Genomic DNA, 57,671 nt, shown 5'->3' on the forward strand with positions numbered 1-57,671 from the left:
TTCGCTCCCCTAGCTTTCGCACCTGAGCGTCAGATGCTTCCCAGGACACTGCCTTCGCCATTGGTGTTCCTCCGGATCTCTACGCATTTCACCACTCCACCCGGAATTCCGTGTCCCTCTGAAGCCCTCAAGTCTCGCCGTTTCCGAAGACCTTTCCCAGTTGAGCCGGGAACTGTCACTCCAGACGTACGAAACCGCCTGCGTGCGCTTTACGCCCAGTAACTCCGGACAACGCTCGCCCCCTACGTATTACCGCGGCTGCTGGCACGTAGTTAGCCGGGGCTTATTCCTGAGGTACCGTCCTTACTCGTCCCTCAGAAAAGCAGTTTACACTCCGAAAAGCGTCCTCCTGCACGCGGCGTTGCTCGTTCAGGGTTGCCCCCATTGACGAAAATTCCTCACTGCTGCCCCCCGTAGGAGTCTGGGCCGTTCTCAATCCCAGTGTGGCTGACCATCCTCTCAGACCAGCTACCGATCGTGGCCTTGGTGAGCTCTTACCTCACCAACAAGCTAATCGGCCACAGGCCCATCCCAAGGCGCCCTTGCGAGCTTTGTTTCTCTTGCGAGAAGCATATGCGGTATTGTCGGCGATTTCTCGCCGGTATTCCTCACCTCGGGGCAGGTACCCATGTGTTACTCACCCGTCCGCCACTCCCTCTCTTGCGAGAGAGCGTTCGACTTGCATGTGTTAGGCACGCCGCCAGCGTTTATCCTGAGCCAGGATCAAACTCGCCATTCAAGTGATGAATGTATCTCACAGACACCAGCAGGCATCTGCAATGATCTTTTGTAAGTTTGCGTCCAGGCTAGAAGCACGTTGTCGTTACTTCATTGCTTTGTTCGCAGAATTGACAGGAACGGTGTTCTTCGCGATTGAGAGATGCTCAATCAACGAAGTTCCGTTGTACTTCTGCATTCCACTCTTCAGTTGTTCAGGGTGCTCTGGTTCGTTCTTCTTTTTGTTGATGAACCGCAACCCGGCAGGCCCGTGGGCTTGCCTCGTGTGTGTCGCTCCGGCGCTCGCGATGTTCGTGCTCGCCGTTGACTGTGTCAGTATCGCATAGTCTTTGCGCTTTGTCAAGTACTTTTCTGACCTCTTTTTGCGACCGCTGAAAACTCGTTTTCAGTCGCGCAAAAGCTAGTCGATCATCCCCTCTACATGCTGTCAAAAACAGCACAAAACCACGTCCACTCTTCTTGAGAGAGAACGTGTCATGCAGCGGGAGGAAAAGCACCCGTGGCGAGCCACCTTAGCGTGGCACCTGAGCATCTGTTCACTGCACTTCAAAAGTGAGGCGCAGACGCCGGGTAAATCGGACAGGAGCACCGATCAAACCAGTGATTGTCGCTGTTTACCATATGTTGGAGCGAAGTGCATTATCCCACAGCCACCCGGCACTGTCAAGCTGTACAAATAGACCCACCCATATGGGTAATGTCCCCAGCCCAGTAGCCGCGTACGCAAGTAGCAGGCTACTAGGCTGGGGGGCGTAAGTCCATGCAAGCATGGACCCTACGATTAGTTATGGAGTTAGCGTTTAGTTGTGGGGTTAGCGATCAGCGATTTTTACGAGCTGCTTGCCGAAGTTTTCGCCTTTGAGCATACCAATAAAGGCTTTGGGAGCATTCTCCAGGCCTTCGGCGACGCTTTCGCGATACTTGAGTTTGCCCGAGGTATAGAGTTGCGTTAGCTCCTGCTGCGCCTGCGGCCATAAGTTCATATGTTCTCCAACAATAAAGCCCTGAAGCTTGACACGGCTGGCGAGGAAGGCTCCGAAGTTGCGCAACTGATACGGCTCAGTCACGTTATATTGCGATACAAAACCGCAGAGCGGGATGCGCGCGTGCGCGTTGAGTTGCGTCAACACTGTATCGAGAATTTCGCCGCCGACGTTCTCAAAGTCGATGTCGATGCCATTGGGAGCAGCTTGCTTGAGATCCTGGTCCAGGTTTCCGGCTTTATAATCGACGCAGGCATCAAAGCCAAGCTCATTGACAACATAATCACATTTGGCCTTGCCACCCGCGATACCCACAGCACGGCAACCCTTCGCTTTGGCGAGCTGGCCAACGACGCTACCAACCGCGCCCGAGGCAGCTGAAACGACGACCGTCTCGCCAGGTTTGGGTTCGCCAATCATGTTCAGGCCAACCCAGGCGGTGATGCCAGGCATGCCCAACACACCCAGGAAGGAGGAGAGGGGGATTTTGCCCGCAGGTACCTTCAGCAGGCCCTTCCCGTTTGAGAGACCGTATTGCTGCCAACCAAAATAGCCAAGTACAACATCACCCGGCTTAAATTGCTCATTCTTAGACTCAACGACCACGCCGACTGTACCACCAACCATCACATCACCAATCTCCATGGGGGCGGCATAGGATTTGCCAGCACTCATACGACCACGCATGTAGGGGTCAAGCGAGAGATAAATATTTTTGACCAGGACCTGGCCTTCTTTGGGCTGGGGAATCTCGCTCTCAACAATTTTAAAGTCGCTCTCCTGTACCCACCCTTTGGGCCGGCTCGCGAATAAAATCTGCATATTTTTATTACTCATGATGAAATCTCCTTTTTGGATTAATAGGCAAGCGCTGTGAGCGCAAGCAAACAAGCGTCATAATAAGTCTACACACGCCATAGTAGCCCAAGCCCACTATCTTCTTACACGAAAGCCAACATCACTACCGTGACTAGCGCTACCGCGCTCAGGTCTTCGATAGGCAATACATAGAAACGAGTTAATGCACCGTTTATTCCCCTGGCTTGAAACACAAGCAGCCTTAGATGCGCGTATAATGAAGTAGCAAAATATCGACGACGCTGAAGAAAGAGGTGTGTAATATGAAGATTGCCTTTAGTACGCTCTCCTGTCCCAACTGGAGCCTGGAGCAGATTATCGCGACTGCTCAGCAGCTTGGTTATCATGGCCTGGAGTTGCGCGTGCTGGACAATACTGTGTTAGAACTTGAGCGTGACCGTGTAAAAATTGGTGAAACGGTCAAGCAGATACGTGATACTGGGCTGGAAGTATGTGCTATCGACACATCGTGTACGCTCAATCAACCTACTGAGGAGGAGAGACAAGCCCAGGTCGAGGGAATGCGCGCCTGGATCGGACTGGCAGGAGAGCTACATATACCCTTGCTCCGCGTCTTTGGTGGGCAAAACAAGGCTGGCAGCGCAGCCGAACCCTCTGAAGAAGAGGTAAATATCTTGATTGCTGAAGAGCTAAAGGCTGTAGCTGCGGAGGCCGAACAGGCAGGCGTTACGATAGCATTGGAGACGCATGACGCCTTTTCATCAGCCTATCGCGTCGCCAGAGTTCTTAACAAAGTGCCATCACCCAATATCGCGGCCCTCTGGGATAGCATGCATACCTACCGCTTCGGTGAGACATCGGAAGAGGTGATTCACGAGTTGGGCTCACGGATCGCCCATTACCATGTCAAGGATGCGGTACGCACAACAGACAATGGCTGGGAATTGAGGCTGTTGGGCGATGGCGAGGTGCCCGTGGCTGATCAACTGACACAACTCAAGCTTCTGGGCTATGATGGTTGGATCTCGGTAGAGTGGGAGAAGATGTGGCATCCTGAGATCCCCGAGCCAGAGGTCGCACTCCCCGAACACATCTCCTGGCTATCCACATTCCTGCCCACACTTGAGAGCATCCGCCTAGAACAGTAGCACATCTGTAGCACCAACACCCACCAATCCCTATGGTACGCGCTCCCTCTGACCAGTCAGAGGGAGCGCGTACCATAGGGATTGATATGTTTTTAGATTAGACACCGCTGAAGGCTGCGAAGCCACCATCAATGGGAACTACAATGCCAGTGATGAAAGCAGCAGCAGGGCTGACGAGCCAGAGTAGCGTACCTACGAGATCTTCGGGTTGACCGTAGCGTCCCGCGGGGGTATGCGAGAGGATGGCTTGGCCACGCGCGGTAGGCGCACCCTGCTTATCTGTCAGCAGAAAACGATTCTGCTCAGTAAGAAAGAAACCGGGAGCGATAGCATTCACACGGATACGTGCATCGTACTCCTGGGCCATATGCACAGCCAGCCACTGCGTAAAGTTATTGATTGCTGCCTTGGCCGCGCCGTAGGAAACGATGCGTGTCAGGGGGCGTAGCGAGGCCATAGAAGATATATTGATTATGCTTCCGTGGCCCTGGCTGGCCATAAGGCGCCCAAAGACCTGGCATGGAAGCAGGGTCCCCTGAAAGTTGAGGCCGAAAACGGTATTGACAGCCTGCTCATCCAGTTCAAAAAAGGACCGCTCGGGTGAGACGGTCGCAGCTGGCTGGTTGCCTCCCGCACCATTGACAAGGATATCGATGCCGCCAAAGTGCGGCTGTATCTGTTCGAGAGCGCGTTCCAGGTCTGATTTGCTGGTCACATCACAGGCAAGAGCAAGGGCCTCACCGCCATTGGCCTGGATAGTACGCACAACATTCTCACAGGCCCCCAAGCGCCGACCTATGACGACGACGCGTGCGCCTGCTCCTGCTAGCCCCTGGGCCAGCGCACTTCCTAGCACACCACTACCACCCGTGACAATAGCGGTCTGTCCATTGAGCGCAAATAATGAAGAGAGATTTTGCATAAGATAACCTCTTAGCTCTTATTCCGAAACCCTACCCCCATTCAGGGGCAGGCGTCACTCTCGTGACGAGCGCTTCCCCCATTCGGGGACAAGTGCGCTCAGGGTTTCGGATAGGTAGTTTACTGATAGACTTTGAAGAGACAGGTCGTGCGAAAACCAAGACGCTGGTAGATACGCTGGCCCTCGCCCGAGGCCTGTAAGACACCGATAGTATAGCCCACAGCTCGCGCGTCCTGGAGCGCGGCCAGTGTGAGCGCTGTACCAATACCACGTTTACGCGCGTGAGGAGCGGTGGCTACGGAGTAGATGCCCGCGACCCCGGCATTCAGGAAGACGGCACTCGTCGCCACTGGCTCGCCGCGCCAGTAACCAAGAAAGAGGCGCAGGGGACCATCCTGGCTTAAGGCTACCGCTTCAACACGCTTGTAGAAGAGGTGGACATTGGTATCGGGTGATTCAAAGATCCGTGAGACGGCCTGGGCAAACTGTTCTAATTGCTGGGATGAACTCACACGTTGGATAGAGAGGTCCTCTGGAACCGCCACAACGCGTGGCAGAGCACGCAGGTCGGCTACCATCCCCTCATCCACCTCCACAGAATCCAGTCCAGCCTGTTCCAGGTAAGCGCCCAGGTTTCCTGGCTGGCTGGCTGGTCCAACCCACCAGGCAACAGGCAAGCCGCGTGCGGTGAAGTAGGAGATAGCTTCCTGCGTACGCGCCTGAACCTGATTGGCATCTAATTGAGCGCGACAGATATAGTTAAAGGTATCCGAGGCCACGCCAGAGTCCACGAGCAGGAGATCGCCTTCATCCACTAGTCGCATGCCAGGGGTACGCGCAGCAAAGTAGGTCAGATATCCAACCGAGTTGGCTTCCATAGCGGCATTAAGCTCTTGCGCTGATAACTCTTCCAACATTCAGAAGCCTTTCCAAGCAAGAATGTGCATATTCTAGCGTTTACACTATTAGAGATCACTCAGGTTCAGAGTACAATAGAAAAGAGGTGGGATAGTTGTTGCTTCCTTTGTAGCAGAAGAAAGGCCATTTTATGGACATTCGATTACGCACCCTCAATCCAGACCAGGACTATCCTCGCCTTGCTGACCTGCTGAGTACAACGGAGTTTGAGCCAGTCAGTCCAGACATGCTCCTCGCACGCCAGCAAAGTGCTCCCCCCGCTCAAGTTCAACATACCACACTTGCGATCAGTACACAAAATAGCGTACTGGGATTTTCGCAAATTCTGCATAATCCATGGGTGCATAGAGGTCAATTCTGGATCTCTATTGTCGTCGATCCTGCATGGCGACGGCGCGGGATCGGTAGCGCCTTGTATGACCATGCGCTCGCATTTCTGGACACACAAGAGGCCAATCTACTTATCACCCAGGTGCGCGATAACTCCGCTCCCGGCCTGGAGTTCGCGCTCCACCGTGGCTTTACCCTGACCAGCTATACCCTGGAATCCTGGCTCTATCTCTCTGACTTCGACGATGCGCGCTTCCATGATTTCCCCGAGCGCCTGCAAGCCTCTGGCATCCAATTCTTTACCCTGGCTGATATAGAGGCGACAAATGAGCACCAAAGATGGCTATACGACTTACATCGGCGTATTTACGAGACTGGCTCAAACTCGGCTCACAAGAAACGCGTCTCTATCTCCTCATTTCATGACTTTCAGCGTATGCTCTTTCTCGCGCCCTGGTTTCGCCCGGAGGGCCAGTTCATCGCCGCTGATGGCGAACGATGGGTGGGCACGGCTACTGTGGGCCATTACATAAACTGTAACTCGATGCACAATACATTTACAGGCGTTGAGCGAGCCTACCGAGGCCGAGGCATCGCGCTCGCGCTCAAGCTCCTTGCCATCCGCTACGCCCGTCGGCGCCGCGCCGACTATATCCTCACACGCAACGATGCCGAGAATGCCGCCATGCTGTCTATCAACCGCAAACTGGGCTACCAGATCAAGGGTGGGTACTTTAGCCTGGCCTGCCGCATTGAATTTGCGCATTAATAGCGCCTAAGGGGCGTCAAAAGAGCACTCAGGCTTATAAGCAGGCAGAGGCTCCCCAGAATGACTCCAGCTAGTGGCACTCCAACACACTCAGAGATCCAGGTTGTTGAGATAGCACCTAAAGGAGCCAGGGCATAGTGAATAGTCCAGAAAGCAGAGGTCACACGCCCCAGGAGGGGTCCAGGCGTAATCTCCTGGCGCAAAGAGACAGAACAAATACTAGCCAGGGTACTGGTAAACATAAAACATATCCCAATAAGTACAAGCCAGGAAAGGTTAATTGCCAGTCCCATCAAGAGAAGAGAGAGACTATTCAAGATATTGCCACCAATCCAGCAGGTGGCAAAACCCAGGCGCTTGCGTAGAAATGGCATTGTCAAACCCGCGAGGATAGCACCAATGGTCGCCAGGGCAAAGACGAGACCTACAGTTGTATCATTCTGCCCCAGATCATGTTTTATATGAAAAATAAAGATATCTGTGACCGCCGCCATCAGAGTTGAGAGAAGCGTCAACAAGATAGTAATCGAACGCAGGGCTGGTTGTTGCCAGAGAAAGCGCCACCCCGCCAGGAAACGTAACCAGAGGGAAGGCTCAATCTCTTCTTGCTGAATAGGCCTGGCCGCTCGTAACCGTACGAAAAAGAGGGAGAGAGCCGAGAGACCAAAGGTCAATGCATCGATTACGATAGCACCTGGAGCACCAAACTTACTCACGACAAGGCCCGCCAGGAAGGTACCAACAATGGACATAAAGGCATAACTAGCCTCTAGACGACCATTGGCCTCTGCGATATAGGCAGAGCCAACCAGCCTGGGGACAAGGGCCATATATCCAACTCGGAAAAGCATTCCCAGACAAGAAACCAGTGCTGTAACGAGATAGAGTATCACCAGACGCGGCCCCACCAGCCACCAGGTAAAAGGGATAAGCAGATAGCAGAGCATGCGTAATATATCACAAGCCAGGAGTAATCTGCGTTGCTCAGAACGATCGACAATCACGCCCGCGAAAATACCTGTCAGCACAACACCTGCACTGAAAATGGCCGTTACCAGCCCCATTTGCGCTACTGAACCGGTCGCCTCCAGCACGAGAAGCGGAAGCGCGATACTGGCAAAGGCATCACCAAAAGTGGAGCATATCTGTCCAAACCAGAAAATGTTAAAGGCTGAATTACGCCATAGACTCTCGCGCTTTTCGGGGCTAAGCTCGCCTGATTGAGTGGAATCTTCCGCCATCGTTTTTACATCCCTGCCTTGTGTGAGTGATACAATTTTTCTGTAGGGTCAGAGCAAGCTCTGACCCTACATGATTTAGGATTCGAAAGGGACGCCACAGTTGAAGCAGTAGTGGAAGTAGGTGGGGCAACGAGCGCTGCAAACGGAGCAGGTCAGGGCCTCCTCCTGCTCACTGAGAAGCGAATTGGCTTCTTCGGGAATAGGAGGAATATTTTCGGCGGTCACGCCCTCCTGGTCGAGTATGCGTAACACCGCTTCACGCACGCTATCTAGCCGCTCAGTACGCAAGACATCTCGGAGCACGTGGGCAGCGATACCTTCACCTTCACGAATAAGGCCTAAGAGGATATGCTCAGTGCCAACAAAGGGATGTCCAAGACGCTTGGCCTCATCGACCGCGTATTCGATAACTTTTCTTGAACGTGGTGTCAAAGTTCCTTCGCCAGCGGATGGTTTATCCCCCTTGCCAATAATAGAGGTGATTCGCTCGTGTACCTGCTCCAGACTTACGCCTTGTTCATGTAATACACGCCCTGCGATACCTCCATCTTCTTTTATCAAACCAAGCAATAGATGTTCAGTGCCAATATAGTTATGATTGAGACCGACCGCCTCCTTTTGGGCCAGGGCTAAAACATTACGAGCGCGCCTGGTGAAGCGCTCAAAGCGATCATGTCCGCCTGTCGGCTTACCCATTAATCTACGCATAAAGCCTTGAAAACCATTAGGCTCGGAGCGCTCACCTTTGGCTGGGAGGCGCTGGCGCTGCAAGTATTGCTCCAGTTCGGTCTCGGTAAAGCGAAACTCATTGCCTACGCGGTAGGCCGTGATCTCCTGGCGATTGACTAGGCGGCGAATGGTAACGACATCGACCTTGAGAATGGCGGCTAGCTCATCTGAAGTGAGTAAAGGATCCATAACAAACCTCGCTTTTTGCTAACTCCCTATCACTATGAATTACTTTACATTACTATAAAGTAATTACCATTACTTCTGAATACTTGTCAAGGCTTTAAGTGATACAAAATAAAAATATCGGAGAGTTTGACTTTCAGAAGAACTTTTCGCGTTTGTGACGCTTAAAAAGAGGGTGTGTAGAGGTAATGTGTGAGCCATAGCCCACACATTACCTCTACACACCCTCTTTGGTATGTCTTCTTGTAAATTCGTCTTTATTTCACTAAATTTCGGCTATCGCTTCGACGAGGGGCTGTGATTCCTTATGCTTGATTGCTTCTTCCGCAACCTGGAAGGCAGCCTCTTCGAGTTTGAAGGGTTTTATGCCCCAGGCGGTCAACATATACCAGAGGGCACGAAAGTTCTCTGAAAGCATCTCCTGTTGCATGCGCTCATAAAGAACCTGGAACTCTTCATCCGTCGTCAGATTACACTTTTTAAATAGGGGCAATAAACTCATAAAGCCGCTACGCCAGTTCTCATACTGGCTCTGGTTAAATGTGGTGCCATATGAGAAGTCAAAGGCGTGTGGACGATGTTGAATTTGCTCACATCCTGCATCATGCAAAAACTTGCCCAGCAGAGGTGTAATGCCAAAGGAGCGGCCATGCGGCGAGAAACCATAGCCCAGTTGATGAAGCGCCATGGCTGCGAAGCACATCAACTCTTCCAGGGCCAGGCTATTAGACGTTCCCATATCATCTGGCTCGGTCAGGCGAATAATGCCACCAGGCCGTACAATACGATAGAGCTCTTCCATAACCTGCGGCCATACATCACGCATAATCACGCCAACCATAAAGCGCGCATTGACCAGGTCAAACGAGTTATCGGGAAAGGGTAGCTGCTTTAGCACGTTACCTTCCATAAAAATAGCGTTCTCTCTGCCCTCAGTCTGTGCCTGAGTGTGAGCGTACTTGATCATACGTTTACTGACATCCAGTCCAACTACTTCAACCTCAGGATATTCGTATGCCACATTCAAGACCCAGTTTCCTGGTCCACAGCCAATATCGATAATACGCTCGTAGCCTTTAGGGAGCTGATTATCGAGTTCAGGAAATAGTCCCCCCATTCCCTGAGTAACAAGTCGATCCTGGTTCATCAGGCGAAGCATCTCCGCTGTATCCTCAGGATCGAGCGCATACGTATCCTCGCGTTCTCTCTGGTGAGAATCTCTGCTCATTTCGGAAACTCCTTTTTCGTCGCTTTCCGCCCTATAGCGACGCTCCCTTGCCCATAAACACGCATGTATGGCTGCTTTCCGCCTATAGCATCCATACATCTTACAATGAGGTGTATAGAAATGTTTAAAGCACTCCTATTTACCATACTGTTCTTAGTATACATTTACACGCATTTAAACACAAATATCCTAACAATAGGGTACTTTGTTTCCTATCTGTTACGGAGCAAACGCTTAAACTGTCCGATGGGACAGGAATAATCTGCCCTTCAGACCATAGATGCAACCGGTCTATGTGCGCTACACTTCAAGCACATGAAAGCGAGGATAAATGCTATGGATACGACAACGTCAACCACATTGGATGAGGTAAAGCAACTCATGCGTATGGCCGTGGGTGATGAGAAACACGATGTCAGCGCCCACTCTACACTCAATATACTCTGGGTGTTATATGACCGTGTTTTACGTTATGTCCCTGACAATCCAGAGGCAAAGGAACGCGATCGCTTCTTACTCAGCAAGGGGCATGGACCACTAGCTCTATACGCCATTCTAGCTGCGAAGGGCTTCTTCTCTACCACGGAACTGGAACGCTTTGGGACGTGGGAGGGGATTTTAGGGGGACATCCTGACCGCCAGCAAGTACCGGGGGTAGAGATCTCTACTGGCTCATTGGGGCATGGGTTACCTATGGCGGTAGGAGTGGCCCTGGCGCTACGCGCGAAGAAAGGTGAGCAACGCGTTTTCGTACTCATCGGCGATGGAGAGTGTAATGAAGGCAGTATATGGGAAGCGGTAATGCTGGCTGGGCAGCTTAACCTGGCAAATCTGACCTGCATCCTGGTAAACAACCACTCCAGCCTCTACAACTTTAGCGACCTGGAAACAAAATTTAGCGCCTTCCACTGGCAAACTACCAATGTTGATGGGCGTAATCACGAGCAACTTTACCAGGCATTAAGCATGACCGCTACCACGCAACCGCATGTAATCATTGCTGATATCGCCCGGTGAGCGAATGCAGCAAATACAAATACGTACTATCTGAGAAGCAGAAGAAACAAGCGCTAGAGCGAAATGGATAAAGAAGAATGGCAACAACACAGAAATTAAGTATGCGCGACCAGATGGTCGCCACAATAGCCGAATTATTCGAGCGAGACGAGCGTACGGCCCTGATCCTGGCTGCGGTAAGCGCCACGCAATTCGCACCTATCTTGCAGCGCTATCCCCAACGCGCACTAAACCTTGGCATTATGGAGCAGAGCATGATCGGCGTTGCCGCGGGCTTTGCCCTGGAAGGCTTTATTCCCTTCGCACACACGATTACCCCCTTCCTGGTTGAAAGACCACTTGAACAGCTTAAAGATGACTTCTGTTACCAGGGACTGGGTGGTAACTTTCTCAGCATTGGTGCCTCCTACGACTATAGCACTGATGGTTCGACACATCATGGGCCTGCAGATGTTCCCCTGCTCATGCAACTTCCAGGCATGCAGATCGTGGTTCCTGGCACGGCTCACGAATTAGATCAATTATTGCAAGCAGCGTATGCTAATGGTTCGCCCACATACTATCGCACATCAGTCGCTGAGCACAACGAACATCTGGATATCGAGTTTGGAAAGCTCAAGGTTATCAAACAGGGAAGTCAGGCAACGGTGATCGCGGTTGGCCCTTCGCTGGAGTACGTGCTTTCAGCGGTCGAGGGATTGGATGTAACGCTGCTCTACTGTACAACGGTCGCTCCTTTCGATAAAGAGACCCTGCGCGCTCACGCTGGCAAGGGAGAGATAGTCGTGGTCGAGCCATACTATGAGGGAGCGCTTGTACCAGATATTAGCGCGGCGCTAGAAGACATACCTACACGCATTAAGGCTATTGGTGTTCCACGCCAGTTCTTACATCGCTACGGCACATTAGAGCAATACAGCGCAGCACTCAAACTTACACCTGAGGAAATACGTCGGCGCATCGAGCAGTTTCTATAAGGCGTAATGTGGCTGCATGCCAACGGCGCACTTAGAGTTAAAGATGCAGGTATGCACGCAGCTGCTCAGCGGCCTGTTTGATCTCGCGCACAAACGCGGAGCGGGCTGGGACGCCTCGCGGCCACATCGCACGTAAGAGCGGCTCAAGCATATGGATAGCGGTAAAGAGGCGTAGGCGTTCTTCGTAATGATCAGGGAGGACACGAATCTGGGCATAGCCATTAAAGAAGGCATCGCGCAGGGCCGCCTCATTTTCGCGACCTTGCAGGCAGAGGAGTGCAATCGCCATATCATAGAGATAATAGCCGAACTGACATTTCTCGAAGTCAATGGCGCGTACCTCGTCTTTATAGAAGAGGTAATTAGTGGGCTGAAAATCGCTGTGAATCAATCCATAGGCTGTCTTATTTGTTGTCAATTGATTAAGCATGTCCTCTGTCTGCTCAAAGAGAACGGCAAAGGTCGCGGCATCGCGTCCCGAGAGTTTGGCCTTGCCACCAACCTCGGTCAGCTCAGGCTTGACTAACGCCTGCCAGTCCCAGCGTGGTCGCTCAAAGTCAGCAGGCAGCATATAGTTCTCCGCATGCTGGTGCAGGCGCGCCAGAAACATACCCGCGCGCTCAAGTCGACCAGGGCTGAGCAAGGTTTCGGCGAAGCGCCCCTCTACCCAGCGAAAGAGGACACAGCGTGGCGTCTCAGGAATATCGGCAACACATACCTGGATCAGTAGCGAGCCATCGCGCATGAAGACTGGCTCTGGCACGAGTAGCTCAGTATCGCGTCGCAAGGCAAGCAGCCAGCGTAGCTCTGAGAGAATCGCCTCTGTGCTCACCTCCTCGTGGCCATAGAAGCGGAGGATATACCGCCCCTTCTCCAGATGCATGCTCAAGCTATCTTCATTAAAGACGCGCCTTTGGGCAACAACCTGAAAGAGGATATCCACACCAGCATTGATCAAACTTAAACGCGCATTTCCGATATCATAGTAGGCAAGCGCCGCCTCAGCCAGCTCGCGCAAGCGCCGCACGCGCCCATTATAAGTTAATTCGTTTATCGCAGTCTCCATCCACCTTGACCCATACAAACTAGCCAACACAGTTTCAACCTCAAATATATTACCATACTTCGTTGCCGTTACAAGCGCTTTGAGCCAATTCTACTACCTTCATCTTATAGAATAAAATAGATCTTGACCCTTTTTACAGATGGGGATGCAAAGATATATGATACGATGAAGCATATATATCCTGGCGATATTCGTTTGAAACATACTTAGCAGAAGCAGGTTTTTCGCATGCTAGCTGTGACTTTTCAACTGGTTACCCTCGATACTCTAGATATCCTGACAGGGTTTATGCACCAGTTCTATACTCATTTTAACTACTCTCTAGATGAGAGCAAGCTCGCCGCTGTTGAGCAGCTTCTTCAGAAGCCTGACTATGGGCGCATCTGGCTTATCTACTATGATCAGCAGCCCGCAGGCTATATAATTCTGACGTTTGGCTATAGCATCGAAATGCATGGGCGTGACGCTTTGATTGACGAACTATTTATTGGTGGGCAGTATCGAGGCAAGAAAATTGGCGAGCAAACGATCAAGTTTATAGAGGAGACCTGTAAGCAAATGGACATGCATGCTCTTCATCTTGAGGTGGAACATGAGAACATTGGGGCACATCGCCTCTATCGCAGACTGGGCTTTGAAGAGCATGAGCGGCACTTTATGACCCGGTGGCTGGAGTAAACCTGGTCTGCTCGCTCCCCGTGTTATATGATGGATGAGGGAATCAGATAAAGTCAAATATATATTAGGAAGAGACATATGCTAAAAGCAATTATTTTTGATTTTGATGGTCTTGTTATTGATACTGAGATGCCAGATTTCACTTCCTGGCAAGAGATTTATCAGGAGCATAACGTCACCTTTGCACTTACGGACTGGCTGCCCCTGGTTGGTACCGGACCCAGCACCAGCCCCTTCAATCCCTATGATTACCTGGAAGAGAAGAGCGGCAAGAGCTTTGATCGCGAGATCCTGCGTATGCAACGCATGAAGCGGCATCATGAGCTAATTGCCAACCAACCTGTGCTTCCGGGGGTCGAGGCACTTATACGCCAGGCAAAAGAGCGAGGTCTCCTGCTCGCTGTCGCTTCAAGCTCCACACGCGCCTGGGTCACAGGCCATCTCAAAGAGCGGAATCTCCTGCACTACTTTGATGCCATCGCCTGTGGTGACGAGGTGAAGCATGCCAAGCCCCAGCCCGATGTCTACCAATCAGCGCTGACCCAATTGGGAGTACAACCACATGAGGCAATCGCCCTTGAAGACTCGCTCAATGGCATGCGCGCCGCGCGTGCCGCAGGCATCTTCTGCGTGGTCATCCCCAATGAGCTCACCAAGCATTTCGACTTTGCCGGGGCTAGCTTGCAACTCAACTCGCTGACGGAGCTTTCGCTTGAGCATATTCATACGCTCATAGCCAACGTCGAGGCCAGGACTTCAGAGAGCCACTAGCAGCATAGCATTCATAATAATGCTGTATTAGCATGTGCAGCTTCTTACGACGCTTATAATGGATAGAAATATAGGTTTTGTGGATGGTGGCTGGAAGGGTTCGGACATATGCATATCCCTGGCGACGTAAAGCTATTTCTAGTGCTGCTGACAATTGCTTGCATCTTGCTCTTTGTGGTTACGCCCCTTGGTATCAGTTACTGGTGTCTCGCACGTACTCCGCGAGACGCCAGGCCATCATTGAGAGAGGCTGTCGCCATCCTCGCTGGCATGCTCATGGGAGATATCGCGGCCTTGGTATATGATCATAATCAGGCAAATGTCTTCTTCGGCGCTCATCCTAAGCTTGTCCTGGTTCTGCTCCTGCTTATCAATCTCCCTGGCCTGCTTTTCCTCTTCGACTACTGCGCAAGCTATTATCTCCTAACCAGGCAAACAGTGTGGACCCGGGAACGTCTCGCATGGCTCAAGAAAGCCTCCCCCTTGCTACGTATGCCACCACTTTTAAAAACTCCACCGCCTGTAACCGACAAATTTAAACTATAGGAAATCAGTGTAGAACAGGCGAAGGGGCCATTAGAAGATCAGGTTACTATTGTAGGGCGAGTTGGAGTTATGCTGCTCACCATCGTTGTGTACCACATAGCGACCGGTGAAGGAGACAACGGTGGTTGTGCCTTCCACAATATCAACCTTGAGTTCCAGGCGTCCTCGGCCTCGCCTGCGAAGCATACGCGCGAACTGTTCAATACTCTGCTGCTGTGGGCGAGCACATATGGTTACGAAATCCTGCGTCACAGGTGCGAGATAGCGACAACTACTATCTTGAATGACAATCTCTCCAACTAGCTCCAGCTCTTGCATAAGCAGCCAGGTCATGCCCCAACCAGTTAGAGTGAGAAGGGCGTTTAAACTACCGGCGAATACGGTGCCTGCGTGATTGACATTAGCGGTCAGGGGCGCGGTAAAGCAGAGGCGTTGGCCATCATAGCTGTCGACCTTCAGGCCTAGCTGCCTGGTAATAGGGATGTGGGTCCAGAGCATGTCCTGCAATTGGGCTAAACGTTCTTGCATCTTTTCCAACCTTCTCCATAACAAGGTGTTATTGTTCAGTTATAGCAGAAATAGATGTATTTGCAAAGCTCATATGGCAGTATAACAGATTCTCGTAAAGGTCTGCGAGCCTTCGCGCCTACGGTACTCACAAGGAGAAAGGTATGTGGTATGGAGCTATCACAGGCAGTTCCCCACCGCATCTTATACAACATTTTTAACATGTGTTAATCAGAAAATAGACTAAAGCGAAAAAGCCTTGATTTATAACGTTCAATTAGGTAATGTGTAGTTGAATACACTACTTTGATAGTTTTATGGAGAGCGTCTTATGAGCTTCAAGGACGTCCAATTTTTGGATGTCTGCCAGCGGAAAGGAGGGTGGAATATAGAACCAGGAGAGATTGAACAATTGCTATATTGATGACGGGCTGTTATCGATAGCACAAGGGAGCAGAAGATGCATCCTTCGCCGCTTTACATGTGATTGTAAGCACTACCACCCAGACAAGGAGCACCAGTATGCAAAAAGTGTCCCTGCGCAAGGTTAAAACGCCGATGAGCTATATACAGGACATCGACGAGGAGGTAATGCACTTCTCCTTACAGGGGCTTCTGCCGCCTGGCCATACGCTTGCGTTGAACACGACACTTGGCACGCTTTCCCATCTCGTCTGTGAACAGGATCGCCCACATATGCTGATGGAACAGCAATTTACCACCAGCGAGATCTGCGTCCTGCTACCCCTGTTGGAATCTTACCCGTATTATTGTCCCTACGAAGTGCTACTCGCCAGTTTCGCCAGTGGCCGTGTCACTGAAACGACCATTGCTCGGTGTCGCGAACGCCTGCAAGAGGCTCAAGAGGCAGGTGTGTGGGACCAGGAGATGCGTCCCGTGCGCAATGTGCTCTCGCGCACGCGTATCAAAACACGCTCCTTCGGCATCGAGATTTCATCCATTTTAGAAACTGGCTATATACTCATGTATATGCCAAATCGGAGACGCGCAGAAATTTAATTGTATGCTGTTCGACTAGGAACGTACATTGTAGTACAAAGTCTATACAGGCTACTTCCATTTCTAGCTTTCTACGCGCGGTGCATATACCTGCCGGTACCCCGGGCTGGCAGGTATCGGTTCACAAGAAATGTATGCGCTTCACAACGCCAGGTATGGTTTTACACGTGGTGATCTCCCTCCCTACCCTTCACCCCCAACTATTATTAGTGCAGGTGTTCTTTTCTTGAGGTGCTATGGCATGTGAGCAAGCTCCATTGGCCAATCGACTATAAAGTATGGCTGTCCTGCCGCGCCACCGCAACCCACCCAGTTCGCTCGCTATTGCGGTGACGCAACAAGTACAAACCTCGGAACAAATGAAACATCGTCCTTCTCCAGAGTAACACATTTCCAAGCACAATTCCAGCGAAAAGTATAAAAAATTTATAAAAAATGTGCGTTGCATTTATACAGAAGATTGGTATAAGACATTACAAAGCTTATACCAAAAGCTTTGTAATGTCTTACTGAAGACTTCTCGCCACTACGTGGCTCGTAGAGGTTATATGCTGCGGTGGGGCAAGGCCTGCGGCCTTGCCCCACCGCAGCATATAGGGAGAGTTTAGTGATTTTGATGGCTTATCCGCAAAGAAAAGATAGCAGGGTTCAAGCTGGCCTGTTAAATAAGGGTATGGAGCTTGGGTGAAGGCTCGCGCCTTTCCCATCGCACTATATAACCCCCAATATCGATAAGGGTATGGAGTTCGGGTGAAGGCTCGCGCTCCATACCCTTATTACCCGCGCCGCAGGCACAATAAAGATGAGAAGACAGCTAGGAGATAACAAGAAGCTGAACACCCTATACTTCATCCAGGTGCAGTGCAAAAGAGTGCCTGTCTCCTTGTTCGCGCAGAGATAGGAGCTTACGGAGTATTGTCAGCGTATTGCGTTCTCGTAGGGATACCGTGCCAGGCCCTCAAGCGAGGGAGAGCTTCCACGTTTGTTCGCGTTCATGCTCACCTGGACTGCGACCCAGGGCGAGCTCCGTTCTCACGGATGACTCTTCATCGATGGGTGGAGATGCAAGAGTCACGCGCACAATGCAGAAGACACTCTGTTATACGGTAGAAGACGCTAGTTACCTACAAGGTATGCCAGGCAGCAAGGCCGCGTGGTATAAGACGCGGCAAGGGGGTAGAGAGCAGTCGCTATGGGAGGTCATAGCGCGCGGCTCTCCCGCCCTGGCTGCGGGGCATTAGTACCTTATTCGATGGGGATTGGCTGTGTTTTCGAAGGGAGTAACCTCGTGTTTCAGTTGCAGCTCTGGCGGGTGCGGGGGATCAACGCCATTCGTGTCTGCTTCGGCCTCACCTGGCTGGTCAATGCCTGGTTTGCCTGGCAGCCTGGTTTCCTCACAGCGATGACGGCACACGCCGTAGCGACATTGCCTGGCCAGCCCACGTTCATTCAGAGCTGGATACGCCTCTGGCTGTCCATCCTTAGCATCAATCCTGCCTTCTTTTCCGGCCTTATCGCCTTGTTAGAGACAGTCATCAGTCTAGGTCTGCTGGCAGGCACCCTGACCAATGCGATCTGCCTGGTGGGAATTGTGCTCTCGCTCTTTCTCTGGTCGACGGCTGAAGGCTTTGTGTTGCCTCATAACGTCATCAGCCCCGGCGCGATGCTGACGTATACCCTGGTCTTTCTTGGCCTCATCGTCGGAAACGCGGGTTATCCCTTTGGGCTTGACCGCTTCCTCTGCACGTGGCTGGGACGCTGGTATTTTCTTTCATCCGCATCCAGCCAGGTGATTCACAAGCCACAAACGCAATTTGATTTACAAGATCCATATAACCAGGTACTCTGGCTTCCCCCACGTGGCTCCGCGCATATGAGTACACAAGTAATGCCCGCAACCCGCGCCTCCAGGTTCTCAAGAGATGAAACAGGTCACCCAGACCAGGCCTTCGAGACATATAGTAGCAACACACAATCGCGCTTAAACGCCATTCGCGGACAACGCCTCTCGCCCTTGTATATAGATCGACTAGATCGACGCGACCCACGCTCACATGACACATACCCACAAACACCTGGACCTATCGCTCACTAACATGCCCATTAATATGTCGTATGGCATTTCCTGGTTCACCTGGCATTGCCAGTTCAGCGCCTGGCTGTCCGTCTGAAGAGGTAGACAGCGAGAGAAGTGGAGTAGGTAAGTATGTCTTCGTACCAAGATTCGGCTCGATTTGCTAATTCGCGTCCACTAGGAGTACTTAATCCAGCATCTGGTGCTGGCTTTATGCAGTCACTCAATGCACCAGACAACAAGGCAGCAAACTCTGCCCAGGAGAGCTTTACCTTTACTGGCGAGGCCCTGGCTCGCGATACCTGGGGCGAGCGCTATGGCTTCTGGATTGTGCTCTGCTTTACCCTGGCCTTTGCGCTCTTCCTGATCGTCATGATCCTGGCGGGAAATGTGCCTGGCAAGAGCTTCCCACTCAAGAGCATCTCTGATATCATGCAATTTGCCGGTGAATGCATTGGTCTCTTCTTCTGTGTACGCGTCGCCCTGCGTCTACAGCGTGTCACGCGCCAGCTCAAGCAGGAGCTAAGACAGAAAGAGGCCTGGAAGCATAGCCCCAACGAGACAGCGCAGGCCCGCGCGACCTATCAGGCCGCTCAACGCGCCTTCCTGGCCTGGACCTGCCTGGCCATTGCTATCGCCCTCTACGCCAGTGGCCAGGCCGTCTGGACCAGCTATGATGTACGCATGAACTCCGCTGATGTGCCTTTTCCTGGCCTCTATGATATCGGCTTCGTCGCCTGTTATCCCTTCTTCCTGCTCGGCACACTCCTGCTCACGCGGCGTAATAAAGCGGCAGTGGGGCGTGTGCGTCTCCTGCTCGATGCTCTGGCGGTTATCGGGGCCGCGCTGGCTATCTCCTGGTTTTTCCTGCTCAATCCCCTGATCGCAAGCCTTGCTCAGCAGCCAAGTCAGGGTGCGGCCTTTCTCTCGGTCTATTTTCCGACAGGCGATCTCTTCCTGGTGGCAGTCGGCGCACTACTGATGTTCAGCCCACTCTCGAATCGCGATCAGCAGTCTGTCTTTATGCGCCTCTGTCTCGGCCTTTTCTGCCTGGCTGTGACAGATAGCCTGCTCGCCTACTATTCGCTCTCGTTCAGCTTCAACACCGGCACCTTGCAGGATGTGCTCTGGCCGCTGAGCATGGCCCTGATTGGCCTGGCCGCTATCGAATATCCTCTAAGTATCGCACGCGGACAGGTGCAGCAGGCCAATACACAGAACGCTCGTATTGTGGCAACCTCGCTCTCTGCGCGCAACCAGAACTCGCAGACGGCAGGTATCGCTCAGGCCATCGCGCCCTTTATCCTGATCCTCCTGACCTGTGCCCTGCTGCTAACGGTTGTGGCCCCTAAAGGTGGCCAGATTCTGATGCAGGCTGACCTGGTTGCCCTCGGGCTGGTACTCATTATCATCGTACGCCAGGCGTTGACGTTGATTGAGAATAACCGCCTGACCATGCAGATGCGCGGCGAGCTGGTTATCTCGCGCCGCGAGCTCCAGGTGACGCGCCGTGAAGCGGACGAGGCCTCGCGTAGCGCACAGGATAAACAGGTGCTCGAAGAGGGCATTACACTCTTGAGAGAGGTGCATGCACGCGTAGCCAGGGGCGATATCACGGCTCGCGCACCCACGGTTCCTGGACCCTTGCTCCCAATCGCTATCAGCCTGAACCTGATGCTTGACCGCCTAAGCTCGCTCTCAGAACGCGGCTCGCGCTATGATCGCCTGGTACAGGATTGTCGCGCGCTCCAGCAAGGGATCGAGCGCCTGACACAGGGCAAACCAGTTATGCCAAATAATCAGCCTCCGGTGAATCATCCCGAACTGCGCGCGCTCTTCCTTGGACTCAGTCATTTACAGCGCTCGCAGGATAGCCAGCAGCGTCGCCAACAGGGCAGTCTCTCGACCTTAAACAACCTGATGCGTCGCTTCCGAGATTCCATCTACGAGGTTCGCCGCTCGCCCCTCTTTGAGGGGCAGGCCCAGGTAAACTTTGAGCGTATGCTCCTCGACCGCATCATACGCGAGCTGGATCTGATGGAGCAACAGATTCAGAACCTGCTCGGTAAGAACATCGACGCCCAGGCACTGACACCTATCTCCATGCCACAGGCATATCAACTGGAGGCGCCGACTCCGTCGAGACGTGCTCAAGAGGCTGGAGCAAGCGAACGTGTTCAGCAAAGCCAGCAGCTCAATGGCAAGTCACAGCGTCTTTATAATCCATATCAGCGTATTCGTCGTAACACAGACGAGCAGTAAGTAGCCAGTTCGGGGGTAGTTTTTGCCTCCTTGTACAGGAGGCAAAAACTACCCCCGAACACCCTGTTTTGTTGCTGGGCAGTGCGCAGAAAGGTCGGTCGAGATGGACTCGCGTAGGGATCAGGCGGACTCACAACTCTATTCGCAGCAGTATGCCAGGGAAACCCTGGAGCATAGCTCCCCCTATCAACGGCATACGAGCGGCATTCGCTCCTCAGGTGTTCGCGAAAACGCGATGTATTCTTGCCTGGGGCAAGAGACGCATCCAATGCAGCCAGGCGAGATGATTTGCCAGTTCTGCGGCCACCTGGCGGCGGGCGCGCAATTGGGTATTTACCAGGTGCAGCGTTTTCTCGGCAGTGGGCGCGGCGGTCATGCCTATCTCGCTATCCATGCGCGCTCCAAACAGCAGGTCGTGCTCAAGCTGTTTCCGCCTGATCCTATGAGTACGCCATTGTGGGAGGAGGCACGCCAGGAGGCCAGGACCGCTGCCGCGCTCAACCATCACTCCATCCTGCCCGTCTTTAGCTGCACACACTGGCAACCAAACGGCCAACAGGCTCCTGGCAAGCCCTTGCATGAACTGATCACAAAATATAGCGCCAGGGACCAGTATCTGCTCACGCTATGCCAGTATACTCATGCTAACCTGACACAGTTTATCGCATACTATGAGAAGAGCGAGGCACAACAGGCATTAAAGGCGCGTGGAATCTCGCTACGTAACCACCTGGTGACGCTTATCCAGCAAATAGGTTCGGCCCTCAGTTCCGCGCATGCACGCAACCTTGTGCATGGCGCGCTCCTGCCGGGCAACATCTTACTCGATGGGCGCGATCGCCTCTGGATCGCGGATTTTGGCTTGGCGCGGCTACACCCTCCATTTGAACCCTACCTGGCCCCCGAGCTACAGGACGTGGTACGTAGAGGAGCGCAAATCGGCCACTGGCAAGACTTCTGGCGAGCGGTTACCCCTGCCAGCGATCAGTATATGCTGGCGCAGGTCTGCGAGTTGCTCTTCACGCGTTTGCTTTCCTCTGAAGAATATGAGAAGGCGCTGCCAGTCGTACGAAACGCTGCGCAGGCACTACCAGAACGCCGCTTCTCCAGCGTCGATGCCTTTCTTCACGAGCTGCTACCACAGTTGCGCTCCACCTCGGGGACGGCCTTCCCCACGGGTGCTAGCAACCCAATGCTTTCACAAAGTTCTAAGGCCACATCAGGCAGCAATCTAGTCCATGCTCCCCTAGCCACGAGTGCTTCCAGTTATGCTAGCTATCAGCGGGGAAGCTCGCCAGCGCAGGTACGAGCTATTACTTCAGACAATCGCTATCTGCCATCGACTCTTCCTGGCAGCGCGCCCTCGTCATCAGAAATTGGGCAGTACCAGAAGATGATGAACTATGATCTTGCCGCTTCACTTCCCTCCTCACCTGTTGACGAGTGGGAGAAAAAAGGCGATAAATTATTTACCGCCCACGACTACGCCGGGGCTGTACGCGCCTATCGTCAGGCCCTGGCCCTGGATAACTATCGTTCAACGCTCTGGCTCGCCCTAGGAGACGCCCACTTCGCGCTTGAAGAGTACAAAGAGGCCCTCTCAGGCTATGAAAAGGCCTTGCAGCTCAATCCTAACGACGCGCAAGCGTGGTCGAATCGTGGCACAGTCCTCGACGTCATGGGACGCAGGCAGGAGGCATTGGAATGTTATGAGCGCGCGGAACAGCTAGAGGCATAGCGCTTTACCATAATATCTAGAAATCCAGAAACGAGGCATGGAATGCGTAAACTAGAGTTGGCACATGATGTACCACATATTCATAAACAGCCTGGTAACTCTACCTCTATTAATGAGCTACCGCATATCCTTATACAGGGCTGTAGTGTGCTTGCACCCAACCAGCCAGGACACCTACTCACGAACCAGGATATTCTCATTGTTGGCGAGCGGATTCAGGAGGTTGGTCCGTCTGGTTCACTCTCCTATAATCCCTTACGGCTCGACCAGGTCATAAGTGGCAAGGATCGCCTGGTTATCCCTGGGATGATCAACGCCCATACGCATTCGTTGGAGAACGTGCTCAAGGCGACGTCCCCTTCGCTGCCGCTTGAACTCTGGCTGGTGCCTCTCTTTGGCAATACCTTTGAGTGGACACCACGCATGGCTTATCTGAGTGCGGCTCTGGGCGCCCTCGAAATGCTAAAAACTGGCACAACCGCCGTTCTCGATCACCTCTGGACTCCCTCGGGCGTCTCTGAACCATTTCTTGACGCAGTCATGCAGGCATATGAAGATGTAGGTATTCGCGCAGCCGTCGCTCCCTCTATTGAAGATCAGGACCTGGTACTGGATTGTGGCCTGCAACGAGGCCTGCACTTTCCTGAGCATCCCTTTACGGATCGCTTCGAGCTCTGGCCTCCCATTGAGGAACAACTGGAGACCCTGGAACAGTTCATCGCGCGCTGGCACCAGAGTTCTTCTGGTCGCCTGAGCTGCCTGGTTGGCCCAAGTGGTATTCACTGGTGCAGCCAGATGCTCCTGGAGCACTGCAACCTGCTCGCCGAGCGTTACGAGACAGGCATGCATATTCATGCCGTCGAGACAGCTCTACAAGCGCAAGTGATCCGTGAGTATCTAGGACAGGAAGGTATTGCCTATCTCGCCGATCAATATATTATGCGCCCCGGAACATCACTAGCGCATGCCATCTGGCTGGCGCCCGGTGATCTGGAGCGTATCGCCTGCTCAGGGGCTACGCTCGTACACAATCCAGTCAGTAATCTGCGCCTGGGCAGCGGGCGCTTCCCTCTCAAGCGCGCGCTCGACCTGGGGGTAAGCGTAGCGCTTGGCTGCGACGGTTCCGCCAGCAATGATAACCAGAATATGTTTAGCGTGCTCAAGCTAGCGGGCCTGCTCCACAACTATCCACGTTTAGACTATAAGAAGTGGCCTGGCGCGGCGGCGATATTCTCGGCAAGCACAACTGGCGGGGCCGCAGCTCTGGGTCTCGCCTCAGAGCTGGGCGAGATTGCGCCGGGCCAGCTGGCAGATCTCGTTATGCTCGACCTGAACAGTACGGCCTTCCTACCGCTGCGCGATCCCTACCTACACCTGGTGTACTGTGAGCCAGGGTCAGCGGTCGAGACAGTCATCGTGCATGGCGAAACCGTGGTCGAACATGGTAAGCTGACGCGGCTCGATGAAGCGGCGCTTATCCAGGAGGTCCGCGAGCTATGCCAGAAAGACTGGCAGACGCAAATGCCAGCCATAGCAGAAAACACATACACCGTTATGTCGCAGATCGACACATTACGACATATGGTTTTGCATCACCAAAGTAAAGAGTGAAATATCCGCTCAAAGAGTGTTAATATATATAGACTTCGATGTCAATCTTGATATGGCACTCTGTAGTTTGGTATCTGATAGTGTTCCATCTTACCAAAGGAAAGGACATGTATTTTATGGAAGACGCGATGCCCGAGAACCGCCTGGACGCTCCCGCTGATTACACAGAAGAGGCTCGTCCTGCACGTGTAAGCTATACGCTGCGCTACACCGGCCTGCCAGCGCTCGGACAATTGGTAGCCGTAGCGGTGGCCGCCGCGGTCTACACGGTGCTCTCCTGGCTCTCCATTCCGATTCCTTCAGGCATCCCCCTGGTTTCGGCACTTTTTATTGCGATCGGTTTTGGTATTCCCTTCGCGCTCTGGTTTGGTGGTTGGGCGTTTGTGATTGCCTATCTGGGCAACTTCCTGGGAGCAGGCCTGCTCTCGCCCCAGCCCTTACCGCTGCCCGTGGCGCTCTGGTTTGGCACAGTGGACCTGATCCAGCTTGGTCTACCAATGATTCTCTACCGCCTGCTAGCACCTCGCTTCGGCGTTAGCTCCATCGGTAAGGACGTCCTGACGGTGCGCGGCTTTATCTTCTTCGTGCTCTGCGCGGTCCTCCCCAACAATATTCTTGGTGGACTCTATGGGAACTTCATCCTGGTCGCCACGGGCACAGCTCCCGCGAACACGCTGTTACCTGGCTGGCTGGTATGGTCGCTCTCGAATATTGTGGTAACGATCATCATTGGCCCCATCCTGCTACGCGCCCTGGGTCCAGTCGTGGAGCGCTCTGGCCTCACCATCCGCAACATGCTCAATTAAGGAATTGATATTAAAAACACGGGAGCATCTAGCTTGTAGCTGGATGCTCCCGTGTTTTTAATATCAATTGGCTAGTTGCTACACGTTGTGAGCACAACTTACATTTGTACTCAAGGAGATCTTAGCCCAATCGTCGGGCGCGACCTGGTCGAGTGGGCTATCGATCCAGCCCTGCACACATGGCTTAACCACCGTGCTCTTCACTCCTTGAAAAAGGGGAAGCCAGGCCACATCGTCGACCAAGCGCTGCTCAGCCTGGGCGTAGAGCTGATAGCGCTGCTGCTGGTTGGTAGCAGCATCAGCCTGGGTAAGTAAGTGCTGCGTCTCCTGTTGCTGATCCACATTTAAGGCGTTGTTCTGTCCATAGTTCTGAATATTATTGGACATTCCCTGGCCAAACTGTGACGAGAGAACAGCGCGTGGATCGGGGTAATCAATATTCCAGCTCAAACGCCAGATAGCCAGGCCTTTAGCATTATTTACGGTATTCTGTAGATCGCTATAGTACTTGGCTTCGCTGGTATCGTTGATCTTGACATCGATACCCAGAAAGTCCTTCCACATGGTGCGAATAGAGTTGTACTCGCTCTTGATATTCACATCAGAGGGAATGCCACTAAACACCTCAAAGCTCACATTTTTGAAGATGTCCCGCGTCACCCCTTCCTCATGCAGGCCCTCGTCGAGAAGCTGGCGTGCCTTCTGGGGATCGCCCTTCGTGCCGGAGACACCGCCAGGGCCGCTCAATTGAGGCGTGTAGCCGGGAATTCCCGCTGGCACAATATGGTTGGTAGCCAGCATCGTGCCGCTATAGACATCGTGCGCCAGGACATCTTTATTAATGGCCAGTGCCAGGGCTTGGCGCACCTTAAGGTTATCAAAGGGCCTCGTGAGGTAGTTCAGGCCATAGTAATACATCGTAAGTCCAGGTACCTGGTGCAGTTCGCCCACGGGTAGGGCGCGCGCACGTCCAATCTGGTTAGATGGGACAGGTGCAATATCTATCTGGCCGGCTTCATAAGCACGATAGACCGTTTGAGGATTGATATAGTAAGTCACGATGGCCTTTTTCAGTTTAGGCCTGGGTCCATAGTAGTAGGTATTGGGAGTCAGCACGATATAACGCGTAGCCTGTTTGATAGAGCGTGCTATCACCCAGGGACCTGTGCTACCGCCCTCATTAACATGATCCGTCCAGGCGCTTCCGTATTTCTCAACCAGTTGCTTCTTAACTACGGAGGCACAACCATTCGTCAAAGCCGAGAGGAAAGATTGATCTGGTCGCGCCAGTTGAATAATCACAGTCTGCGCATCGGGCGCCTGGAGACTGTCGCCAATGAGGGTCTGTATCTCTTCTCTACGCAACTTGTCCGCGTCTTTAATGGAGCCAAGAAATGTCGAGGCTGTCGACGAGGCCGTCAAGGGCTGTAAAGCTCGATCCAGGCTATACACAACATCTTGCGAGGTCAGGCGTGTGCCATCGCTAAACTTGAGGTTAGGCTTGAGCTTAAAGGTCCAGGTCAGAGCATTATCGCTACTGGTATAGGATTCTGCGAGCTGTGGTTTGACTTGTAAGTGGCTGTCAAGGCTTACCAGGCCGGTAAAAGCCATGCTTATTACCTGGGCTGAGGCGTGGTCGCTCGCACGTGCCGGGTCCAGGCTGGTAAAGTCTGATTGGCTGTTCTCTCCCACCGCAGGAAAAACGCCAGTCTGCTGGTTGACAGCGAGAGGCGCGTTCGGTCCATCCAGAGTGTTATCTTGCTGATCGCAACCTGCAAGCACGAGCACGAGTAGGCACAAAAACAAGCCAAGCGCCGTAGAAGGGCCTCGCCCCTTGTTTATAATCTTTCTCCCTTGCATATATCCTCTAGAACATGAAAGCTTTGCACAGCTGTTTTATATTTATCCATAAATACATAGCACAACAAGACGCCTCACGCGACTACCTGGCCTCCAGGTTACTGGAACAAGATCGCGCGGCGCATAATTTTATCCAGGAAGTATCTTTCATTATAGCAGACGTGTAGCTGAAACTCCTCATCAATAGCATTGCTTGACAAAATAGGTCGCATATCCTACACTCCTCGTTAATATAGAGGTTTTACTATGGCAGAAAATATGAATAATGATTTACATCTTTCCGATTATCGGGAACTGGCCGAGTTTCGCTACCAGATTCGTCGCTATATTCATTTTAGTGAACAAATGGCGCGTTCTGTAGGCCTGGAACCCCAGCAGCATCAACTCCTCCTGGCCATCAAGGGTCTGCCCCAGCAACAGAAGCCAACTATAGGCTACCTGGCCGAACGCCTACAAATTCAGCATCATAGCACCGTTGAACTCGTGAATCGCCTGGTCGAACGCGAATATGTTGAGCGTAAACGTGACACTGTCGATCAGCGGCGCGTCCTCGTGCAGCTTACTCTCAAAGGAGAGGATGTGCTCCAGCGCCTAGCGGCAACAATGTTGGCCGAGCTAAGTACAACCGGCCCCCTACTGGTTCAAACACTGAACAAGCTTATCTCTCAGCATGGCTAACAGATAATAGAGAGAGAGGAGTTGTCACCTGTATGTGACGACTCCTCTCTTATTATTCGGCATCCATAACGGATTAGACACGGTGCAATCCAACCGACGCTACTCGCGTATGCGTCTACTTCCGGCTCTCAAGGTATTTCTTGAAATACGTCCAGGAGGTCTCGTTGGGGCGTGTAAACTCTGTGGGGGCCTGCGTGTAGATTGGCTGATGTTGCTCAACGTAGGCGCGCACATCTTCAGGAAGAGCTGCATAGCCACCTGCTATCTTACAGCCAGCACACTGGTAGAGTAGATTGCCCGGGCGATCCGCCATCGCCATCCAGGGGAGCCAGGGACCAAGGCGCATCCAGGAGATCTCACAGGGAATGGAGGCAAGCTCATCGTTCTCCACGTCCCGGCGGCTGATAAAAAACTGAAAAAGCTCTGCACCCTGGTAGAGATCGCTCTGCGAGTATTTGGAATATTGTGCGCGTGGCAGTGGCGAGGGATAGGCCAGCATTATATCGAGAGCCAGGCATAGACGATCCTCACCTACAGACAGCGTTGGCACCATAAATGGCCCATAAGGACCATTGAGCAGGTAAGTCTGGTTGACAGGATCATTCCAGACATGCACAACGGGGACCTCTTCTTCAGTAAAGGGGTTAGACCAGCGCTCAAGGATCTCACCTGTGGAGGGATTTTTGTAGAATGTAACCTCGCGCGTGAGATGTTGGTACCCTCCCTCGATCTCCACACAGCGACCAATATTGTAGCCATCAATCTTGAAGAGGAGGCGATTTTTCTGCCCAGGAATGACGCTGTAGATATTGCCGCTCCACCAGAATACAATCTCTTCGGGCTGTAGGGACGCACGAGCCTTGATATATGCTCGTAGGTTATGTTCAGGTTGCGTTAAATCGAGCATAATTTTCTTCCGAATCTCTTGATACATATGAATAGATCATAATCAGTATAGCATGCTCATTACTTGAGTCCCGCTCCTGGGAGCAGGGCTTACTATTCGGCTATAAGAATTTTATCGCGTTTCCGTCCATACGCTCTCATGGTATACTATGAAAAGCAATCGTGAACGCCGCTTCGTAGTGGCTAACTCCGCCGCCACGTTCAGCACAGAAAAAGGAGGCTTGCGGTAAGGCTCTTGCTCAGTAGGACCCAACCGCAGACACTTATGGAGGAACACAAGCAGCCAGAACTTAGCCTGATTCCACAAGATGCTGATAACGCTGACCTCACTTCCCAGGACGAGGAAGATGAGTACGATACTGAACTAGAAGCTCTGCTTGATCAGACCTTTGCCGATGTCACTGACTATATGACAGAGGAGGAGGCCACGGAATATCTCGCGACCATTCTCGAAGGCGGCGAGATTGAACATGAGTCTTCCCTCTTTGATCGTATTACTCCATATGTGATGGAGAACCTCAAGGTTACAAATTACCGGCCCGACCAGGCTGTGCGCGAAGCCTCGCTGGCTCAGAAAAGCATGTGGCGTCCTGGCGATGGTGAGATCTCTTACCTGGCTTCCAATACGCTTGAGGTCTATCTCGGCACACCCGAACGCCCACTGGAGATTCCCCAGGCCTTAAAACAAATTCGCCAGTTGAGCGAGAGTACAGTACTAACGGCGCGTATCGTCCTTGGCCTATGGAATATTCGTCGCCATAATGATCGCGTCTCCAAAAATGGCAGTGTGCCTGTTCTCCTCGATGAGATCCTTCAGTGGCAGGGGCTACAAAAGCATAGCCGCGTCGCGCATCCAGGCACCAATAAGCGCTATACCGATGGCTATCGCACCGAGCAGAAGCGCCGCGTGCTCCAGGACCTGACCTTGCTGGCATCCTGTAATGTGCGCGGCAATTGTACAATCACGGTACGTGGCAAGGCCGTGCCTATCCAGGTCGATGGCCCCTATATGCGCTACTCGGTTGTCAGCCGCAAGACATTAACAAATGATAAGATTATCATCGGTTTCCTGGTTTCGCCCGGCGACTGGATCAGTACCTATGAGCAGCATCAGAACTACTATCTCGCTGAGATTGATAGCCAGATCTTCAAGCTCAATCCACAAAATGATCGCTATGCACTGCGTATCGCTCTCTACATGACTGAACGCTGGCGCGAGCAGGCTAAACAAGGCAACTTTAGCGCGCCAATTACCATGTCAGAATTGCTCGCCTCCAGTATGGTCGAGGTTGATGAACGCCACATGACAACGCGCTTCGTCCCAGCCATCGAGAAATCCCTCTCCAAACTGGAGCAAATGGGAATTTTAGGTAAGCAAATTTGCCTGACTGAAGTCAATAAAGAGCAGGCACGCTGGAGTAAAGATTGGCTGGCATCACGTTGGGAGATCCTTCCTCCGTTGAAGCTGATCCAGGAATATCAGGCCCTTAATAGCGCACAGAAAAAACGCCCGCGTCGTGTACGCGCTCGCGAAGTACCAAAAGAGAAAGAATAAAGCAGAAAACCTTTTTGCAATAAAGGCGAAGAGGGCAACTGGAAATGTCTTGACAGGCGTTTCCCACTGCCCTCTTTGCTTTTATCGTTAGTTCCATGCTAAAACTGCCATACCTCTCTTTGGGCATTCCCACTTGTATCCCATCAGACTACTCCTATATAAACTAAACAGGTTAGATAGTGCTTCTGTCTATAAAGGTCTTTTCACGTTTACGCACATTTTCCCTCGCATGGTTGCCTCAATTTCTGCTTTCCCCACCGGGGTATGGTGCATTCCAACTCCTAAAGGCGACAATTTGGGGCTTTCAGGTGCATTTCACATGACGCCAATTGTACAATTATTTGACCTCTGGTAAGGGAATTCATAGCCCTTGCTTTAGCTCCAGTTGATAAAACTCCCCCACCCAGGTTAGGTGCATCAATGCACTCATTATGCCATATAATCACCACCAGAGTCAGGTGCATTTTTCCCTCCCTGGCACTGTTTACCCCCACCCAGGTTAGGTGCATTCCAACCAAACTTTGGCCCTGACACCCCCACCGGGGTTGGGTGCATTCCACCATCCTTTTTGTCCTCTTACCCCCACCCAGGTTAGGTGCATTCCAACCAAACTTTGGCCCTGACACCCCCACCGGGGTTGGGTGCATTCCACCATCCTTTTTGTCCTCTTACCCCCACCCAGGTTAGGTGCATTCCAACCAAACTTTGGCCCTGACACCCCCACCGAGGTTGGGTGCATTCCACCATCCTTTTTGTCCTCTTACCCCCACCCAGGTTAGGTGCATTCCAACCAAACTTTGGCCCTGACACCCCCACCGAGGTTGGGTGCATTCCACCAGGTAAAGCTTGCATCTGCAAATAAAAATATATTACTTCTTCCCCACCGGGGTTGGGTGTATCTCTCTGGCTCTAAATAGCGCCTATCCCTCGCTTTTAAGATCATTTAAGCTTAAATTCCCCACCAGGGTTGGGTGCATTCGCTCATTTTTCTGCCTTTAGAAAAAAGGCTTATAGATTTTTTTTATCCAATATTCCCCACCAGGGTTAGGTGCATTATAACCAATTTTTGCTCTGACACCCCCACCAGGGTTGGGTGCATTACGACAGCTTTTCTTTCTGATACCCCCACCGTGGTTGGGCGCATCCCACCATCCTTTTTGCCTTCTTACCCCACTGAGGTTAGGTGCATTACAGCAAATCTTTTGTCTTGATACCCCCACCGAGGTTGGGTGCATTCCACCATCCTTTTTGCCCTCTTATCCCCACCCAGGTTAGGTGCATTCCAACCAATCTTTGGCCCTGATACCCCCACCAAGGTTGGGTGCATTACGGCAACCCTTTGGTCTTAATACTCCCACCAGGGTTGGGTGCATTCTGCCATAGCAGAGGGCAGATTTGAAAATTTTGCTGACCTGAAGTTTCTTATGCATTTTGTCACGTTTGCCCCACCGGGGTCGGGTGCATTGAATGGCTTTTGCGGCATTTTAATTACACTAAGATACAATTTCTTTTAGCAAGCGTTCGCGATTTTCATTTATTTATAGTCGATATATATTTGTTGAGAATCCCCACCAGGGTTAGGTGAATACGTATTATTTATAAAATAAGGCAAGATCAAGGTACTTTTTATTTGCTTCGCGATTTTCTTCATTTGCAAGCTTTCGCCGCTAAAACCACAAAATAATGCTCTGGAAAGAACTGCTCACCCAAAAGTCATAACGCGACCCCACCGGAGTTAGGTGAAAACCCCACCAGGGTGTGGTGAAAACCCCACCATTGTTAGGTGCAAAACTGAGCTCAGAGGTCAGACACCAGTAAGTGTTTTTTTGCGTATTACTCCACTAGTAAAATCCGTTTTATGAGTGTAATATGTTCTCTACATAAGAGTTGAAAATTGGCAGGCTAAAGTTATCTTTGCTTGTCGATCAATGGTTAAAATTTTTTAAAGTTCGTAGGGTTGGATGCTTTCTAGCCTTCGCTTATTTACACAACCTAATTTATGGCCTAACCAGTTCATTAGCACTAATAAAAATAAACAAACAGGCGATGGCGCCTGCTGCTTTATTGGCTCTTCCCAGGTCTTTGGTAGATAGTGTTTTTAGGGGGTTTGTATGACCAAGTCGTATTCGTCACATCAGCCGCATAACGATGGAGATGGCTGCACGTTACCTATCACAAGTCCTCACAGTCACTGTGAGGAGGCGCCCATATGCAACATAGGCGTTGATATCCAACAAGTTAATCCCACTATCTTCCATATCGTGGAGAAAGTCTTTACTAAGCCCTTAAAGGGGCTTGAATTTCTTGCCCTGCTCCTGACCCAGGCTGTGGTAAAACAAGAGGCTCTCCCGACCTCCTCAACGCAAACTCCTATCGCGTTTGCGGTTGTTTCACTGCAAAATATTCGCGAACTGGCACAACGTATTCATTGGGGTTATGACACAACCCACAAGTATGTTGTGACGTTTTGTGCGCTCGATCTGCTGATCAAGCGTCGCTCGTCTGACCGGATTGAACTGCTTTTCCCGCTCCAACACTACGACCCCCCCAGCTCGTTACATGAACTAGATCGCCTGCTTACCAAGAGCCGACCCAAGGTTCAGCAATTTGCCAAACGCGTACGCGAGCGTTGTCTTATTTACGACGTTGTTGCCATATCTATGACCGCACTCACATCGGGTTCTAGCATTACCCCTCCCTCGCCAGAGCAAGAACTCATGACGCGACTGCATAACATTCTGCGCACGGAGAATATTGATGTCGAGCGCCGTCAGCGCCTGGTCATGCGCATCTCCAGCGAGATCATTGGCAAGCTACTAACCTATCCTTCCGCACAAGTCTCCTCTCCCAAGCAAGGTAGACTCGCGGCACCAGGCATTCAGTCAAAGGTTAACGAGCTGGAGTCTACCACTGAAGGTAGACTTTTCCCTGAATTTTCTTCTTCTGACAAGCTGGAGTCTACCTTTGCGGTAGACTCCAGCTTGTCAGAAATTGATAGTAAGAATGAAAAGTCTACTTGTACGGTAGACTCCACACCACCACATACAACAAAGCAACAGGAGTCTATCACGAAAGTAGACTCCTCAAAGGCTCCACAAAAGTGTGCTCCTTCAGAGTCTACGCCAAAGGGGGACTCCTCCACACAGATGACACCAGCGGAGAAAGAGTCTCTTCTACTGAGTAGACTTTCTCCTGAAAAAACGGCTGAGAGCGCACGAGAGTCTACATTGCATAGGCAGGTAGACTCCAGAAAGCCTCCCTATCCTGCTCAAAAGCAGAAAACTTCCAAGAAGCCATCCATGATTGGTGCCTTGATCTCACGTTCACCAATACACAGCACATTCTTGAAGTCTACCCATTCAAAGGCGGTAGACTCACAATCAGAACAAGTAGACTCATTCCCATCTTGGGTAGACTCGTTAGAGACTGAAGAGACTGCTGTGGTAGACTCATTCCCCACTCAGGTAGACTTTGATACCCCAATGCCGGAGTCGCTGGAGAGTCTACCCACATTGGTAGACTTGCCGATTGAGCCAGCTTCACAGGCCGATAGAGAGCTAGAGTCTACCAAGACAAAGTCTACCGCCCAGAACATTCCCTCAGTAGACTCTGAAGCTCAAACTGGTAAAATGCTGGTAGACTTGAACTTTTACTCTCAAGAGTTTGCAGAGCTATACGTAACGTTAGACGTAAGTAAGTTATTTAATAATATTTTAAATAAAAATAATACTAACGTTACGTTACGCATGGAGCTACAAAAGTTTGTAGCTGAGATCTTTGACAGAAATCGCCAGGCCGGAAACAAATACAAAAAAATGTTTGCAACAACCGATATCTCTACTGTTATTGCAAGCTTTATCTATTCCCTGCAATGTATGTCTAGTTCTGGCGGCCACACTATCGAAAATCCAGGAGCTTTTTTCAATAGCAATTGTAGCAAAATCCAGAACAACAAGCTATCAATTAGCCAGGAAGATATAGATTTCATGGGACAGCTTACCTGCGAACAGATATATGACTACTTGACTAATCCAAACAGCAAGGTAAAATTGGCCCCACTATTTGATCAACCTGGCAAACAGGAACTTGCCACCAGAGATCGCCATGGCCATGTAGTACGTCGAAATGGCAAATTAGTGTATCGTGCAAACAAATTTACCCATGGCAATTTTGGTAACACAGAATCATAACCACGCAACCAGAATTTGCATTGATGAGTTTTTAATACAATTTTTATTGCCCTTTCGCGAAATTTCGTATACAATCGACGCGATTTGAATTTATGTTCGATTGATGCGATGTTGCAAGGGAGGAAAAGGATGACATTCGATTTCCAGCGTAAACGCTCGCCTAACTATCAAAGACCCAGCCACATACCGGGAAAGCGCAGCAAGGCCTTTGCCGAACATATAGCCTCCATACCAGAGCAGAAACGTACCTCGCTCCAACAGCGTATGCTTGTGCGCCATAATAATGGTGAATGTATTGGTTGTACTCATCAAGGGGTACCACTAGGCGTCAATGGAATGGAACTTCCCTTTGTGAGCGTGATGCGCGGCTTTTTTGCTCCTCCCGAGTTTTGCGATTGCGAACTAGGCGTACGCTATAGCCAGCGTATTGAGCGCCAACGTGAAGAGTTTACTAGCAAAGATAGACTTGAAAGATATACCTATGCTTGCAGGCTTTTTTCAAAGGCGTTAGTGCCTCCCCTTCCCGAAGGTCATACCCTTGAGAGCTGGCCAGTAGACTTCGAAAAACCTTCTTCTGTCCAGGATGATGAATATCTGGCAGCTATAGCTAAACGCAAAGCAATATTAGAAGCAGCCATATTTTTTATGCGGGCAATTGAGGAACCAGAGATCTTCAAGAAAAAGGGACTATGTATCCAGGGCTACCCAGGAGTAGGGAAAACAGGTCTGGCTCTGGGTATGGCTGCCTTTTTGTCACAAGCTGACTACTATATGCTTTGTCTTAATGCTCCAGCATTACTTACCCTTATTCAGCGTTCAGAGCAGGAAGAACAGATGGTATATACTCTACGAAATGCACATATCGTGCTTCTAGATGATCTGGGTGATCCTGAATCGATGGATCTAGCGCCTTATACAGTGCGTCGTATCCTGACAGACGTCTTCGAGGCTCGTTATAACGCTTCGTTGCCTACTATGGTTACGACTGGGTTGGATAATGAGCAATTGCGGGAACAGTTTAGCGATAGCGTCTTCTCAATCATGGAGGGCCTGTGCTACTTTTATGAATTGCCCGGTATCAATTTCCGCAAGGAGTGAGTGTTTTCATGGAGCGTCTTTTACCCCAGAATGTTGAGGCCGAGGCTGGTGTGCTAGGTAGCCTGCTTATTGATCCCGAGGCAATCGTAAATGTAACCAGTTTTCTGCGCGCGGAAGATTTCTATCGCGATGGACATCGCTTGATCTATGAGGCGGTTGTCACGCTCTATAATCGGCATGAGCCAGCCGATTTTGTGACGGTCTGTCATGAGCTTGAGCGTCATAACAAGCTGGAGGACGCTGGAGGCGAAGACTATGTCATCTCACTGATCAACCAGGTTCCTACCAGTGGAAACGCCGAGTACTACGCGCGTATTGTTGAGCAAATGGCGTTGTTGCGCCGCTTGATCCATGCTGGTAGCCAGATTGTGACCACGGCCTATGGTGAGGAGAACGCAGAGGCAGCCCTTGAGAAGGCAGAACAGACCCTTTTCGCTGTGCGCCAGGGATATACTCATAAACGCTCTGAGAGCCACCATATTCGTGATGTAATCACAAACTACATGGAGAGGCTTACCTCCCTCTCAGAACGCCAGGGGGAGCTTGTAGGCGTTCCTACGGGCTTTGCTGACCTGGACCGTATGCTGGGAGGCCTGCAACGCTCTGACCTGATTATTCTGGCCGCCAGGCCCGCTGTGGGCAAGACAAGCTTTGCTTTGAGCCTGGCGTATAACACAGCCCTGCTGAGTAAGAGCATCGTGGGCATCTTTAGCCTGGAGATGAGCTCTGAGCAACTGGTGCAGCGCCTGATCTCTATGGATGCCCAAATCGATCAACAGCGCCTGCGTACGGGCGACCTGTATGACGAGGATTGGAATGTGCTGGAGACTTCTATGGCCTCGCTCTCCAGTGCCAGCATTCTCATCGATGATACGGCTGGCATCTCGGTCTCACAGTTGGGCAGCAAGGCTCGCCAATGGATGTCCGAGTATGGTGGGTTGGACCTGCTAATTGTCGACTACCTCCAACTTATGCAGCCCCCCGCCTCTGAGAGACGCGCCGAGAATCGTGTCCAGGTGGTTGATGAGATGAGCCGCCAGTTGAAGGTTCTGGCGCGTGAACTGAATATCCCTATCATTGCCCTGTCTCAGCTCTCGCGTGCCGTCGAGTCACGCCAGTCCAAGGTACCTATGCTCTCCGATCTGCGCGAGTCTGGCGGCCTGGAGCAGAACGCCGACGTTGTGCTGTTTATCTATCGTGACGAGGTCTACAATCCCAATACCGAGCGTCCAGGCCTGGCGGATATCATCATCTCCAAGCATCGTAATGGTCCCACTGGCGAAGTGTGCCTCCTGTTTAATCGCAGCCAGACGCGTTTTCAGGACTTCGATGTACGCACCAGGACTCCTCTTTCCTCCTCAGACACTCAGAGCGATTATATGCTCGTGGAGAGTGAAGAGGGCTAGTCTCCCCTCAGCAACCATTGCTAGTGCTTGCAGTTTGGTGATAAAAAGAAGCAAGGTTCTTTTTATTGTGTCGCTAGCTAAAAATGGGGTACGTCATGAACGTAATGCGAACAACCACTGAAGTTGCCAGCCAGGATGTATTTGAAGATATGCTAGTGGTGTCAGAGGCCGCGGTCTTGCTTGGGGTGAAGGCAGGCCGTGTACACGCGCTTATTGAGAGTGGTGCTCTACCCTCGCGTTTTGCCACTCGCGATGAAATTGCACAACTGCTGACTGTTGGTCGTGTGCGTGGGGTCCCCGGTAGCGGTATTCGCCTGGTGCCCAGATATGCCGTTGAGGTGGCCCAACATCGTCCAGGTCGTGGGTGGCGCAAGGGGCGTTCACGCAAGCCAAAGGATGCGCAGGCTTAAGTACCTTTCCACCAGACTACATCTCATACATAGACGTCTACGTATACGTCACGTCTACGTTTGTGTAATATGTCTTATAGCTCATTTTAAGCCTTTTTTCTGGTACACAAACAGAATGACATATGTTACAATGTGGAGGAATAGGTGTTCTCTATGGTAAACATCATAGTATACGCCGACACAAACGTAGACGTAAACGTGAGCTGAATGTCGCTGAAGAAAGCAGGCATCACCACTATATTTATTAGTTATTTTGTTAAAAGGAGTGTGCCTTGAAGATCATTAGCCTTGCGAATAACAAGGGAGGCGTGACCAAGACGACCACTACAGTCAACCTGGGATATGGCTTGGCGCGGGCCGGGCGGCGTGTGCTTATTATTGATACTGACGCTCAGAGCAATAGCACCTATAGTCTCCTGGGGCACCTGGATCAGGAGCCAACTCTCTTTGATGTCTTGATCAATGGCGTAAAGATGACCGATGCCATTGTGCCAACACAGCATGAGAATCTCTTTCTGGTGCCTAGTTCCATTAATCTGAGTGCTGCCGATCTCTTGATGGCCTCGGCCGCGGGTCGTGAGCGCAAACTGGCGCGCGCGCTCTCTACCGTCAAGGACTTTGATTATATCCTGATTGATACGCCACCTAACTTGGGTGTGCTGACGGTAAATGCCTTCATGGCCTGTACCGATGTGATCATTCCAATTGCCCTTACCACCTATGCTTTGATCGGTATTGGTATTCTGGAGAGCACTATGCAGGAGCTGCGCGAAAACCTGGACGTGGAGCTGCCAATCTTTGGTGTGGTGGCCAACCTCGATGATCATACACGCTTGAGTACCGATGTGCTGGCGGCTGTTCGCGATCACTTTGCTGGCAAGGTTTTTGATACGGTTATCCCCCGTAATATTAAGGTAGAAGAAGCCCATAATCAGATCGCCTGCCTCTTCGATTATGCCCCTGCCAGCACGGGCGCTCAGGCATATAGCAAACTTGTACAGGAGGTTTTACATCGTGCCGAAGGAGCCTAAGAAATTTATTAATCCCTTGCTGCGTCCCTCACCTGCCGCTGAACAGAAGCCAGAGCCTGAGCAAGTAGTGGAGAAGCCTTCTCGCAGAAGCTCTGCCGAGAAGTCTGCTTCTCCCCCTTCTCAACCTGGATCGCAGGTAGAGGATGTTGTTCCTGCTCCTGTGCAGACCATCAGGATCCGTGAGGAGCAGCCTCAAGAACAACAGCTTCCCTCATCTGAAGTGTCGCGGAGTACCATCCCTTCTCACGTTGAGGAAGATGAGGTAGAGGCAGAAGTTGAAGTTCCCACCAGGGAGCCAGCTTTTAGCGCAATGTCTGCCCAATCCCAGGCGTTGACGCAGACACAAACATATGCGGCTCCGTATACGTATACATCTCAGCCAGAACAGCAAGCGCCTGCCCAGAAACGCCAAACCCGGCCTAAAGAGGCACGCCTTGAGCAAGCGCAGGTGCCTCAGTTTCCGGCTCCGCCACCACCGACTCAGTTGCCAGCGTCAGCCTATGCTACTGAGGAGCGACGTCCTATGTATGAGCGCCAGCAGCGGCCTTTTGAGCCAACTGCATATAGTGAGCAGGTACCAGAGCGCCAAACCGTTCCTTATAATAGAAATATATCTACTACTCCTGGCTATACTCAGGATGCTAGAAGCGTGTCGGGTCCCCTTGGTTATACCCAGGCAGAGATCGGCGATTATCCATCTTCATCTTCCCAGTTCTTACCATCTCAATCGACAGCACCCTTGCCTGCCCTGTCGGAGTCGTTTGAGCATCGAACGGGCGAACTTCTAGAGACGACTGAGTTTTCTGCTCGAGGTTCGTTGCGGCGACGGCGCGGTGCCCAAACTTTTGAGCGAACCCATGAGCGTATCACTCTCTGGATCGATAAACGCCTGAAGCAGGCCTTTGATGAACTGGCCTATGAGAGCGAACTCCCTAAGACGGCTCTCCTCAACGAAGCAATCGCGGACCTCTTGCGTAAATATCGCGGTTAGCTCTCAATGCCCCTTTTAAATGCTTACGTAGACGGCTCGAAGCCGCAAAAATGTCTACGTAAGCATTTTTGTGTATGATGCTGTAACCGTACACGTGTACGTTCTTTCTCGTTGTTGAATAAACCACTGATTATCTTGCAAACGTGTACGTACACATATATGTAGCCGTATACAGACGCGAAGGCATTTTATTTGATAATTTTATACTGCGAGCTCATAAACGTATAGATCTCTGTCATCGACTACGCTTTTGGCTACGATGACGCATCCAGCAACGACAACGTTGATAGCAACGTAACTGTTGTCGTCTCTGTACTTGTTTTCGTGTACGATCTCGTACACGTGCACGTATGTGCAATTGTTTCTGTAGCTGTAAGCATAGCTGTAGCTGTAAGCGAAGATGGGCATGTAAGCATAGCTGTAGCCGTAAGCGAAGATGTATTTGTTTCTGTACTTGTAAACGCGTCTGGCAACGGAAACACATGTGTCTACGCTCTCGTTTTTGTAATCGCACACATTTACGCAACTGTTTCTGTAAACACAGGCATAAACGCAAACATAAGCGTATACGTGTACGTTGCCGTTTGTGATGGCGTAGATTTATATAGCAGCATCTTCGTTTACATAGCCGCTACTGTAAATGGAAACATATGTGTAAGTGTACTTGTAAACATAAACGCATATGTCTTTGTTTATGTAAACGTATACGTAAGCATAAACAAAGACATATGCGTAATCAGGTACGGATATGTGTTCACAAACAACAACGTGTATGCACACGAAAATGTTGTTGTAAACAAGGACGTTGATGCATACGCCAATATCCTTGTTTACGCTGAGCTATTCTGACACCCTTCTCTTGACCCTGGTATAATCCCAGGTATTTCCCGTTTACGTTGAGGTATTGGTTGCGCATATTCATAAACGTAAACAAATACGTTTACGTTTACATCTTTCTGTAACGCTAAATGTTTTTACTGATGAGAAGGTAAGTGCTACTTAAACTCCGGCTATTCTTATAGCCTTTGAATGAAGCGCTCATAGGATGATGTTATGATTTTTCTACGTCTACGTCTACGTTTACCGAGTAAAGAGCCTAGATGGCCTGTTTGTGATGTCTGAAGAAGAAAGTGGCCAGCACTAAATTCTGGGACTATGAAGTTCTATTATAAGACAGGTATAAGACTCTTATATGTGTGCTAGAGCTTGTTATGCTTGAGGGCGTTAGAGGTGTAGGAGCGGGCTCTCTCTTATACTTTCTCCAGGATAGGGGTGGAGCGTGGCAGGAGGATATTGGGAGATCGAGCTAAGTGTCATTCTTATACTTAATCTCAGAAAAGGTTAGCATGTATTTCTGTGTCTACCGGGTGCAAGGCCTGGGACAGGGCGACACCGGTAGTCAGTAGCCAGCTGTTCTTATAATAAGATGCGTTTGTTCTTGAGCGAGAAAGGACATGAGAATGAACACAAGCGAGGTCGCGCTCTTACGCCAGCAGATTGAGCTGGAGATGCTGGCGATGAGGCGCGCGTTATCCGAGGTGGCGCTTGGTGTGGCGCGCCACGGCTTTATTAATGCTCGCATGGAGCGCGTGGGTTCGTTTCAGAGCGCTCTGGCACGCCATGTAGGTGCAGATGAGGCGAATCTCGTAGTGTGTGAGCTATATGTGCAGGCGATGGAGCAGGAGGAATCCACTCTCGCGATCTTATAAAATTCTTATAGGCTAAAACCCTTTTCGTTTCTGCCTTCTCTGCCTGTTTGCCAGGTATTTGTTACTTGCTGTTGAAGGTCTTGCTCTTTATTTGTTCTGGAAGGGATTTCGCGCAATGTTGGAGGAGCTGAAAGCCGCTTACGATCTCCATGTAAAGTTACGCTGGTGCGCCTGGTGTGTACTGGTGCTGTTACCTATATCGTTTGTGCTGTTGGGTGGCTTTCCTCCGCGTACCTGGTCGCTCTGCCTTCAGGCGCTTCTCAGCTGGTCCATGCACTGGCAGGAGATGATGTACCAGGCGACGCTCGTCGTGCTGGTCCTGGCATCTCTCTTCTGGTTTATTGCCTGGGGAGGCCTGCTCTGGTTGGCCCTCTGGCTGGTAGTCCATCATTTGCAATTTCGACCTGTAGCCGATATGTCTTCCGTACAGGCAGAGTGGCAGCCTCTGCCCATGTCGACTTCTCCTACGATACAGAAGGTTCCTTCAGCGTCTCTGCCGGGACTGGTGGAGCTTACCCCTTATAGAGGGAGCGAGAGCCTGACGGCACAGATGCAACGTATACGTCTACCGCAACGTACACCACAAATGCAGGCGGGTAACCTGGCGCTTAATCTCTCGCCGTTCCCTTCGGTGCACCCTTCTTTGCCAGATCGATCCGCTCCCCCCTCTGTGGCGACCATGGTTGAGCTGCCGGAGATTCCGACGCGGCCCGCAGGTCGTTCTGCAACGGATCCGCTCTCCTCGCGTTTGTCAATGTTAGAACCTCTGGAAGTGGGAATTGGTTGGAATAGTGGCATTGTACGTATGAGTAAGCCAAATGAGGATAGTGTGATGGTTTTGCAGGGAACCTGTACCTATGAAGAGCAGTTGATGCCTTTTGCTCTCTTCGTCGTTGCCGATGGTATGGGAGGACACGATAATGGACGCGATGCCAGTCGCTTGGCGATGCAGAGTATGATGCATACTGTGCTACAGAATATTGTGATGAGCAGGGAACTTAGCGATGAGTTCTTGATAGATATGCTCATTGGAGGAGTAGAATGGGCCAATCGTGCCATCATGCAGCGTGGCCGCGAGCTAAATGGGAATATGGGGACGACACTGACTGCCTCCCTGGTGGTAGGTCTCAATGCCTATATCGTCAATGTTGGTGATAGCCGTACCTATCTCTACCGCGAGGGCTTCGGTCTCAAACAGGTTACACGTGATCACTCGGTCGTAGCCACGCTGGTCGCCTTCGGCGAGATTACGCCAGAAGAGGTCTATACTCATCCCGAGCGCAATAAGGTCTATCGCAGCCTGGGCCAGGATGAGCATATCGAAGTTGACTGGTTTATGCTTAATCTGCTCTCCCAGGATCGGCTCCTGCTCTGTTCAGATGGCCTGTGGGAGATGGTACGCAATCCAGAGATCGCGCGCCTCCTCCAGCAATATCCCAATGCCGTCACCGCCAGTGATGCCCTTACCAAAGCCGCACTCATTGGAGGCGGAGTCGATAACATTAGCGTCATTGTCGCCCGCGTCCCCTGACCTCTTTTGTGATTACGGCATTGTACACGCATACGTATACATAAAAGAGTAGATATTGCTAATCTAGGAGATGGCCTAGGGATTAAGCGAAACGGGCCAGGTGCCTGGTGAGTTCTTTTACCTTTGGAGTTTTACCCTGTGTATCAATGGAGATGCCTTCCTCCGCTAAAATTCTGGCCTGGCTCTCTACACCGCCGGGAAAGTTTACAATGAGGTTACCATTGGCATTGATAACACGCCAGTAGGCGACATGTTTGCTTGTGTCTCGCGCAAGGGCCTGAAGGGATTTTCTCATAGTTACTGGACAGGTACCCTGGACCTGGAATTGTTCTGTGAGCTTCTTTCGCAGAAGATCGGTTGTTATAAGTTCCTGCTCTGGTATCTGCTGGATTAATGCCTCCAGCGCCACAGGACTTGGAAGTAACATTTTCCCCCGTCCACCAAAGAATTTAATCCGCTTCTCGGGAATATCCACAATGGTATCTACCTCTTGTGCTATAAAACCTCCTTATCATGCCTCTAGCTTCCTGACTACTCTCTATTGAGAGCAGTGAACGAATGTACTAATAGCTTTATTATAGCATAGTAGAATGAAATATATCCACTCAAGGTTTTTCCAAAAGTACAGGACGGTTTCGCCAGGTGGGCAGTTTTCGAGCCTGCCATAGCTGCTTCGTATCTGTATCTGTTTGTAGGAGGAGGGGCCATTGGGTTGGATCTTCTTCTATGTTTTCGATAAGCGAGGATATGTCCTCTGGCATATGTTGCCTCTCCTCTACTGTTGTGCTTGTGTTCGCTGTGCTCATTATATGATAATAGTGTGTTGCTGTTGAAAGTAGATTAAGTTTTATGTGGAGTAAGTTTGTTTTCCTGGGGCCTGGAAGGAAGCGTAGTATGCATGAGACGGAAGAAGATCTTGAGCGTCTGCAAACGTTGATGGAGAAAAGTATAGAGCAAGCGGGGACGTTCGTGCGGGAGTCACTCCAGATGCCAGAGCACTCACTCTCTGCTCGCCAGCTTGTCCATCTATGGCGGGAGCCACAGACGGTCGCTTTTGCTACAGTGACGAAGAAGGGGGAGCCGCGTGTCTCTCCCATAGGCGCTCTGCTGATTCACGGCTATTTCTATATTCCTACGCTGGAGAGTGCGACTCGTACCCGGCACGTGGTAAATCGGCCTGGTGTGAGCTTTACCCTCTATCAAGGGAATGAGCTTGCTGTTATCGCCCATGGCAACGCCACCATCATCTGGCCCGACCAGGCAATCTTTGCCGAGGTGGAGTCTTGCATGCGCGAGTGCAGTGGCCAGGGCGTGAGCGATTGGGGAGAGGGCGTTTTTCTGCGTATGGGCCCGGCTATCCTCTACACCTACGCCCGCGAACTCGAAGCCTACCCTGAAGAGTGAGCGATAAAAAATCGGATCAATATTGGTGTGGAAGTGTGAGGAATAAAAAAGCGGGCGACCCTTTGGCGTCGGATCGCTCGCTACATATGCTCTCTCTCGGGTGGTGTCAGAAAAACTGTAGAGGTTGGGGATAACCTCTACTCCCCATCGTCGTAGTGACTCAATGTATCGTCCCTTCGCTAAGTCACCCCAAGAAGTCCTGGAGCCTGCGGTCTCGGCAAGGATGCCCCAGTTTTTTTAGTGCGCGAAACTCCATCTGGCGTACAGCCTCGTGGCTTAAGCCCATTTTCTTTCCCGTCTCCGTTAAGCTATGCTCACCGTTCCCGTTTAACCCAAACCGTAGTTGAAGCACTTTCTTTTCTCGGGGTGTCAGACAATTCAAAATATCCTGAACCTGTTCCTGTAGGGTCTGGGTGAGGACCACGCGTTCGGGCGAATAGATCGGATCATCCTCTAATACCTCGCTTAACGAAATCTCGTCGTCACCTCCTTTACGCGGCATATCCAGGCTGATGGTCTCCTGGTTCGTTGAGAGCAGGGCAATGACCTCGGGGACGCTGATTTCCATCTGGACGGCCAGCTCTTCGAGCGTAGGCTCGCCCGTCTCTCCCTGCTGCATCTTGCGTTTTACCCGCCCCAGGCGTTTGATCTCTTCAATCTTATACAGCGGCACACGGATCATGTGAGCCTGCTCCGAGAGCGCGCGTGTAATGTACTGGCGGATCCACCAGGTGGCATAGGTGCTGAAGCGATAGCCCTTCTTATAGTCGAACTTATCGACGGCGTGCATAAGCCCGAGATTGCCTTCCTGGATAAGGTCCATCAGGTCGACGCCAAAGCCTCTGTATTTCCTGGCGATGTGCATGACGAGACGCAAGTTGGCCTCAATGAGCTGGCGTTTAGCTTCCTGAGCTTCATTGTCGTCCAGGCGTGCCGAGCGTGAAAGACCGCGCTGTTTTCTAATGTTAGCCTGAGCCTTCTCAATGCGTTGAGCCAGGTCGGTGACCTCATCTTTTGAGAGCAGCTCTACCTGCCCGATCTCATAGCGATAGAAATGGGTGGAATCGCTGATATTCATCGCCTCGGGGTCAGCCTGAATACGGGTCGCGTGCGCTTCTCGACTCGTCACGGTCATGTCAATCATGAGAACTCCCTCCAACCGAAATCTAGCAAATACTGTTGTTTGATAGAAGTATAGGGGAAGGCCCTTTCTATGATCTCCCAATCTCCTTCCATGAAAATCAGCCCTGATGAAGGCCATGAGAAGACATTCTTTACTGAGTAGTCTGAACTTTTCAATTCCGGACAACACGGGAATGTTCCTTTTTCTCAGGAGAGCCTTCGCGCCTGCGGCGCTCAGGGGTAAGGGATGTGCGTGGAAAAACGGCAAAGCCGTTTTTCCACGCACATCCCTTACCCCTGAGGCTCGCGTAACGAGCCGAGGCGGTTGACAGAAGAGGAAATGGTACATACGTCAGTATGCGCTTTTTTGTCTTATACCGGTCTTATCTAAACGAATTTACGCTACGTGGAAGCAGATTTCATTTGAGAGAATTTGGCTGCTTGTACGTTTATGCTTTGTAGAGGATAGAGTCTTGAGACTGAGGCTGTTGTTTACGCGCGGCATGTCTTACAATATCTACAACACAAGCAAAGCTTTTGATTATCGCCTGGAGGGGGGCAATGGCAATGGCAAACCAGCAACATTTAGATATTCTGCGCCAGGGCGTTGAGGCGTGGAATGCTTGGCGCGAGCAGGCACCGGGAATCAAGCCGGACCTGAGTGAGGCCACGCTCTGGGAGATCGACCTGATGGGGGCCGACCTGAGCCACACAAATTTTAGCGGGGCCAATCTTGTGCGTGCATCATTGCAGGGGGCGCGCCTCGAAAATGCCGTCTTCTACCGCACAAGCCTCTTCAAGGCCGATCTAAGCGAGGCAAGTATCCGCGAGGCCAACATGACGGGAGCCAATCTGAGTGGAGCCACCCTTCACAAGGCCGACTTGCAACGAGTTATTCTCTATCGCGCCACTCTCGCGGGGGCTAACCTCTTTGACACCACGCTTCACGAGGCCAATCTCTGCCAAGCAGACTTGCGCAAGGCGAACCTGTCCATGGCCCGTATGCATCACACCGACCTGAGCGGGGCGAACCTGGCAGGCGCTATCTTGGAGGGCATCGATCTCAAGGACGCCGTGGCTCATAAAGCCAATTTTACTGGCGCCAACCTGAGCGATGGCCTGCTGGACCAGGCTAACCTGAGCGAGGCCGACCTCTCCAACGCCAACCTGCATAATAGTATTCTTGATGAGACCGATCTCTCCAAGGCCATTCTGCGCGGAACGACCTTGAGCAAGGCCAGCCTGATTGGCACAAAGCTGCGCGGGGCCACGCTGGAACGCGTCGATCTGAGCAACGCTAATCTTGTGCAGAGCGATCTACGTGAGGCTATGCTGGCTCACTGCCTGGTCTATGGCATTAACGCCTGGGACATTCAACTGGAGGGGGCGCGCCAGCAGGAGTTGATCATTACCAATGCCGCCGCGCACGAGCCGGTGATTACCGTGGACGACCTGGAGACGGGCCAGATGCTCTATCTCCTGCTCAAGCAGACGCACTCTCGGGTCGCCTTTGGCTGTGCCATGCCTAAAGGTGTGCTTGTCCTGGCGCGGCGTGATGGTGGTTATGAGGAGGCACAGAGCATCGCCGCCCGCCTGCGTGAACTAGACTATCAACCTATCCTGGTGGAGCTGAGTGCCGCGCAGGGCGAGAAAGCCTGGGAGATGCTCCAGCGCCTGGCAAGCGTCGTTGGCTTTGTCATAGCTGATATCGGCGGTCCCGAGATTGCGCCCGAATTGATCACACTCTCCCAGCGCGGGCAGACACCCATCATCCCTTTCGCCTCGGCGCGGGCGGACAGCCAGGCCCTGCGTGGTAGCGCTCTCTTTGCCCAACCCTGGGTCTATCGTCCCCCCTTCTTCTACCAGCAGCCCGAAGAACTGAGCACCACTCTGCCCGAGCGCATGGTCTCGACCGCCCAGAGTCGCCTGCAAGAGCGCCAACAGCTGCTTGAGCGCCTCTTCCCTCACCTTAATGAGGGGTAAGGCCCGCTACTGGCGCACGCGGCTACCAGATGCTTTTGCCTGTAAATGGTGTGATGCAGACGCGAGGAGTCGAGCCAGAGACTTGCACGTCGGGTTGACTGGCATACTACTAATATTAATGTTGTGCTTAAGTTTTTACGGTCCCTTGCCGAACAAGATAAACGAGACATAACACATGATTTTTCTTTCAGTGGCTACGAAAGTCTCTTAAAAACGTAGCAATGTAAGATTTTTTATGTTATACTGTCACCAGACACTGTATTGGTGCATAGTTGCTCAAATTCGAGATGACCTTCTGTTATGAGACCCTTGTTTTGAAGCTGCGCGCGCGATACAGAGATTAGTTTATCGGGAAACTTTCCCTTTGTTTAGAATTGAGAGTAACACATGTCTTTAAGTGACCAGGTACTGTATTGCCGCGACTGCAATCAGGAATTCATTTTCACCGTTGGAGAGCAGGAATTTTTCGCTAGCCGTGGTTTGACCAATACCCCCACACGTTGTCCTTCTTGCCGTTCCGCGCGCAGACAGTCTGGTGGTCGTCGTGACAGCTTCGGGTCTCAGGGTGGCGGCGGTTACCAGCAGCGTGAGCCTCGCCAGATGTACACAACTGTTTGTGCGAGCTGTGGTAACGAAGCCCAGGTTCCTTTCCAGCCTCGCGCTGATCGTCCTGTCTACTGCCGTGATTGCTATCAGGCGCAGCCTTCTTCTCAGCGTTCCTCTGGCGGTAGCAGCCGCGGTAGATCGCGCTGGTAAGCCTGATGAGTCAAGTTATTGTAGGACCAGACGATTCCTTCGAGTTTGCCCTTAAACGCTTCTCACGTAAAGTGCAACAGGCGGGCACCCTGGCAGAGGCACGTAGACGCAGATTCTACGAAAGCCCCCAGGAGAGGCGCAAACGCAAGGCGGAGAGCTCCAAGCGCCGTCAGCGTCGCAGCCGCTAAGTCGCTTGTCCAAACAAAAAACAAAGACTATCCCGTCACCTACTCAGGTGGCGGGATGCTCTTTTTTGGCACGATAACAGAGGAGTGAGTGTGAGAAATATCCATAGAGGCCCTGCTTATGGCGAGCCATGAGCAGGGCCTCTATTATTTGCTTATTCCCAGATGAGTTCCATCTCGGGGACGTGGTTGTGTTTGATGACGAAGCCGAGCTTTTCGTAGACGGGCTGACCGTCCTGGGTGGCATAGAGACAAATGCGGTGCGCATTGGTTGTCTTGATGAAGGCGAGTATGTCTTGCAGGATGCGCGTGGCGAGGCCGTGTTTGCGCCAGGTGGGGGTGGTGTACATGTTTAAGATGAGGGCCTCTTTGCCGGAGAAGTGCCTGGGCGAGGGTGGCTTCTCGATGAAGATGAGGCCGCCGCACGCGACGATCTCGCCCTCGGCCTCGGCGACCCAGCTATGGTAGCTTTCGTCGGCGATCTTTGCCAGGAAGTATCTGCGGCACTCCCCCTCCAGGGCGGAGAAGATGGCTTCGTCCTTAACTTTGCGCGTCTCGCGCAGGAAGTCCAGGCGCAGGCGGACGAGGTCCTCAAGGTCTTCAGTGGTGGCTTTGCGGAGTGTGGGGATAGTCTGTATGCTCATATAAGATGCTTTACCTTTGTTCTAGATGAGAGATATGTATAGCTTAACCTCTCTCATTCTAGCACATCAATAACCTAAACATCGGGAAGGCCCGCCGCCCGTGCAGGAGGACTGAGGTAGGTCAATCTTACGACGCCGTTACCAAACGTCTTTGTTTCTAGCAGTTTGAGGTTGACTTTCTCCTTGAATAAGGGCGCTCCACTGCCGACAAAAACAGGATGGACATACAGAACATATTCATTAATGAGGCCAGCCTTCGCAAAATTTTGAATGAGGCTGGCACTCCCAATAATCATCATATCCTTGCCAGACTGCTTTTTGAGTTTTTGCACTTCTTCCAGAGCATGCTCTTTGACCACTCTTGCGTTGTTATAGGTGCCCCAAGGAGCGCTTCCCAGTGTTTTGGAAAAGACCAGTTTGGGTTTCGGATTGATATGGTCGGCTAAGAACGGTTCCTCCTCCTTTGTCTTCTCAGGCCAGTAACCGACCATGCCGTGATAGGTGACCCGTCCCAATAAAAAGGTGTCTATCGACTGTTGGCCTTCACCCAATGCTTGCGCGATTTCATCTGTGTAGATCTTTTCCACCCAATCCATCTCAAGGCCAGGCCCTGAAACGAAGCCATCAAGAGTCACAAACTCGACTGCAATGATTTTTCTCATGCGGATTTCTTTCTGTAATCTGGCCCATTCGTCCTCCAGAGCCCATTCCGGCTGGGTATGGACCCTCGCCGTGCGTCACATGTGGGGACTAGGACGCGTCAGGCATCATAGGTGTCGTGCAGGCGGAGCCATCCCATTGCCGAGGTCGTGCTGCGACCGGATGGCTCTTCCCAGTCCTCCTGCCGTCCGAGCGGGGTCAGGTCGAGGTATTTGTACGTTCCAAGGAGCAGTTCGTTACCACGGTCGAACGTCGAGTACGTGTGAAAGATATTCTCGTCCACGCGCAGGAAGACGCTCGTCGCCGAGACCTCGCCATCTTCTTCCGTGGCATGAAAGTCATAGTTGAAATCGCTGCCATACGAGGAGACCCACGGAAGAGTCCAGCCCATGCGCTTTTTGAATGGCTCGATCTTCGCCAGGGGCGCACGCGAGACAACAACCAGCGAGGTATCGCGGGCGTGCAGGTGGGCCAGGTGGCCGACGTTATCGATCAAGAACGAGCAGCCCTTACAGCCCTCATCCCATTCTGGACCAAACATGAAATGGTAGACAATCAACTGACGACGCCCTTCAAAGAGGTCCAGCAGACTCGCCTTGCCGTCCGGTCCCTCGAAGAGGTACTCTTTCTCGACCTTGACCATGGGGAGCCTGCGCCGTTCAGCATTGAGTTTGTCTAGCGCACGGGTGGCTGCCTTTTCCCTGGTGAGCAACTCCTGGCGCGCAATGAGCCACTCGTCTCGTGAGACAATTGGTGGATAGTTCACGATGTTCTCCTTTGGTTTGATGATTGGATTGCTCTGCTTCTCCCTTGATTCGTCATCTGGAGGGCGCTTGCAAAGAGTAAGTACAGACAATCTACCAGAAGTCGATCAGGAAAACTTCTTCAATCTTGCTCACATCTCTGTGTGGCCAATCTTTCGAGTAATCGGCACTTTTGAAGCTCTCTCCCAGCATTGCCAACGGGTCCATGAAGCGACCGTGGAACAGAGCAAGCTTGATCTGGTACATGTACAGGCCGATGAGACCCGCGTCAAGGGTCGGAAGATAGTCGCGTGGATGGGGTTAGCTATGATGGTTTCCACGCGGTTCTCAACGCGGTGCCTCTGGTGGGGTATTAAAATCTTGTATAAAATTGCGCGTTTCACCCAATTCTCCTAGTGGCGCTGGTTCTTTTTCAAGGGGTTCCTCTGGTATAATGTAAGGGATTATTTCATTTTAAAGGCATAGATGGCCCATCAGGCGCGTAAGTCGTACCATGATATGTAAGCGCGTGCTTTAGCAGCGTGGCTCCCCTCATGACGTTTCGCGTATTTCATTGTATACTTCGGCGGTGTAGCTTCTTATGCGGAAACCAACGCCACTGTCGTGGCTAGCGCTCCGCGCTCAGGTTCCCTGAATAGGAAGAGGAGAGTTCGTGGGATGAATAGCAAAACGACATATCATCAACAAGTCAGCTATTGTGGTAAGCCACGTTGCCGCAAGTGCCGCGAGGGGACGGGTCATGGGCCGTACTGGTATGCATATAAGACGGTCGATGGGCGCACCACGCGTACATATATTGGTAAAAACCTGCCGCCGGAGATTCAGGCCCAGCTTGAGGGTCGCTCCGAAACCTCCGCGCTGGCGGAGGCCAGTTCGCAGTCGCAGGCCCTGGTCCGCATCTATGTGCTGGGCCAGTTCCGCCTGGAGCGCCGCTCTCCCCGTTCGGGCGAGTGGCAGACGGTGACGGAGTCGACCTGGCAGCACCAGCGGGTGCGCGCCCTGCTGGCGTCCCTGGTCTGCGCGAATGGGCGCAAGATGGGCCGTGAGCAGATTATTGAAATGCTCTGGCAAGATCTTGATTATGAGACGGCCTCCAATCGCCTGGACCGCGCCGTCTATAGCCTGCGCCAACTCTTTGAGCCACAGCGTAGTCGTCCCGCAACCTCCCCACTCTTGCTGACCGAGCGCGAAGTCCTGGTCCTGGGTGATCAATCCCAGGTCTGGATCGATGCCGATGCCTTTGAGCAGTTGTTAACTCAGGCCAATGCATTGATACATAGCGATCCAGGACAGGCTGAGAAGCGCTTGAACGAGGCGGCGACGCTCTATGGCGGCTCCTTCCTCCCCGAGATGCGCAAGATGGAGTGGTCCGGTGCGCGCCGCAGCTCGCTCCAGAGAAGCTGGATCGGCATGCTGCTGGAACTGGCCGATATGCGCACCCAGCGCGAAGCCTTTCAGGACGCCATCATACCCCTTGACCGCCTGCTCGCGGTCGATCCCACCAATGAGGCCGCCGTACAGCGCATAATGAAGCTGCTGGTCCACCTGGACCGGCGCGGCGAGGCTTTGCGCGCATATAAGCACCTGGCCCAGGTCCTGCGCCAGGAGTATAATATTGTGCCCCTGCCAGATACGCGTCAACTCTATGAAGATCTTAAGCGCGGCAATAAGAGCGTCGCGACCGAGGTGCGCGGTTCAGCCATAGGAGTTGCCGAGCAGGTCGCGAGCGCCCAGGCCACGCGCACCAGTGGTACGGAGAGCAGCCCGGCCATCCAGATTGGTCGGGCCCACCAGAGTCCCTTGATTGGTCGCGAGAAGGAGCTGGCGATCCTGCGCGAGATGGTGGAGACGACCGAGCATGCCGCGCGTTTCAAGCTGACAGTGCAGAAGAGGACCATCGCCTCGACCCTGGATACACCGCGTCGCCCACAGTGTGGTGTGCTAATGGGCGAGGTTGGCATCGGCAAGACGCGCCTGGCCGAGGAGCTGAGCCGCGAGGCACGGGGCAAGAGCTGGGCCGTAGCCTGGAGCCGCGTCTATGCCCAGGAAGGCTCGATCCCCTATCGCCTCTGGACCGAGGTGTTGCGTAAGGCCACAACCCAGGGAGCCTGGCAGCGCCAGGAGCTGACGCGCCGCCCCCTTGTCTTCCAGCCGCTGACCGCGCTCCTGCCCGAGCTGACGGAGTTCCTGCCGCCCGTGGCGCTGACGCCGCCCCTGCCACCCGAGCAGGAGCAACTGCGCCTCTGGGAGGCCGCGCGCGAACTGCTCACACTTATCAGCGAGAGCACGCCCATGATTATCGCCCTCGATGACTTGCAATGGGCCGATGGCAGCAGTTGCGAGCTGCTGGCCTACCTGGCGCGACGCATCCAGGGCTACCCCATCGTTATCGTTGGCACCTGCCGTGACAACGAACTCCCGCTCAACCATCCGCTCAAGGCCCTGCTCACCGACCTGCAACGCGAGCACGCCGTCGAGACCGTCAGCCTGGAACCCCTGGAGACGGAGCAGATCAGCACGCTTGTCTCCTATGTCTCCAATATTTCGCAGCCACTCGCGCAGAGCATCAGTAAGCGTGCCGATGGCAACCCCTTCTTCGCCGAGGAACTGGCCCGTGGCATTGGCGCGCAACTGGCGACCGCCTCCGCCGGCAATGGCCAGAACGGGAACGGTCACACTACTGTAAGGAGTGCATTGGGCAAGGTCAATGCCAATGGCGAGGAGCCGCTGCCCGACACCATCGCCGCCGTGCTCGATCTGCGCCTGGAGCGCCTGAGCGACGCCTGCCGTCGCCTCTTGCAGAAGGCCGCCGTCCTGGGAGGCTCCTTCCAGTTCCAGGTCATCTGCGCCATGGAGGCCAACACGCCCGACATGGACGAAGACCTCGTGCTCGACCTGCTTGAGGAGGGCCTGACCTCTGGCATGCTTACCGAAGAGGGCACGGGTACGCGCGTCACCTACCAGTTCTGGCACCCCCTGCTCGTCAGCCACCTCTACGACAGGCTCTCCGCCGCGCGCCGTGCCAGCCTGCATCGCCGCGCCGCCGATGTCTTCCAGCAGATGTACGGCGATCACGAGGAGCACGCCGCCACCATCACCGACCACCTCGTCAAGGGCGGGTCCGTCTCCAGCAAAATCGCGCACTTCGCCGAGCTGGCCGCCCGCTTCTCCTACAGCCTCTCCGCCTATCCCGACGCCGAGAAGCACTACAAGATCGCCCTCGAAAATCTTGACCGCACCACCCAGAACCAGGAGCACTACGCATACTTGCTGGAGTGCCTGGGCGAATGCACCCGCGTGCAGGGCAAATACGAAGAGGCACGCAACTTCTACGAGCAAGCTTTGGAAGAGCGTAAAAGGCTTAATGGTTTCACCTGTCTTTCAAAAGAGGAAGCACAGATTCAAGCATTACTGTGTTGCGAAATAGGAGTTACATGGTATGACACAGGCGATGCAATAAAGGCCCAAAGCTTTTATCGGCAAAGCGAAGAAGTACTCAAAGAGGCGAGTCTTGCAAGTGGTTATGCGTGGGCGCATCTTCAATATTGGGAAAGTCGCAATAGTTGGAGAGAAGGAAATTATGATCGAGCTAGGGAAATCGCGCAAGAATCACTTCGTTTATTTCAGAATACGATAAACTCAGATGGAAGAACTAGCATTGCAGCACAAATATATTCCACTCAAATACGCCGTACTTTGTTGGGTGATATGGTAGATCTTGGTCGTATACATAATTTGTTGGGAATGATAGAAACAGCTAGTGGACGAAGTAGTGATGGTTTGGGCCACTATAGCAAAGCATTAACACTATTCGAGCAATACGAGCGAGAAAGAGATATTGCATTAATATCTTGTAATATGGGTGATGTTCTTCTAAGAAGAGCTGATTTTGAACAAGCGCAGTCTGTTTTAAGACGTTCTTTAAACCTTGCAGAACGTGTTGGAGAAACGCCGCTTGTGGCTTTTGTATATGGTAATCAAGGAGTGCTAGATACTCGTATTGGAAGCTTGGTAGATGCAGAGAATGAGCTTAAGAAAAGTTTGGAGCTTGTAGAGAGATTAAATGAGCCTGCCTCTATCAGTGTGTGGTGTATGTATCTTGCTGTTGCTCTACAAGAACAGGGTAAGCTTGCGGAAGCATCAGAAATGCTCAAAAGAGCTTTAGGAGTTTGCCGTTCCACGGGCATTGTCCCCTATATTGGTATAGCGCTCGTAGATATTGGTAACTTGCGCATTGCTCAAGCTCTAGCCAGTGAAGATACGCAACGAAAATCTCTGCTGAGAAAAGCAAAAAAGACTCTGAATAGAGCATTGAGCCTTGAAGGCTTGGAGGCTGAAACAAGAGCAGAGGGCCAGCTAGCCCTTGCTAAAGTTTTACTTTTAATGGGTGAAGATCTAGAAGCTTATGAACAAGTAAAGCAAGTTTCTATTGATATAGAAAAATATGAGCTTACATGGCTACGAAGCCTTGAGCAGCGTATCCTTGGCAGCGTAAAAGAACATGCAGGGAATGTAGTAGAAGCCGCTCAATGCTATGATCATGCCTTGAGTGCTTCACGTAAGTATGGCATGCGCCTTGAAGAGGCCCATACGCTCTTGAATTACGGGCAACTTCTGCTTAAGAAGCATGCTGATCTCGCAAATCATGAAGAGCAAAGTTACCAGCGCGGCATGCGCTATGTGCAAGATGCCCTGCGTATCTTCAAAGAATGCGACGCGGAGCTGGATGCCCGGCGCGCCGAGAAGATCCTCGAAGAATCCTACCCCACGTCATAGGCGCCCCGTTTACGGCGCGCAAGGCGATTTATCGCATGGATATAAGGTTGCGATCAACCATATGGCCTTGGGGCGTCATTCATGCAAATTCTGCCTTGCGGTAAAAGGCGTGACTCTGTACTCGGGCGATAAATCGCCTTGCGCGCGATAAATCGGGCGCCTATGGTATGTGTGGGCGTGTGTGATGATTGGTTGTGGCATTGGTGTGTGGACGGGTATGGTGATTGATTGCCCAGGAACCCGTGCAGACATCCAAGAATTTGACGATGTTCACCTCAGAATGATATGCCCCTAACAACTTGTAATCCCCAGCGACGAAAGCGACGATAGCCGTCCATCTCTACGACCCCCAGCGTCCGACGAGGCATGTCCGCAACGCGTGAAAATTGTGATCAAAAGGCCGCGCTAAAGCCCCCTTATCCGGTATTATTCTCTCACAAGGATATGACGCAGGCGAAACCAGAAACTAAAAAACGCTAAAAAAGGTCAGTACCAGGCTCGCCCACCGTCATCGCTTAGTACCGCACCCTTTGATCCTTAGCTCGCTGGCCTGTATACCTGGTATCGTCGACCAGGGCAGGCACCCATGACACACCCGTCCGCACCCAGAAAGGATGTGCCACCCATGAGTCTCGCACTGCGCAGAAACCAGATGTTCGCTCTCTTCCTGCTTGCCATGCTAACCTTGATCGTCATCGGCCTCGTCGCCTTCAGCACCATTGCCCACATCAATTTGTGGCATTTTTTCACCTCTTTTGACTTCAAGCCTAATGTGATCTATCCACATGGCTAGAAGCTAATTCTTTGTCTAACAGAACTTATTATCTGCGACAAGCCGCATGATCGGGCGAACCGCAGCAGAGCCGAACCGCTAGTATATCGAGGACCAGACCTGTTGAAAGGATGGTACCATGTCACATTACGATTAGCCAGACAGACATACACCTTTCCAACCGACACTACTCCGTATCGGGCATTGCCCGACACCGCGCGAACGAGAGGGCCATCCCTAGTGAGCCAGGGATGGCCCTCTTTTGTGTGTTTCCGCCACCCGTGCAGGAGGGGCCTTGGTAGTGCGAGAGGCCCGCCACCCATTTAGCAAAGTAGGTACGCGGTTTACAAGCACCTACTTTGCTAAATGGGGAATGCAAACCCCTGATGCATGGACAGCGGTTCCGTGACGATGTCAGACCCCCTTTTGGTGCTACCGCCTGACCTGGCTAAGGATGGAGCGGGTCAGACTCATGAAGACGAAGAAATTGGGGATTTTGGCAACGGAGATGGTGGACCAGTTGAGCCACTTGCCCTCTTTACGGACAGAGACAATGCCACGATTGACGCCGAACTCTTTGATCTCGTGCCAGGGAATGGTCTCTTTGCTATTACTCACACCTTGCTGGCTTACGCTGAGGGGGCCGAAGTTGAGGACCTGGCCCGCGTTATAGGCGGCCAGGGCGCGTGGTAGCATAAAGGTGGTTATAGCATCGCTCAGGGCATCGCCGAGCTTTCCTACTTCTTTGAATTTATTATTGAAGATAACCTTATGCCCGTCCAGGCGTTGGATTGTATATTTATGCGTTGTACCAGTATAGATGCCGTTGCGATAGTGCTTGGTGACCTCTTGCCACATGCCCTGGACCTGGTCCCAGCGGAAGGGGTCCGCTTGACTGCCCTTCATTAGCAAGAAGCCCTGCTCACAGAGATAGACGTGCCAGGACATATGTATCAGGAAATCTACAACATAGTAGAGTAGCAATATGAGGCCTAACAGAAAAAGGATAAGCAGAACATTGCTACTGTCGTTGCCTGTATTAATGAGAATAAAGCCGAATAGAAGCGTTATAATCAGTCCCGCGATGAGCCCAGTAAGATAATGCCGGGTTAAGCCCACCTTAAACTCCGAGTGGTAAGCGCCCAGCTGATAGGTGCTTATCGCCTGTTGCGCGGCGGGAGAAAGGGTTGGACCTGCTTGATATGGGTAGGCCATAAAAATGGTTTCTCCTTAAGAATAGGTAAAATCACAGGCGCCAATGGCGCGATATGCATATAAATTAGCAGATAAACTGAGATTTGACTAGAGTTTTTATCTATTTTTATTACAAATGTGAGGTAATACCACTTCTCGCACCTGCGGTGCTTGCTGGGTAAGGGTTATTGGCGTGAGCGTGGCAGAGCCACGCTCACGCCAATAACCCTTACCCAGCGAGCCCTCAAACCCATTATTCTCTCCCAAATGAGCGTCAGCTCCTCACCACACTATAACATCATACTCCACAGAGGCCTTTGCGGTAGGCGGCGGGCGAGACACCAATGTGACGCGTAAAGACGCGCGTGAAATAATAGCGGTTACCAAAGCCATTGGCGGCGGCGATCTGCTCGATACTCTGGTTGGTCATCAGGAGTTGCTGTTCGGCCTGTTTGACGCGCTGCTCCTGGATATACTGGACGGGAGTTCGGCCCATGCTCAGGCGGAAGCAGCGGATGAAGTAGTCGGGGGTCATATGGCAGAGTTGGGCCAGGGTGGCGTTGGAGAGCGTGTCCTCCAGGTGGGCCTCGATATATTGTAGCGCGGGGAGTATCGGCTCGATGGCCTCAGATTGTAGCAGATAACGCTGGACCTGTTCATCCGTCAGGTTCTGGAGATAGAGTAGCAGCGCCTCGTAGAGGATAGCCTTAATGCGTAACTGTAAGAGAAGATCCAGCTTTTGTTGCTCTAATTCGGTACGGAGTGTGTAAACGGCCGCTTCCAGCACGGGCCTGGTAGGTAGGGAGATGGGGCTGGTAAAGTTCTCCTGTTGCACCTGGTAGGGAAGGCCCAGCAGGTCAAAGTGGACAAACAGGTGTCCCACACTTTGCAAGAGATTGGTGGAGAAGCGTACCTTGGCGGGAATGAAATACAGGCGTCCCTGTTCCAGGGCATAGCGCTGT

The 57,671-nt window shown here is 52.0% G+C and carries 48 protein-coding genes and 1 rRNA gene (2 of these 49 cut by a window edge); 30 read left to right on the forward strand and 19 right to left on the reverse strand.

The features are described 5' to 3' along the window. The 3 genes from JMJ16_RS40835 to JMJ16_RS40845 form a co-directional block, all read right to left on the reverse strand. Nucleotides 1–739, reverse strand: a 16S ribosomal RNA gene (locus JMJ16_RS40835); it reaches 743 nt to the left of the window's first position. An 84-nt stretch (nucleotides 740–823) separates the two neighbouring features. Then, nucleotides 824–1,081: a hypothetical protein gene (locus JMJ16_RS40840; RefSeq protein WP_201390887.1), complete on the reverse strand. Its 258-nt coding sequence runs from the start codon at nucleotides 1,079–1,081 to the stop codon at nucleotides 824–826. A gap of 469 nt (nucleotides 1,082–1,550) precedes the next feature. Beyond that, nucleotides 1,551–2,558: an NADP-dependent oxidoreductase gene (locus JMJ16_RS40845; RefSeq protein WP_201390889.1), complete on the reverse strand. Its 1,008-nt coding sequence runs from the start codon at nucleotides 2,556–2,558 to the stop codon at nucleotides 1,551–1,553. A gap of 284 nt (nucleotides 2,559–2,842) precedes the next feature. Here JMJ16_RS40845 and JMJ16_RS40850 point away from each other — a divergent pair, with 284 nt between their 5' ends. Beyond that, nucleotides 2,843–3,688 (forward strand): sugar phosphate isomerase/epimerase, encoded by an 846-nt coding sequence (locus JMJ16_RS40850; RefSeq protein ID WP_201390891.1) that lies wholly within the window; start codon nucleotides 2,843–2,845, stop codon nucleotides 3,686–3,688. A 97-nt stretch (nucleotides 3,689–3,785) separates the two neighbouring features. Here the strand turns inward: JMJ16_RS40850 and JMJ16_RS40855 are convergent, their stop codons facing one another. Both JMJ16_RS40855 and JMJ16_RS40860 read right to left on the reverse strand, forming a co-directional pair. After that, nucleotides 3,786–4,610 (reverse strand): SDR family oxidoreductase, encoded by an 825-nt coding sequence (locus tag JMJ16_RS40855; protein ID WP_201390893.1) that lies wholly within the window; start codon nucleotides 4,608–4,610, stop codon nucleotides 3,786–3,788. A gap of 119 nt (nucleotides 4,611–4,729) precedes the next feature. Next, nucleotides 4,730–5,527 (reverse strand): GNAT family N-acetyltransferase, encoded by a 798-nt coding sequence (locus tag JMJ16_RS40860; protein WP_201390895.1) that lies wholly within the window; start codon nucleotides 5,525–5,527, stop codon nucleotides 4,730–4,732. Between the two features lie 131 nt (nucleotides 5,528–5,658). Here JMJ16_RS40860 and JMJ16_RS40865 point away from each other — a divergent pair, with 131 nt between their 5' ends. Then, entirely contained in the window at nucleotides 5,659–6,627 is a 969-nt protein-coding gene (locus JMJ16_RS40865; RefSeq protein ID WP_201390897.1) for a GNAT family N-acetyltransferase, read from the forward strand. Here JMJ16_RS40865 and JMJ16_RS40870 read toward each other — a convergent pair. The 3 genes from JMJ16_RS40870 to JMJ16_RS40880 all read right to left on the reverse strand — a co-directional run bounded on the left by JMJ16_RS40870 (nucleotide 6,624) and on the right by JMJ16_RS40880 (nucleotide 10,011). Then, nucleotides 6,624–7,868 (reverse strand): MFS transporter, encoded by a 1,245-nt coding sequence (locus tag JMJ16_RS40870; RefSeq protein ID WP_201390899.1) that lies wholly within the window; start codon nucleotides 7,866–7,868, stop codon nucleotides 6,624–6,626. The genes JMJ16_RS40865 and JMJ16_RS40870 overlap by 4 nt on opposite strands. 75 nt (nucleotides 7,869–7,943) lie before the next feature. Then, the gene (locus JMJ16_RS40875) at nucleotides 7,944–8,786 is read right to left on the reverse strand and encodes a helix-turn-helix domain-containing protein (protein WP_201390901.1); all 843 of its coding nucleotides are present in this window, start codon (nucleotides 8,784–8,786) and stop codon (nucleotides 7,944–7,946) included. Nucleotides 8,787–9,048: 262 nt separating this feature from the next. Next, nucleotides 9,049–10,011, reverse strand: a complete 963-nt coding sequence (locus tag JMJ16_RS40880; RefSeq protein WP_201390903.1) for a class I SAM-dependent methyltransferase — start codon at nucleotides 10,009–10,011, stop codon at nucleotides 9,049–9,051. 336 nt (nucleotides 10,012–10,347) lie between these two features. On the opposite strand from JMJ16_RS40880, the gene JMJ16_RS40885 reads away from it, so the two are divergent. Together JMJ16_RS40885 and JMJ16_RS40890 are read left to right on the forward strand one after the other, a co-directional pair. After that, on the forward strand, nucleotides 10,348–11,028 hold the full coding sequence (locus tag JMJ16_RS40885; RefSeq protein WP_201390905.1) for a thiamine pyrophosphate-dependent enzyme: 681 nt from the start codon (nucleotides 10,348–10,350) through the stop codon (nucleotides 11,026–11,028). A gap of 77 nt (nucleotides 11,029–11,105) precedes the next feature. Beyond that, complete coding sequence (locus tag JMJ16_RS40890) at nucleotides 11,106–12,005, forward strand: transketolase family protein (RefSeq protein WP_201390907.1); 900 nt, start codon at nucleotides 11,106–11,108, stop codon at nucleotides 12,003–12,005. 37 nt (nucleotides 12,006–12,042) lie between these two features. On the opposite strand, the gene JMJ16_RS40895 is transcribed toward JMJ16_RS40890, so the two are convergent. Then, complete coding sequence (locus tag JMJ16_RS40895; protein ID WP_201390909.1) at nucleotides 12,043–13,071, reverse strand: phosphotransferase enzyme family protein; 1,029 nt, start codon at nucleotides 13,069–13,071, stop codon at nucleotides 12,043–12,045. A gap of 228 nt (nucleotides 13,072–13,299) precedes the next feature. On the opposite strand from JMJ16_RS40895, the gene JMJ16_RS40900 reads away from it, so the two are divergent. From JMJ16_RS40900 to JMJ16_RS40910, 3 genes are all read left to right on the forward strand, one after another. Further along, entirely contained in the window at nucleotides 13,300–13,749 is a 450-nt protein-coding gene (locus JMJ16_RS40900) for an N-acetyltransferase (protein WP_201390911.1), read from the forward strand. A 78-nt stretch (nucleotides 13,750–13,827) separates the two neighbouring features. After that, complete coding sequence (locus JMJ16_RS40905) at nucleotides 13,828–14,520, forward strand: HAD family phosphatase (RefSeq protein ID WP_201390913.1); 693 nt, start codon at nucleotides 13,828–13,830, stop codon at nucleotides 14,518–14,520. Nucleotides 14,521–14,628: 108 nt separating this feature from the next. Continuing rightward, a complete protein-coding gene (locus tag JMJ16_RS40910) occupies nucleotides 14,629–15,066 on the forward strand; it encodes a hypothetical protein (RefSeq protein ID WP_201390915.1) in 438 nt (145 codons plus the stop codon). 30 nt (nucleotides 15,067–15,096) lie between these two features. Here JMJ16_RS40910 and JMJ16_RS40915 read toward each other — a convergent pair whose 3' ends face one another. Continuing rightward, a complete protein-coding gene (locus JMJ16_RS40915) occupies nucleotides 15,097–15,594 on the reverse strand; it encodes a YiiD C-terminal domain-containing protein (RefSeq protein WP_201390917.1) in 498 nt (165 codons plus the stop codon). A gap of 501 nt (nucleotides 15,595–16,095) precedes the next feature. Here JMJ16_RS40915 and JMJ16_RS40920 point away from each other — a divergent pair. The 6 genes from JMJ16_RS40920 to JMJ16_RS40945 all read left to right on the forward strand — a co-directional run bounded on the left by JMJ16_RS40920 (nucleotide 16,096) and on the right by JMJ16_RS40945 (nucleotide 25,084). Further along, nucleotides 16,096–16,593 carry a hypothetical protein gene (locus tag JMJ16_RS40920; RefSeq protein WP_201375643.1) on the forward strand — a complete coding sequence of 166 codons (498 nt, stop codon included), beginning with the start codon at nucleotides 16,096–16,098 and terminating at the stop codon, nucleotides 16,591–16,593. Nucleotides 16,594–17,881: 1,288 nt separating this feature from the next. After that, nucleotides 17,882–18,688 (forward strand): hypothetical protein, encoded by an 807-nt coding sequence (locus tag JMJ16_RS40925; RefSeq protein WP_201390919.1) that lies wholly within the window; start codon nucleotides 17,882–17,884, stop codon nucleotides 18,686–18,688. Between the two features lie 111 nt (nucleotides 18,689–18,799). Beyond that, nucleotides 18,800–20,929, forward strand: a complete 2,130-nt coding sequence (locus tag JMJ16_RS40930; RefSeq protein WP_201390921.1) for a hypothetical protein — start codon at nucleotides 18,800–18,802, stop codon at nucleotides 20,927–20,929. A 103-nt stretch (nucleotides 20,930–21,032) separates the two neighbouring features. Next, the gene (locus JMJ16_RS40935) at nucleotides 21,033–22,667 is read left to right on the forward strand and encodes a protein kinase family protein (RefSeq protein ID WP_201390923.1); all 1,635 of its coding nucleotides are present in this window, start codon (nucleotides 21,033–21,035) and stop codon (nucleotides 22,665–22,667) included. A gap of 42 nt (nucleotides 22,668–22,709) precedes the next feature. After that, nucleotides 22,710–24,278: an amidohydrolase family protein gene (locus JMJ16_RS40940; protein ID WP_201390925.1), complete on the forward strand. Its 1,569-nt coding sequence runs from the start codon at nucleotides 22,710–22,712 to the stop codon at nucleotides 24,276–24,278. Nucleotides 24,279–24,385: 107 nt separating this feature from the next. Beyond that, entirely contained in the window at nucleotides 24,386–25,084 is a 699-nt protein-coding gene (locus tag JMJ16_RS40945; RefSeq protein ID WP_201375648.1) for a hypothetical protein, read from the forward strand. Nucleotides 25,085–25,162: 78 nt separating this feature from the next. Here the strand turns inward: JMJ16_RS40945 and JMJ16_RS40950 are convergent, their stop codons facing one another. Beyond that, nucleotides 25,163–26,944, reverse strand: coding sequence for an ABC transporter substrate-binding protein (locus tag JMJ16_RS40950; RefSeq protein ID WP_201390927.1), 1,782 nt, complete (start codon nucleotides 26,942–26,944; stop codon nucleotides 25,163–25,165). 246 nt (nucleotides 26,945–27,190) lie between these two features. On the opposite strand from JMJ16_RS40950, the gene JMJ16_RS40955 reads away from it, so the two are divergent. Then, nucleotides 27,191–27,622, forward strand: coding sequence for a MarR family winged helix-turn-helix transcriptional regulator (locus JMJ16_RS40955; RefSeq protein ID WP_201390930.1), 432 nt, complete (start codon nucleotides 27,191–27,193; stop codon nucleotides 27,620–27,622). 115 nt (nucleotides 27,623–27,737) lie between these two features. Here JMJ16_RS40955 and JMJ16_RS40960 read toward each other — a convergent pair whose 3' ends face one another. After that, nucleotides 27,738–28,529 (reverse strand): DUF1838 family protein, encoded by a 792-nt coding sequence (locus tag JMJ16_RS40960; protein WP_201390932.1) that lies wholly within the window; start codon nucleotides 28,527–28,529, stop codon nucleotides 27,738–27,740. Nucleotides 28,530–28,793: 264 nt separating this feature from the next. On the opposite strand from JMJ16_RS40960, the gene JMJ16_RS40965 reads away from it, so the two are divergent. From JMJ16_RS40965 to JMJ16_RS41010, 10 genes are all read left to right on the forward strand, one after another. Further along, on the forward strand, nucleotides 28,794–30,083 hold the full coding sequence (locus JMJ16_RS40965) for a hypothetical protein (protein WP_201390934.1): 1,290 nt from the start codon (nucleotides 28,794–28,796) through the stop codon (nucleotides 30,081–30,083). Nucleotides 30,084–32,194: 2,111 nt separating this feature from the next. Next, nucleotides 32,195–34,273 carry a hypothetical protein gene (locus JMJ16_RS40970; protein WP_201390936.1) on the forward strand — a complete coding sequence of 693 codons (2,079 nt, stop codon included), beginning with the start codon at nucleotides 32,195–32,197 and terminating at the stop codon, nucleotides 34,271–34,273. Between the two features lie 336 nt (nucleotides 34,274–34,609). After that, a complete protein-coding gene (locus tag JMJ16_RS40975; protein WP_201390938.1) occupies nucleotides 34,610–35,371 on the forward strand; it encodes an ATP-binding protein in 762 nt (253 codons plus the stop codon). A gap of 8 nt (nucleotides 35,372–35,379) precedes the next feature. Next, entirely contained in the window at nucleotides 35,380–36,777 is a 1,398-nt protein-coding gene (gene dnaB, locus JMJ16_RS40980) for a replicative DNA helicase (RefSeq protein ID WP_201390940.1), read from the forward strand. A gap of 95 nt (nucleotides 36,778–36,872) precedes the next feature. After that, nucleotides 36,873–37,187 carry a hypothetical protein gene (locus tag JMJ16_RS40985; protein ID WP_201390942.1) on the forward strand — a complete coding sequence of 105 codons (315 nt, stop codon included), beginning with the start codon at nucleotides 36,873–36,875 and terminating at the stop codon, nucleotides 37,185–37,187. A 272-nt stretch (nucleotides 37,188–37,459) separates the two neighbouring features. After that, entirely contained in the window at nucleotides 37,460–38,218 is a 759-nt protein-coding gene (locus JMJ16_RS40990) for a ParA family protein (protein ID WP_201375657.1), read from the forward strand. Further along, nucleotides 38,202–39,209, forward strand: coding sequence for a hypothetical protein (locus JMJ16_RS40995; RefSeq protein WP_201390944.1), 1,008 nt, complete (start codon nucleotides 38,202–38,204; stop codon nucleotides 39,207–39,209). Before JMJ16_RS40990 ends, JMJ16_RS40995 begins: the two co-directional genes overlap by 17 nt. A 342-nt stretch (nucleotides 39,210–39,551) precedes the next feature. Further along, on the forward strand, nucleotides 39,552–40,058 hold the full coding sequence (locus tag JMJ16_RS41000) for a hypothetical protein (RefSeq protein WP_201390946.1): 507 nt from the start codon (nucleotides 39,552–39,554) through the stop codon (nucleotides 40,056–40,058). Nucleotides 40,059–40,669: 611 nt separating this feature from the next. Next, nucleotides 40,670–40,918: a hypothetical protein gene (locus JMJ16_RS41005; RefSeq protein WP_201390948.1), complete on the forward strand. Its 249-nt coding sequence runs from the start codon at nucleotides 40,670–40,672 to the stop codon at nucleotides 40,916–40,918. A 115-nt stretch (nucleotides 40,919–41,033) separates the two neighbouring features. Further along, nucleotides 41,034–42,449: a PP2C family serine/threonine-protein phosphatase gene (locus tag JMJ16_RS41010; protein WP_201390950.1), complete on the forward strand. Its 1,416-nt coding sequence runs from the start codon at nucleotides 41,034–41,036 to the stop codon at nucleotides 42,447–42,449. An 82-nt stretch (nucleotides 42,450–42,531) separates the two neighbouring features. On the opposite strand, the gene JMJ16_RS41015 is transcribed toward JMJ16_RS41010, so the two are convergent. Next, entirely contained in the window at nucleotides 42,532–42,876 is a 345-nt protein-coding gene (locus JMJ16_RS41015) for an MGMT family protein (RefSeq protein WP_201390952.1), read from the reverse strand. A gap of 467 nt (nucleotides 42,877–43,343) precedes the next feature. Between JMJ16_RS41015 and JMJ16_RS41020 the strand changes: the two genes are divergently transcribed. Next, nucleotides 43,344–43,853 carry a pyridoxamine 5'-phosphate oxidase family protein gene (locus JMJ16_RS41020; protein ID WP_201390954.1) on the forward strand — a complete coding sequence of 170 codons (510 nt, stop codon included), beginning with the start codon at nucleotides 43,344–43,346 and terminating at the stop codon, nucleotides 43,851–43,853. 184 nt (nucleotides 43,854–44,037) lie between these two features. Here the strand turns inward: JMJ16_RS41020 and JMJ16_RS41025 are convergent, their stop codons facing one another. Beyond that, nucleotides 44,038–44,997, reverse strand: coding sequence for an RNA polymerase sigma factor RpoD/SigA (locus tag JMJ16_RS41025; protein ID WP_201390956.1), 960 nt, complete (start codon nucleotides 44,995–44,997; stop codon nucleotides 44,038–44,040). 545 nt (nucleotides 44,998–45,542) lie between these two features. On the opposite strand from JMJ16_RS41025, the gene JMJ16_RS41030 reads away from it, so the two are divergent. From JMJ16_RS41030 to rpsU, 3 genes are all read left to right on the forward strand, one after another. Next, complete coding sequence (locus tag JMJ16_RS41030; protein WP_201390958.1) at nucleotides 45,543–46,958, forward strand: pentapeptide repeat-containing protein; 1,416 nt, start codon at nucleotides 45,543–45,545, stop codon at nucleotides 46,956–46,958. Nucleotides 46,959–47,345: 387 nt separating this feature from the next. Beyond that, nucleotides 47,346–47,714, forward strand: coding sequence for a zinc-ribbon domain containing protein (locus JMJ16_RS41035; RefSeq protein WP_201375670.1), 369 nt, complete (start codon nucleotides 47,346–47,348; stop codon nucleotides 47,712–47,714). A 5-nt stretch (nucleotides 47,715–47,719) separates the two neighbouring features. Continuing rightward, on the forward strand, nucleotides 47,720–47,902 hold the full coding sequence (gene rpsU, locus JMJ16_RS41040) for a 30S ribosomal protein S21 (RefSeq protein WP_007919684.1): 183 nt from the start codon (nucleotides 47,720–47,722) through the stop codon (nucleotides 47,900–47,902). 152 nt (nucleotides 47,903–48,054) lie between these two features. Here rpsU and JMJ16_RS41045 read toward each other — a convergent pair whose 3' ends face one another. The 3 genes from JMJ16_RS41045 to JMJ16_RS41055 all read right to left on the reverse strand — a co-directional run bounded on the left by JMJ16_RS41045 (nucleotide 48,055) and on the right by JMJ16_RS41055 (nucleotide 49,969). Further along, nucleotides 48,055–48,543, reverse strand: a complete 489-nt coding sequence (locus JMJ16_RS41045; protein WP_201390960.1) for a GNAT family N-acetyltransferase — start codon at nucleotides 48,541–48,543, stop codon at nucleotides 48,055–48,057. Between the two features lie 74 nt (nucleotides 48,544–48,617). Continuing rightward, nucleotides 48,618–49,205 (reverse strand): dihydrofolate reductase family protein, encoded by a 588-nt coding sequence (locus tag JMJ16_RS41050; RefSeq protein ID WP_201390962.1) that lies wholly within the window; start codon nucleotides 49,203–49,205, stop codon nucleotides 48,618–48,620. Between the two features lie 98 nt (nucleotides 49,206–49,303). After that, nucleotides 49,304–49,969 carry a DUF899 domain-containing protein gene (locus JMJ16_RS41055; protein WP_201390964.1) on the reverse strand — a complete coding sequence of 222 codons (666 nt, stop codon included), beginning with the start codon at nucleotides 49,967–49,969 and terminating at the stop codon, nucleotides 49,304–49,306. A gap of 655 nt (nucleotides 49,970–50,624) precedes the next feature. Here JMJ16_RS41055 and JMJ16_RS41060 point away from each other — a divergent pair. Both JMJ16_RS41060 and JMJ16_RS41065 read left to right on the forward strand, forming a co-directional pair. Beyond that, a complete protein-coding gene (locus tag JMJ16_RS41060; protein ID WP_201390966.1) occupies nucleotides 50,625–54,743 on the forward strand; it encodes a DUF6788 family protein in 4,119 nt (1,372 codons plus the stop codon). A gap of 625 nt (nucleotides 54,744–55,368) precedes the next feature. Continuing rightward, nucleotides 55,369–55,536 carry a hypothetical protein gene (locus tag JMJ16_RS41065; RefSeq protein ID WP_201390968.1) on the forward strand — a complete coding sequence of 56 codons (168 nt, stop codon included), beginning with the start codon at nucleotides 55,369–55,371 and terminating at the stop codon, nucleotides 55,534–55,536. Nucleotides 55,537–55,947: 411 nt separating this feature from the next. Here JMJ16_RS41065 and JMJ16_RS41070 read toward each other — a convergent pair whose 3' ends face one another. Next, nucleotides 55,948–56,730 carry a DUF6585 family protein gene (locus JMJ16_RS41070; RefSeq protein ID WP_201390970.1) on the reverse strand — a complete coding sequence of 261 codons (783 nt, stop codon included), beginning with the start codon at nucleotides 56,728–56,730 and terminating at the stop codon, nucleotides 55,948–55,950. Nucleotides 56,731–57,007: 277 nt separating this feature from the next. Further along, nucleotides 57,008–57,671, reverse strand: the 3' portion of a protein-coding gene (locus JMJ16_RS41075; RefSeq protein ID WP_201390971.1) for an AraC family transcriptional regulator. Its footprint extends 143 nt past the window's final position; only the last 664 of its 807 coding nucleotides appear in the window; its start codon lies off the right edge, out of view; it ends in the stop codon at nucleotides 57,008–57,010.

Source organism: Ktedonobacter sp. SOSP1-52 (assembly GCF_016587395.1).

What these genes read in the sequence shown, in the direction of transcription:
- JMJ16_RS40935 (WP_201390923.1), top strand. Translation starts at nt 21,033, where the DNA reads ATGGACTCGCGTAGGGATCAGGCGGACTCACAACTCTATTCGCAGCAG.
- JMJ16_RS40920 (WP_201375643.1), top strand. Translation starts at nt 16,096, where the DNA reads ATGCAAAAAGTGTCCCTGCGCAAGGTTAAAACGCCGATGAGCTATATA.
- JMJ16_RS41030 (WP_201390958.1), top strand. Translation starts at nt 45,543, where the DNA reads ATGGCAAACCAGCAACATTTAGATATTCTGCGCCAGGGCGTTGAGGCG.
- JMJ16_RS41035 (WP_201375670.1), top strand. Translation starts at nt 47,346, where the DNA reads ATGTCTTTAAGTGACCAGGTACTGTATTGCCGCGACTGCAATCAGGAA.
- JMJ16_RS41025 (WP_201390956.1), bottom strand. Translation starts at nt 44,997, where the DNA reads ATGATTGACATGACCGTGACGAGTCGAGAAGCGCACGCGACCCGTATT.
- JMJ16_RS40875 (WP_201390901.1), bottom strand. Translation starts at nt 8,786, where the DNA reads ATGGATCCTTTACTCACTTCAGATGAGCTAGCCGCCATTCTCAAGGTC.
- JMJ16_RS41070 (WP_201390970.1), bottom strand. Translation starts at nt 56,730, where the DNA reads ATGGCCTACCCATATCAAGCAGGTCCAACCCTTTCTCCCGCCGCGCAA.
- JMJ16_RS41050 (WP_201390962.1), bottom strand. Translation starts at nt 49,205, where the DNA reads ATGAGAAAAATCATTGCAGTCGAGTTTGTGACTCTTGATGGCTTCGTT.
- JMJ16_RS40870 (WP_201390899.1), bottom strand. Translation starts at nt 7,868, where the DNA reads ATGGCGGAAGATTCCACTCAATCAGGCGAGCTTAGCCCCGAAAAGCGC.
- JMJ16_RS41065 (WP_201390968.1), top strand. Translation starts at nt 55,369, where the DNA reads ATGAGTCTCGCACTGCGCAGAAACCAGATGTTCGCTCTCTTCCTGCTT.
- JMJ16_RS40965 (WP_201390934.1), top strand. Translation starts at nt 28,794, where the DNA reads ATGGAGGAACACAAGCAGCCAGAACTTAGCCTGATTCCACAAGATGCT.
- JMJ16_RS41010 (WP_201390950.1), top strand. Translation starts at nt 41,034, where the DNA reads ATGTTGGAGGAGCTGAAAGCCGCTTACGATCTCCATGTAAAGTTACGC.
- JMJ16_RS40880 (WP_201390903.1), bottom strand. Translation starts at nt 10,011, where the DNA reads ATGAGCAGAGATTCTCACCAGAGAGAACGCGAGGATACGTATGCGCTC.
- JMJ16_RS40970 (WP_201390936.1), top strand. Translation starts at nt 32,195, where the DNA reads ATGACCAAGTCGTATTCGTCACATCAGCCGCATAACGATGGAGATGGC.
- JMJ16_RS40975 (WP_201390938.1), top strand. Translation starts at nt 34,610, where the DNA reads ATGGAACTTCCCTTTGTGAGCGTGATGCGCGGCTTTTTTGCTCCTCCC.
- JMJ16_RS40895 (WP_201390909.1), bottom strand. Translation starts at nt 13,071, where the DNA reads ATGGAGACTGCGATAAACGAATTAACTTATAATGGGCGCGTGCGGCGC.
- JMJ16_RS40890 (WP_201390907.1), top strand. Translation starts at nt 11,106, where the DNA reads ATGGCAACAACACAGAAATTAAGTATGCGCGACCAGATGGTCGCCACA.
- JMJ16_RS41005 (WP_201390948.1), top strand. Translation starts at nt 40,670, where the DNA reads ATGAACACAAGCGAGGTCGCGCTCTTACGCCAGCAGATTGAGCTGGAG.
- JMJ16_RS40900 (WP_201390911.1), top strand. Translation starts at nt 13,300, where the DNA reads ATGCTAGCTGTGACTTTTCAACTGGTTACCCTCGATACTCTAGATATC.
- JMJ16_RS40960 (WP_201390932.1), bottom strand. Translation starts at nt 28,529, where the DNA reads ATGCTCGATTTAACGCAACCTGAACATAACCTACGAGCATATATCAAG.
- JMJ16_RS40865 (WP_201390897.1), top strand. Translation starts at nt 5,659, where the DNA reads ATGGACATTCGATTACGCACCCTCAATCCAGACCAGGACTATCCTCGC.
- JMJ16_RS41060 (WP_201390966.1), top strand. Translation starts at nt 50,625, where the DNA reads ATGAATAGCAAAACGACATATCATCAACAAGTCAGCTATTGTGGTAAG.
- JMJ16_RS40950 (WP_201390927.1), bottom strand. Translation starts at nt 26,944, where the DNA reads ATGCAAGGGAGAAAGATTATAAACAAGGGGCGAGGCCCTTCTACGGCG.
- JMJ16_RS40940 (WP_201390925.1), top strand. Translation starts at nt 22,710, where the DNA reads ATGCGTAAACTAGAGTTGGCACATGATGTACCACATATTCATAAACAG.
- JMJ16_RS40985 (WP_201390942.1), top strand. Translation starts at nt 36,873, where the DNA reads ATGAACGTAATGCGAACAACCACTGAAGTTGCCAGCCAGGATGTATTT.
- JMJ16_RS40850 (WP_201390891.1), top strand. Translation starts at nt 2,843, where the DNA reads ATGAAGATTGCCTTTAGTACGCTCTCCTGTCCCAACTGGAGCCTGGAG.
- JMJ16_RS41015 (WP_201390952.1), bottom strand. Translation starts at nt 42,876, where the DNA reads ATGTTACTTCCAAGTCCTGTGGCGCTGGAGGCATTAATCCAGCAGATA.
- JMJ16_RS40945 (WP_201375648.1), top strand. Translation starts at nt 24,386, where the DNA reads ATGTATTTTATGGAAGACGCGATGCCCGAGAACCGCCTGGACGCTCCC.
- JMJ16_RS40915 (WP_201390917.1), bottom strand. Translation starts at nt 15,594, where the DNA reads ATGCAAGAACGTTTAGCCCAATTGCAGGACATGCTCTGGACCCACATC.
- JMJ16_RS40845 (WP_201390889.1), bottom strand. Translation starts at nt 2,558, where the DNA reads ATGAGTAATAAAAATATGCAGATTTTATTCGCGAGCCGGCCCAAAGGG.
- JMJ16_RS40860 (WP_201390895.1), bottom strand. Translation starts at nt 5,527, where the DNA reads ATGTTGGAAGAGTTATCAGCGCAAGAGCTTAATGCCGCTATGGAAGCC.
- dnaB (WP_201390940.1), top strand. Translation starts at nt 35,380, where the DNA reads ATGGAGCGTCTTTTACCCCAGAATGTTGAGGCCGAGGCTGGTGTGCTA.
- JMJ16_RS40855 (WP_201390893.1), bottom strand. Translation starts at nt 4,610, where the DNA reads ATGCAAAATCTCTCTTCATTATTTGCGCTCAATGGACAGACCGCTATT.
- JMJ16_RS41020 (WP_201390954.1), top strand. Translation starts at nt 43,344, where the DNA reads ATGCATGAGACGGAAGAAGATCTTGAGCGTCTGCAAACGTTGATGGAG.
- JMJ16_RS40930 (WP_201390921.1), top strand. Translation starts at nt 18,800, where the DNA reads ATGTCTTCGTACCAAGATTCGGCTCGATTTGCTAATTCGCGTCCACTA.
- rpsU (WP_007919684.1), top strand. Translation starts at nt 47,720, where the DNA reads ATGAGTCAAGTTATTGTAGGACCAGACGATTCCTTCGAGTTTGCCCTT.
- JMJ16_RS40955 (WP_201390930.1), top strand. Translation starts at nt 27,191, where the DNA reads ATGGCAGAAAATATGAATAATGATTTACATCTTTCCGATTATCGGGAA.
- JMJ16_RS41045 (WP_201390960.1), bottom strand. Translation starts at nt 48,543, where the DNA reads ATGAGCATACAGACTATCCCCACACTCCGCAAAGCCACCACTGAAGAC.
- JMJ16_RS40910 (WP_201390915.1), top strand. Translation starts at nt 14,629, where the DNA reads ATGCATATCCCTGGCGACGTAAAGCTATTTCTAGTGCTGCTGACAATT.
- JMJ16_RS40885 (WP_201390905.1), top strand. Translation starts at nt 10,348, where the DNA reads ATGGATACGACAACGTCAACCACATTGGATGAGGTAAAGCAACTCATG.
- JMJ16_RS40905 (WP_201390913.1), top strand. Translation starts at nt 13,828, where the DNA reads ATGCTAAAAGCAATTATTTTTGATTTTGATGGTCTTGTTATTGATACT.